Source organism: Ruegeria sp. O4, from assembly GCF_056535125.1.
This window is the reverse complement of record NZ_JBQERO010000019.1, coordinates 1-56950: the sequence shown is the minus strand read 5'-3', so window position 1 is coordinate 56950 and position 56950 is coordinate 1. Positions and strand designations below refer to the sequence as shown.

At 58.1% G+C, this 56950-nt stretch carries 54 protein-coding genes (1 of these 54 cut by a window edge); 36 read left to right on the top strand and 18 right to left on the bottom strand.

Going from position 1 to position 56950, the window contains the following annotated elements:
* The 11 genes from cobM to mdoH form a co-directional block, all read left to right on the top strand.
* Nucleotides 1-315, top strand: the 3' end of a protein-coding gene (gene cobM / locus ACR0J7_RS17115; protein ID WP_480915064.1) for a precorrin-4 C(11)-methyltransferase. 480 nt of this gene lie to the left of the window's left edge; 315 of the gene's 795 nt are visible here — the last part of the coding sequence; its start codon lies beyond the left edge, outside the window; the stop codon is at nt 313-315.
* The gene (locus ACR0J7_RS17110; RefSeq protein ID WP_480915078.1) at nt 302-1624 is read left to right on the top strand and encodes a cobyrinic acid a,c-diamide synthase CobB; all 1323 of its coding nucleotides are present in this window, start codon (nt 302-304) and stop codon (nt 1622-1624) included. Before cobM ends, ACR0J7_RS17110 begins: the two co-directional genes overlap by 14 nt.
* The gene (cobA, locus tag ACR0J7_RS17105) at nt 1621-2349 is read left to right on the top strand and encodes a uroporphyrinogen-III C-methyltransferase (protein WP_267363673.1); all 729 of its coding nucleotides are present in this window, start codon (nt 1621-1623) and stop codon (nt 2347-2349) included. The genes ACR0J7_RS17110 and cobA overlap by 4 nt, the downstream gene beginning before the upstream one ends.
* On the top strand, nt 2342-3085 hold the full coding sequence (cobF, locus tag ACR0J7_RS17100) for a precorrin-6A synthase (deacetylating) (protein ID WP_480915062.1): 744 nt from the start codon (nt 2342-2344) through the stop codon (nt 3083-3085). The genes cobA and cobF overlap by 8 nt, the downstream gene beginning before the upstream one ends.
* An 87-nt stretch (nt 3086-3172) precedes the next feature.
* A complete protein-coding gene (locus ACR0J7_RS17095) occupies nt 3173-3631 on the top strand; it encodes a DUF302 domain-containing protein (protein ID WP_480915060.1) in 459 nt (152 codons plus the stop codon).
* A gap of 79 nt (nt 3632-3710) precedes the next feature.
* The gene (locus ACR0J7_RS17090) at nt 3711-5330 is read left to right on the top strand and encodes a thiamine pyrophosphate-binding protein (RefSeq protein ID WP_480915059.1); all 1620 of its coding nucleotides are present in this window, start codon (nt 3711-3713) and stop codon (nt 5328-5330) included.
* The gene (locus ACR0J7_RS17085; RefSeq protein WP_480915057.1) at nt 5317-6501 is read left to right on the top strand and encodes a CaiB/BaiF CoA transferase family protein; all 1185 of its coding nucleotides are present in this window, start codon (nt 5317-5319) and stop codon (nt 6499-6501) included. Before ACR0J7_RS17090 ends, ACR0J7_RS17085 begins: the two co-directional genes overlap by 14 nt.
* Nucleotides 6502-6680: 179 nt before the next feature.
* Complete coding sequence (locus ACR0J7_RS17080; protein ID WP_480915055.1) at nt 6681-8051, top strand: tetratricopeptide repeat protein; 1371 nt, start codon at nt 6681-6683, stop codon at nt 8049-8051.
* 28 nt (nt 8052-8079) lie between these two features.
* A complete protein-coding gene (locus ACR0J7_RS17075; protein ID WP_480772919.1) occupies nt 8080-9297 on the top strand; it encodes an OpgC family protein in 1218 nt (405 codons plus the stop codon).
* On the top strand, nt 9294-10793 hold the full coding sequence (locus tag ACR0J7_RS17070) for an OpgD/OpgG family glucan biosynthesis protein (protein WP_480772920.1): 1500 nt from the start codon (nt 9294-9296) through the stop codon (nt 10791-10793). The genes ACR0J7_RS17075 and ACR0J7_RS17070 overlap by 4 nt, the downstream gene beginning before the upstream one ends.
* Nucleotides 10790-12661 (top strand): glucans biosynthesis glucosyltransferase MdoH, encoded by a 1872-nt coding sequence (gene mdoH / locus ACR0J7_RS17065; RefSeq protein WP_480898486.1) that lies wholly within the window; start codon nt 10790-10792, stop codon nt 12659-12661. Before ACR0J7_RS17070 ends, mdoH begins: the two co-directional genes overlap by 4 nt.
* Here mdoH and ACR0J7_RS17060 read toward each other — a convergent pair whose 3' ends face one another.
* Nucleotides 12662-13486, bottom strand: a complete 825-nt coding sequence (locus tag ACR0J7_RS17060) for a CE1 family esterase (protein WP_480898054.1) — start codon at nt 13484-13486, stop codon at nt 12662-12664.
* Nucleotides 13483-13944, bottom strand: coding sequence for a rhodanese-like domain-containing protein (locus ACR0J7_RS17055; RefSeq protein WP_480869691.1), 462 nt, complete (start codon nt 13942-13944; stop codon nt 13483-13485). The genes ACR0J7_RS17060 and ACR0J7_RS17055 overlap by 4 nt, the downstream gene beginning before the upstream one ends.
* Nucleotides 13945-14178: 234 nt before the next feature.
* On the opposite strand from ACR0J7_RS17055, the gene ACR0J7_RS17050 reads away from it, so the two are divergent.
* Genes ACR0J7_RS17050 through selD form a run of 7 tightly spaced genes read left to right on the top strand, consistent with a single transcriptional unit; the run spans nt 14179 to nt 22271 of the window.
* The gene (locus ACR0J7_RS17050; RefSeq protein WP_480898050.1) at nt 14179-17049 is read left to right on the top strand and encodes a monovalent cation/H+ antiporter subunit A; all 2871 of its coding nucleotides are present in this window, start codon (nt 14179-14181) and stop codon (nt 17047-17049) included.
* The gene (locus ACR0J7_RS17045) at nt 17049-17408 is read left to right on the top strand and encodes a Na+/H+ antiporter subunit C (protein WP_209503290.1); all 360 of its coding nucleotides are present in this window, start codon (nt 17049-17051) and stop codon (nt 17406-17408) included. The genes ACR0J7_RS17050 and ACR0J7_RS17045 overlap by 1 nt, the downstream gene beginning before the upstream one ends.
* Nucleotides 17405-18949 (top strand): monovalent cation/H+ antiporter subunit D, encoded by a 1545-nt coding sequence (locus ACR0J7_RS17040; RefSeq protein ID WP_480898048.1) that lies wholly within the window; start codon nt 17405-17407, stop codon nt 18947-18949. The genes ACR0J7_RS17045 and ACR0J7_RS17040 overlap by 4 nt, the downstream gene beginning before the upstream one ends.
* Nucleotides 18949-19446, top strand: a complete 498-nt coding sequence (locus ACR0J7_RS17035) for a Na+/H+ antiporter subunit E (RefSeq protein ID WP_209504851.1) — start codon at nt 18949-18951, stop codon at nt 19444-19446. Before ACR0J7_RS17040 ends, ACR0J7_RS17035 begins: the two co-directional genes overlap by 1 nt.
* On the top strand, nt 19443-19712 hold the full coding sequence (locus ACR0J7_RS17030) for a K+/H+ antiporter subunit F (RefSeq protein WP_209503286.1): 270 nt from the start codon (nt 19443-19445) through the stop codon (nt 19710-19712). The genes ACR0J7_RS17035 and ACR0J7_RS17030 overlap by 4 nt, the downstream gene beginning before the upstream one ends.
* Nucleotides 19713-19719: 7 nt before the next feature.
* Complete coding sequence (locus tag ACR0J7_RS17025) at nt 19720-20106, top strand: Na+/H+ antiporter subunit G (RefSeq protein ID WP_209597047.1); 387 nt, start codon at nt 19720-19722, stop codon at nt 20104-20106.
* A 5-nt stretch (nt 20107-20111) separates the two neighbouring features.
* Nucleotides 20112-22271, top strand: a complete 2160-nt coding sequence (selD, locus tag ACR0J7_RS17020; RefSeq protein ID WP_480915052.1) for a selenide, water dikinase SelD — start codon at nt 20112-20114, stop codon at nt 22269-22271.
* Here selD and mnmH read toward each other — a convergent pair.
* The gene (gene mnmH / locus ACR0J7_RS17015) at nt 22262-23314 is read right to left on the bottom strand and encodes a tRNA 2-selenouridine(34) synthase MnmH (protein ID WP_480558294.1); all 1053 of its coding nucleotides are present in this window, start codon (nt 23312-23314) and stop codon (nt 22262-22264) included. The two genes, selD and mnmH, sit on opposite strands and share 10 nt — an antisense overlap.
* Nucleotides 23315-23351: 37 nt before the next feature.
* Nucleotides 23352-24017, bottom strand: coding sequence for an SOS response-associated peptidase (locus ACR0J7_RS17010; protein ID WP_480915050.1), 666 nt, complete (start codon nt 24015-24017; stop codon nt 23352-23354).
* Nucleotides 24018-24072: 55 nt separating this feature from the next.
* On the opposite strand from ACR0J7_RS17010, the gene ACR0J7_RS17005 reads away from it, so the two are divergent.
* Complete coding sequence (locus ACR0J7_RS17005; protein ID WP_480915048.1) at nt 24073-25725, top strand: tetratricopeptide repeat-containing sulfotransferase family protein; 1653 nt, start codon at nt 24073-24075, stop codon at nt 25723-25725.
* 63 nt (nt 25726-25788) lie between these two features.
* Here the strand turns inward: ACR0J7_RS17005 and ACR0J7_RS17000 are convergent, their stop codons facing one another.
* On the bottom strand, nt 25789-27366 hold the full coding sequence (locus ACR0J7_RS17000; protein ID WP_480484248.1) for a bifunctional metallophosphatase/5'-nucleotidase: 1578 nt from the start codon (nt 27364-27366) through the stop codon (nt 25789-25791).
* 107 nt (nt 27367-27473) lie between these two features.
* Here ACR0J7_RS17000 and ACR0J7_RS16995 point away from each other — a divergent pair, with 107 nt between their 5' ends.
* From ACR0J7_RS16995 to arsC, 4 genes are read left to right on the top strand one after another with little or no spacing between them, the layout of a single operon-like run.
* Nucleotides 27474-27812 (top strand): DUF952 domain-containing protein, encoded by a 339-nt coding sequence (locus ACR0J7_RS16995; protein ID WP_209503272.1) that lies wholly within the window; start codon nt 27474-27476, stop codon nt 27810-27812.
* Complete coding sequence (locus tag ACR0J7_RS16990) at nt 27809-28240, top strand: DUF1330 domain-containing protein (protein WP_480538200.1); 432 nt, start codon at nt 27809-27811, stop codon at nt 28238-28240. The genes ACR0J7_RS16995 and ACR0J7_RS16990 overlap by 4 nt, the downstream gene beginning before the upstream one ends.
* Nucleotides 28237-29295, top strand: a complete 1059-nt coding sequence (locus ACR0J7_RS16985; protein WP_480538202.1) for a quinone-dependent dihydroorotate dehydrogenase — start codon at nt 28237-28239, stop codon at nt 29293-29295. Before ACR0J7_RS16990 ends, ACR0J7_RS16985 begins: the two co-directional genes overlap by 4 nt.
* Nucleotides 29292-29633: an arsenate reductase (glutaredoxin) gene (arsC, locus tag ACR0J7_RS16980; RefSeq protein ID WP_480869641.1), complete on the top strand. Its 342-nt coding sequence runs from the start codon at nt 29292-29294 to the stop codon at nt 29631-29633. Before ACR0J7_RS16985 ends, arsC begins: the two co-directional genes overlap by 4 nt.
* On the opposite strand, the gene ACR0J7_RS16975 is transcribed toward arsC, so the two are convergent.
* Genes ACR0J7_RS16975 through ACR0J7_RS16965 form a run of 3 tightly spaced genes read right to left on the bottom strand, consistent with a single transcriptional unit; the run spans nt 29630 to nt 31888 of the window.
* A complete protein-coding gene (locus ACR0J7_RS16975) occupies nt 29630-30946 on the bottom strand; it encodes an MATE family efflux transporter (protein ID WP_480898040.1) in 1317 nt (438 codons plus the stop codon). The genes arsC and ACR0J7_RS16975 overlap by 4 nt on opposite strands.
* Nucleotides 30947-30948: 2 nt before the next feature.
* Nucleotides 30949-31467: a PaaI family thioesterase gene (locus ACR0J7_RS16970; RefSeq protein ID WP_267364663.1), complete on the bottom strand. Its 519-nt coding sequence runs from the start codon at nt 31465-31467 to the stop codon at nt 30949-30951.
* A gap of 1 nt (nt 31468) precedes the next feature.
* Nucleotides 31469-31888, bottom strand: a complete 420-nt coding sequence (locus ACR0J7_RS16965; RefSeq protein ID WP_480546472.1) for a PaaI family thioesterase — start codon at nt 31886-31888, stop codon at nt 31469-31471.
* Nucleotides 31889-32003: 115 nt separating this feature from the next.
* Between ACR0J7_RS16965 and ACR0J7_RS16960 the strand changes: the two genes are divergently transcribed.
* From ACR0J7_RS16960 to ACR0J7_RS16925, 8 genes are all read left to right on the top strand, one after another.
* Entirely contained in the window at nt 32004-32372 is a 369-nt protein-coding gene (locus ACR0J7_RS16960; RefSeq protein ID WP_267364662.1) for a MerR family transcriptional regulator, read from the top strand.
* 270 nt (nt 32373-32642) lie between these two features.
* A complete protein-coding gene (locus tag ACR0J7_RS16955; RefSeq protein ID WP_209503256.1) occupies nt 32643-33044 on the top strand; it encodes a MerR family transcriptional regulator in 402 nt (133 codons plus the stop codon).
* 42 nt (nt 33045-33086) lie between these two features.
* Nucleotides 33087-34868: an acyl-CoA dehydrogenase C-terminal domain-containing protein gene (locus ACR0J7_RS16950; protein ID WP_480915045.1), complete on the top strand. Its 1782-nt coding sequence runs from the start codon at nt 33087-33089 to the stop codon at nt 34866-34868.
* A 55-nt stretch (nt 34869-34923) separates the two neighbouring features.
* Complete coding sequence (locus ACR0J7_RS16945; protein WP_209503252.1) at nt 34924-35136, top strand: hypothetical protein; 213 nt, start codon at nt 34924-34926, stop codon at nt 35134-35136.
* Between the two features lie 279 nt (nt 35137-35415).
* Entirely contained in the window at nt 35416-36054 is a 639-nt protein-coding gene (locus ACR0J7_RS16940; RefSeq protein ID WP_480484256.1) for a glutathione S-transferase family protein, read from the top strand.
* Nucleotides 36055-36065: 11 nt separating this feature from the next.
* Nucleotides 36066-37277 carry an acetyl-CoA C-acetyltransferase gene (locus ACR0J7_RS16935; protein ID WP_267364658.1) on the top strand — a complete coding sequence of 404 codons (1212 nt, stop codon included), beginning with the start codon at nt 36066-36068 and terminating at the stop codon, nt 37275-37277.
* Nucleotides 37277-37765 (top strand): cupin domain-containing protein, encoded by a 489-nt coding sequence (locus ACR0J7_RS16930; protein ID WP_480546468.1) that lies wholly within the window; start codon nt 37277-37279, stop codon nt 37763-37765. The genes ACR0J7_RS16935 and ACR0J7_RS16930 overlap by 1 nt, the downstream gene beginning before the upstream one ends.
* Entirely contained in the window at nt 37758-39959 is a 2202-nt protein-coding gene (locus tag ACR0J7_RS16925; protein WP_480915043.1) for a 3-hydroxyacyl-CoA dehydrogenase NAD-binding domain-containing protein, read from the top strand. The genes ACR0J7_RS16930 and ACR0J7_RS16925 overlap by 8 nt, the downstream gene beginning before the upstream one ends.
* A 56-nt stretch (nt 39960-40015) precedes the next feature.
* Here the strand turns inward: ACR0J7_RS16925 and ACR0J7_RS16920 are convergent, their stop codons facing one another.
* Nucleotides 40016-40789 carry a Hint domain-containing protein gene (locus ACR0J7_RS16920; protein ID WP_348540305.1) on the bottom strand — a complete coding sequence of 258 codons (774 nt, stop codon included), beginning with the start codon at nt 40787-40789 and terminating at the stop codon, nt 40016-40018.
* Nucleotides 40790-41058: 269 nt separating this feature from the next.
* Nucleotides 41059-41994 (bottom strand): DMT family transporter, encoded by a 936-nt coding sequence (locus ACR0J7_RS16915; protein ID WP_209503242.1) that lies wholly within the window; start codon nt 41992-41994, stop codon nt 41059-41061.
* Nucleotides 41995-42142: 148 nt separating this feature from the next.
* Between ACR0J7_RS16915 and ACR0J7_RS16910 the strand changes: the two genes are divergently transcribed.
* Entirely contained in the window at nt 42143-43156 is a 1014-nt protein-coding gene (locus ACR0J7_RS16910) for a hypothetical protein (RefSeq protein ID WP_267367575.1), read from the top strand.
* 6 nt (nt 43157-43162) lie between these two features.
* On the opposite strand, the gene upp is transcribed toward ACR0J7_RS16910, so the two are convergent.
* The 7 genes from upp to ACR0J7_RS16875 all read right to left on the bottom strand — a co-directional run bounded on the left by upp (nt 43163) and on the right by ACR0J7_RS16875 (nt 49120).
* Nucleotides 43163-43795 (bottom strand): uracil phosphoribosyltransferase, encoded by a 633-nt coding sequence (gene upp, locus ACR0J7_RS16905; protein WP_480484262.1) that lies wholly within the window; start codon nt 43793-43795, stop codon nt 43163-43165.
* Nucleotides 43792-44778 (bottom strand): adenosine deaminase, encoded by a 987-nt coding sequence (locus tag ACR0J7_RS16900; RefSeq protein WP_480915040.1) that lies wholly within the window; start codon nt 44776-44778, stop codon nt 43792-43794. Before ACR0J7_RS16900 ends, upp begins: the two co-directional genes overlap by 4 nt.
* The gene (locus ACR0J7_RS16895; protein ID WP_480915038.1) at nt 44775-45986 is read right to left on the bottom strand and encodes a phosphopentomutase; all 1212 of its coding nucleotides are present in this window, start codon (nt 45984-45986) and stop codon (nt 44775-44777) included. The genes ACR0J7_RS16900 and ACR0J7_RS16895 overlap by 4 nt, the downstream gene beginning before the upstream one ends.
* Nucleotides 45983-47290, bottom strand: a complete 1308-nt coding sequence (locus ACR0J7_RS16890; protein ID WP_480915036.1) for a thymidine phosphorylase — start codon at nt 47288-47290, stop codon at nt 45983-45985. The genes ACR0J7_RS16895 and ACR0J7_RS16890 overlap by 4 nt, the downstream gene beginning before the upstream one ends.
* A 4-nt stretch (nt 47291-47294) precedes the next feature.
* A complete protein-coding gene (locus ACR0J7_RS16885) occupies nt 47295-47687 on the bottom strand; it encodes a cytidine deaminase (protein ID WP_267365809.1) in 393 nt (130 codons plus the stop codon).
* A gap of 91 nt (nt 47688-47778) precedes the next feature.
* Nucleotides 47779-48882 (bottom strand): cupin domain-containing protein, encoded by a 1104-nt coding sequence (locus ACR0J7_RS16880; protein ID WP_480915034.1) that lies wholly within the window; start codon nt 48880-48882, stop codon nt 47779-47781.
* Nucleotides 48845-49120 carry a hypothetical protein gene (locus tag ACR0J7_RS16875; RefSeq protein WP_480915032.1) on the bottom strand — a complete coding sequence of 92 codons (276 nt, stop codon included), beginning with the start codon at nt 49118-49120 and terminating at the stop codon, nt 48845-48847. Before ACR0J7_RS16875 ends, ACR0J7_RS16880 begins: the two co-directional genes overlap by 38 nt.
* A 189-nt stretch (nt 49121-49309) precedes the next feature.
* On the opposite strand from ACR0J7_RS16875, the gene ACR0J7_RS16870 reads away from it, so the two are divergent.
* From ACR0J7_RS16870 to ACR0J7_RS16855, 4 genes are all read left to right on the top strand, one after another.
* Nucleotides 49310-51583 carry an NADP-dependent malic enzyme gene (locus ACR0J7_RS16870; RefSeq protein WP_267365814.1) on the top strand — a complete coding sequence of 758 codons (2274 nt, stop codon included), beginning with the start codon at nt 49310-49312 and terminating at the stop codon, nt 51581-51583.
* A 47-nt stretch (nt 51584-51630) separates the two neighbouring features.
* Entirely contained in the window at nt 51631-52020 is a 390-nt protein-coding gene (locus ACR0J7_RS16865; protein WP_480484268.1) for a GFA family protein, read from the top strand.
* Nucleotides 52021-52251: 231 nt separating this feature from the next.
* Nucleotides 52252-54141: a propionate-CoA ligase PrpE gene (gene prpE, locus ACR0J7_RS16860; protein ID WP_480772938.1), complete on the top strand. Its 1890-nt coding sequence runs from the start codon at nt 52252-52254 to the stop codon at nt 54139-54141.
* Nucleotides 54142-54229: 88 nt separating this feature from the next.
* The gene (locus ACR0J7_RS16855) at nt 54230-55657 is read left to right on the top strand and encodes an amidase family protein (protein ID WP_480915030.1); all 1428 of its coding nucleotides are present in this window, start codon (nt 54230-54232) and stop codon (nt 55655-55657) included.
* Between the two features lie 250 nt (nt 55658-55907).
* On the opposite strand, the gene ACR0J7_RS16850 is transcribed toward ACR0J7_RS16855, so the two are convergent.
* Entirely contained in the window at nt 55908-56714 is an 807-nt protein-coding gene (locus ACR0J7_RS16850) for an NAD kinase (protein WP_480485157.1), read from the bottom strand.
* Nucleotides 56715-56950 lie beyond the last annotated feature (236 nt).

The window sequence follows — 56950 nt, the reverse complement described above, 5'->3', positions numbered from 1 at the left end:
TTGGCTATTCATCTGTCAATCGGCAATCTGGACAAGGTTATCGCAGACCTGACCCCGGCTTATGGCGCCGATTGCCCGGTGGCCGTTGTGTATCGCGCAAGCTGGCCGGATGAAAAGATCATCCGCGCAACGCTGGAAACCCTGAAAGGGTCGCTGGACGAAAGCATCTCGCGCACCGCTTTGATCATGGTAGGCCCCGCGCTGGCCGGTGAGGGTTTTGACGAAAGCTGTCTTTATTCCAGAGATTACGACCGCCGCTATCGCCCACAAAGTGCAGATAGCCCTTGGTCAAGCTGGAGCCATGGTGATGACTAACCCTCCGGGTATTTTGATTTCAGCTCCCTCTTCGGGTACCGGCAAGACGACGGTCATGCTGGGCCTTTTGCGCGCGCTGGCCGAAGATGGCCTGACCGTGCAACCCTTTAAAAGCGGGCCGGATTATATCGATCCCGCCTTTCACCGGGCGGCTGCCGGGCGGGCTTCGTTCAATCTGGACAGCTGGGCGATGGCAGATCCCCTGCTCGGCGCAATTTCTGCTCAGGCCGAAGGCGCTGACATTGTGGTGGCCGAGGGCTCGATGGGTTTGTTCGACGGTGTCGCAAAGCCTGGCGAAGTCGGGCACGGTTCGAGCGCCGAGACCGCCCTGCGCATGGGCTGGCCCGTTGTACTTGTGTTGGATGTGGGCGGGCAGGCACAATCAGCGGCGGCAACGGCGCTGGGGTTCAGGATGTACAATCCTGACCTGCCCTTTGCCGGAGTGATCCTGAACCGATGCGCCAGCCCCCGCCATGAACGCCTGACCCGTCTGGGGATGGAGCGCGCGGGCCTGCCTGTTCTGGGCGTCCTGCCCCGGCGTGGTGACTTGACCCTGCCCGAGCGGCACTTGGGACTTATTCAGGCGGTTGAACACCCCGATCTGGAAAGCGCCATTGTAGGCTATGCTGCGTTCTTGAGAGAACATGTGGACCTCGACGCAATCAAGCGGGCAGCTTCCTCAGGCCCCAGCGGACCTTCGTCAGCCGCGCTGCCGCAGCCCCCGGCCCAGCGAATCGCGCTGGCCCGTGATGCCGCCTTTTCCTTTACCTATCCCCACCTTTTGCAAGGGTGGCACGATGCGGGTGCCGAGATCCTGCCTTTTTCCCCCTTGGCAGACGAACCTCCGGCGGCGGATGCCGATCTGGTCTGGCTGCCTGGCGGGTATCCCGAATTGCATGCCGGAGCATTGGCGGCGGCCACCACCTTTCTGAGTGGACTGCGTAAACATGCGGAAACAAAACCGGTGCACGGAGAATGCGGCGGCTACATGGCGCTTGGTCAGGCGCTGATCGACAAGGACGGCGTGCAACATGAAATGGCCGGCTTGCTGGGGCTCGTCACATCCTACCAGAAGCGCAAGTTCAATCTTGGCTACAGAAAAGCCGAGTTGTTGGCCCCCATGCCCGGCTTTGCCAAAGGCGCAGCCTTGCGCGGGCACGAGTTCCACTATTCCTCGATCGTGGATCAACCGGACGCCCCATTGGCACGCGTGTTTGACGCCGAAGGGGAAGAAGGTCCGCAAACCGGATCACTGCGTGGCAATGTCACTGGCACGTTCTTTCACCTGATTGCGGAGGCGTCGGCATGAGCGGCTTTGTTTCTTTCATCGGCTCTGGCCCCGGTGATCCGGAACTGCTGACACTCAAGGCGGTGGACCGGATGCAAAAGGCCGATGCGATCCTGTTCGACGATCTCAGCAGCGGCCCGATCCTGAGCCATGCGCGCGACGATGCGGATCTGGTTGGCGTCGGAAAGCGGGCCGGTCGTCCGTCCCCCAAGCAGGACCATGTCAGCCGGTTGTTGGTGGATTACGCGCAGTCCGGTCAGCATGTGGTGCGCCTGAAATCAGGCGACGGCGGTATGTTCGGACGGCTTGAGGAAGAGCTTGTCGCCCTGCGCGCAGCTGGTATCGCCTATGAGATTATTCCCGGCGTCCCCTCAGCAGTGGCAGCGGCAGCGGCCGCAGGCATTCCATTGACGCGCAGGCTCACGGCCCGGCGGGTCCAGTTCGTGACCGGCCATGACGTCAGTGGTGAGTTGCCCGACGACCTGAACCTCAAGGCGCTGGCCGATCCACAGGCCACGACCGTCGTTTTCATGGGCAAGCGCACCTTTCCCCTGCTGGTCGAAGCCCTGCACACGCAAGGATTGCCGTTGGATACTCCGGCGCTTATGGCCGAATCCGTCTCGACTCCCGACCAAAAACTGCAACGCGCCACGATTGGCGCACTGGCAGAGCAGCTGAAAACCGAGATTGGCAAAGCACCGGCGCTGATCCTTTATGGTCCGCTGGCGGAGTTCGACGATGATTGATCTGAGCTTGATCGGCATCGGCACCGGCAATCCGGATCATGTAACTTTTCAAGGCGCGCAAGCCATCCGGGCGGCGGATTTGATCCTGATTCCGCGCAAAGGGGAAAACAAGGCTGATCTGGCCGGGCTGCGTGAAGCGATCATCGAGCGTGTCGCCGAAACGCCGCCACAGATCGCCTATTTCGATATTCCCCAGCGCCGGGCCGACGATGGCTACCTGCGCGGTGTCGATGAATGGCACGACGCCATCGCCCTGCGCTGGCAAGCGGCCATTGCCGCGCACCCAAAGGCGCAGCATGTCGCGTTGCTGATCTGGGGGGATCCGTCCCTCTATGACAGCTCACTGCGCATCGCTGCACGATTGAACCCGCAACCAAATACCAAGGTTATCCCCGGCATCACCGCGTTGCAGGCGCTGACCGCTGCCCATGCGATTCCGATCAATGATCTGGGCGCGCCCTACGTTGTCACAACCGGTCGTCGTATCCGGGATGAAGGCTGGCCTGATGCGGCCTCGAACGTCGCTGTGATGCTGGACGGCGAATGCTCGTTCCAAACCCTTGATTTGGCAAGTTATGACATCTGGTGGGGCGCCTATGTGGGTATGAAAGAAGAGGTTCTGATCAGTGGCCCGCTGGATGAGGTTGCGCAGAATATCCTTGAGACCCGGGCGAAAGCCCGCGCCGAACATGGCTGGATCATGGATATCTACCTATTGAAGGCTCGACGGAAGTAACGCACGGGCACATGAACACGGGTTTGTGATGTCGCGGGTCGGTCAGGTCTGGCACACAGGTTGCACCTCAATACAGGATACGTGACAATGAAAGCCCTCATTCCCTTGCTTTGCCTGATCGCTTTACCCGTTTGGGCGCAGGACGTTCCGGCCGGATGGGCTGTGTTTCCTGCGGATAAGACCTACTCGGAACTGGTCGATGCAACCAAGGCTGCGATTAAGGACAACGGATTGATAGTGGTGACGCAGGCTGGACCCACCAAGGCAGCTGCGGCGCGCGGGATCACCATTCCGGGTAACATGGTGATTGGCGCGTTCAACAACGATTACGCCGTAAGGGTGCTGGAAACCTCTACCAATGCGATGATCGAAGCACCGATCCGTTTCTATGTCACCGAGAACGAGGACGGAACCGCAACCCTGTCTTACAAGACCCCCAGTTTCGTGTTTGACCCTTACATGGCGGAAGGCGGGCAAGCCTTGCAGGACATTGCCGCGGAACTGGATAAAACTTTTCAATCCGTCGCTGAAGACGCAGTCAAATAGTCACACTGACGTGATCCGCCTTGCGTCTGGTGGCGTCCTCCGCAATCTGCTTCGAAACGGTTATCTCGGAGCATGACTGATGCAGGACCCCACGCCGCGCGCCGCCGATCTTCTGGCCCAACGCCTGTACGAAGCGGGGTGCCGCCACGCCTTTGGAATGCCGGGGGGTGAGGTGCTGACACTGGTGGATGCGCTTGAAAAGGCGGGCATCACTTTTCATCTGACAAAACATGAAAACTCGGCCGGATTCATGGCCGAGGCCGTGCATCACCGCGACGGCGCGCCTGCGATTCTGGTCGCCACTTTGGGTCCGGGCGCGATGAACGGCATCAACGTGGTGGCCAATGCGATGCAGGACCGTGTTCCGATGATCGTTCTGACCGGTTGTGTCGATGCGGACGAAGCGCTGACTTACACCCATCAGGTTATGGACCACAGCCAGGTTTACCGTTCCATCACCAAGGGCACGTTTACACTGACGGCCAAGGGCGCGGATATCATCGCAGACAAGGCGGTGTCACTGGCCACGCAGCCGCGGCCGGGCCCGGTCCATATCGATGTTCCGATCTCGGTCGCCGATACACCGGTGACGGGTGTAAAACGCCGCCGTCTGGCCAAGGTCGCGCCTGTCAGCCCAAATGGCGAATGCCTGGAAAAAGCCCGGCGCTGGGTGGCTGACGCCGAGCGCCCCATCGCCATTATCGGTCTCGATGTCCTCTATGACGACTCGCGCAGTGTGGTGCAGGCGTTTTTGGAACATTTCGGAATTCCATTTGTGACCACCTACAAGGCCAAGGGTGTTGTTCCCGAAGATCACCCTTTGTGTCTGGGCGGCGCGGGCCTGTCGCCATTGGCAGACAAGCACCTTGTCCCATTGGTTGAACACGCCGATCTGGTGCTGTGTCTGGGGTATGACCCGATCGAAATGCGCCCCGGCTGGCGCGAAATCTGGGACCCCGAAGAAAAGCGCGTCATCGACATATCAGCGGTGATCAATGACCACTACATGCATCAGGCGGGTCTTAATCTGGTGGCCGACACGGGCGAGACGCTTGAGGCCATTGCCAAGGGAAACCCTGCCCGCGCAACGTGGCCGGGTGGTGAGCCCGCGCAGGTCAAATCTGCTCTGGCACAGTCCTTTCCCACTGATGAGGACTGGGGACCCGCAGCGGTCATCGCCGAAACGCGGGCTACCCTGCCCCCCGAAACGCTGGCAACCGCCGACAGCGGCGCGCATCGCATTCTGCTGAGCCAGATGTGGGACTGCAGCGAGGAACGTGGGCTGATCCAATCCTCGGCGCTCTGCACCATGGGCTGTGCTGTCCCAATGGCCATTGGTCTGAAACTGGCCGAGCCCGACCGCCCGGTGATCAGCTTTTCGGGTGATGCCGGATTTCTGATGGTCGCCGGGGAATTGTCGACGGCGGCCGAAATGGGTGGCAATCCGATCTTTCTTGTCTTCGTAGATGCCAGCCTTGCCCTTATCGAGTTGAAACAGCGGCAGCGGCAGATGGTCAACAATGGCGTGGATTTCGGTCACCATGACTTCGCCGCCATGGGCCGTGCTTTTGGTGGGAACGGCCACACCGTCCGCAACCGGGCAGAGTTGCGCGCAGCACTTGAAGCTGCTGTAAAGGCCGAGACATTTACCGTCATCGCCGCTGAAATCGACCGGGGAGGATACGATGGCCGCATCTGAGGGCCCGCTGAAGGGCGTCAAGATTCTGGACCTCAGCCGTATTTTGGCCGGGCCGACCTGCACGCAGTTGCTGGGTGATCTGGGCGCCAGTGTCATCAAGATCGAAAACCCTGCCACCGGGGGCGACGACACGCGGCAATGGGGTCCGCCCTATGTGACCAATGCCGACGGCAACCGCTCGGACCTGAGCGCCTATTTCATGTCAGCGAACCGAAACAAGAAATCCGTGGCGCTTGATATCGCGACTGAGAAAGGTCAGGCGGAAATCCGGCGGCTGGCCTCACACGCGGATATTCTGATCGAAAATTTCAAACCCGGCGGTCTGGCAAAATACGGGCTGGATTATGCCACCCTGTCGCAGGAATTCCCCAACCTCGTTTACTGCTCGATCTCGGGTTACGGCCAAACCGGACCAAATGCCAGCAAGCCCGGCTATGACCTGATGGCGCAAGGCTATGGAGGGATCATGTCCCTGACCGGCGACCCGGAAGGCGCGCCAATGAAAGTGGGGGTCGGAATCGCTGATGTGATGTGCGGAATGTATGCGAGCGTTGGTATTCTGGCCGCACTGCGCCACCGCGACCTGACCGGTGAAGGTCAGCAGGTCGATCTGGCACTGGTTGATTCTCAGATCGCATGGCTGATCAACGAGGGCGTCAATTACCTGACTTCTGGCAACGTTCCGCAACGCCGCGGAAACGGGCACCCCAATATCGTGCCTTATGACGTTTACGAGACATCCGATGGGCATGTCATTCTGGCGGTTGGAAATGATGGCCAGTTCAGAAAGCTGTGCGGTTTCCTGGGACAACCCGCACTTGCCGACGACCCCAGATTCGTGACCAACCCGGCGCGACTGGAACACCGTGATGCGCTGAACGCCATTCTTCGGCCGGCTGTTCAACGGCTGGATACGCGATCCGTAATTTCCGGTCTTGAAGACGTGAAAGTGCCTGTTGGTCCGGTCCAGACGCTGGATCAGGTTTTTGACACGGAACAGGTAGCAGCACGAAATATGCAGATTTCGATGCAGGCCCAGCCCGGTAAGGTGAACCTGATCGGGAATCCCCTTAACCTGTCACGTACGCCTGTAACATATCGCAGCGCACCACCCACCTGCGGGGCCGATACTGATTGGGTGTTAAACGCTGAAAACCCGTTCGACGATTGAAACACTTGCACAACTAGGCGGCAAGTTGCTGAAACATGCCTTTGAATCGGCGGATTTTTTCGACTTTTTCACACACGACATTTCACCAATTCGAGAGCGGGGTCGATACTGATACGCCGCTCTCGCACACTCTGTTACATCAAACAGTGTCAAATACCGCAATCAGATTGGACCCAAGTATGAAACAAGACGTTTTTGGACAGATGAACACCTTGGCGCAGCCGGAAGCTGTCGAAGCCTGGAATGGTGTTCTGCTTGGGTTCATGGCACATGCCGCGGTTACGCCCCAACATCTGGGCAAAGTGTTGGAGCTTGAGCCCGATTTTGCTTTGGGCCATGCCGTTAAAGGCCTGTTCATGGCCCTTCTCGGTCGGCGCGAGATGATGGCGGTTGCAGTCGAGGCTTTGGCGTCTGCCAATGCTGCGATGAAACGGCAGCCCGTCTCGGCACGCGAACGGCTGTTTGTCGATGCTTTGGGGCTGTATCTGGCGGGCCAACTGACACAGGCGGTGCAAAAGTTCGAAGCGGTCCTGCGCGATCATCCGCAGGATACGTTGGCGATGAAACTCAGCCACGCGACCCGTTTCGTTCTGGGCGATCCGGACGGAATGCGCCGTTCGATCGAACGGGTTATGCCTGCATATGAACCCGATCACCCCGGTCGGGGCTATCTGCTGGGCTGTCATTCCTTCGCGCTGGAAGAAACCGGAGCCTACGAAAAGGCCGAAATCGCGGGACGTCAGGCGCTTTGGATGGTGTCCGATGATGCCTGGGGTCTGCACGCGGTGGCCCATGTCCATGAAATGACCGGCAACGCGCAGCTGGGCCTTGACTGGCTGGCCGGGCGCGAGGCGGCCTGGGCCCATTGCAACAACTTCCGCTATCACGTCTGGTGGCACAAGGCCCTGATGCATCTGGATCTGGGTCAGGTCGATCAGGTGATGGACCTGTATGACAACCACGTCCGCAAGGACAAAACCGACGATTACCGCGACATCTCGAACGGAACTTCGCTTCTGATGCGGCTTGAATTAGAAGGCGTAAATGTCGGAAATCGCTGGGAAGAACTGGCTGACCTGAGTGCCGCACGCACCGAAGACGGCTGCCTGATCTTCGCCGATCTGCATTACCTTTTGGCACTGACAGGCGACAATCGCGTCGACGCCACAGCCAAAATGCTGAACCGCATGAGCAAGGATGCAGCGCGTGCCAATGACGACACCACCCGCCGTATGGCTGATCCCGGTGTCGCGGCCGCCATGGGCCTTGAAGCCTTTGGTGACGGCCATTATGGCACGGCATTTGATCACCTGTTGGCAGCGCGCGGTTCAATGCAACTGGCTGGTGGCAGTCACGCGCAACGTGATGTATTTGAACGCATTACCATCGATTCCGGGCTTCGGGCCGGTCGTCTTGATGCGGTTGAACGCATTCTGGATGACCGTCGCGCCAAGCGCGCCGGGGGTGAAGACAATTATGCCATCGCGCGCCGCGCCCTGATTGATGCGGCACGCGACGGCGGAGACATGCAAAGCGTCCCCGCCGAATAACAAGACGACCAAGAAGGACAGAGACCGTATGGCGACCATATCGCCCGCTGCTGATTTTGCACCCGTCGCAGCCCCGGCTGCGGCCCCCGCTCGCACGCGTGACCCGCGACTGGATTTCTATCGCGGCATCGCGATGTTCATCATCCTGATCGCCCACATTCCCAATGATCCTTGGGCGAATTGGATCCCGGCGCGCTTTGGGTATTCGGACGCAACCGAGATTTTCGTGTTCTGTTCGGGCATGGCCTCGGCCATCGCCTTTGGCGGGGCGTTCCTGTACAAGGGCTGGTGGATGGGCACGGCCCGAGTGGCCTATCGCATCTGGCAGGTTTATTGGGCCCATATTGCCCTGTTCTTCTTTGTCGCCATGACAATGGCAGCGCTGGACCTAACCGGCGCGTTCGGGAAAACCTATGTCTCGTCCCTGAACCTTCAGCATTTCTTCAATGATCCCGCCCCGCAGATGGTGGGGATCTTTACCCTGACTTATGTACCGAACTACTTTGACATCCTTCCGATGTATCTGGTGGTACTGGCGCTGATGCCGCTCTACATCGCGCTGTACCGTGTCAGTTTCTGGCTGATGGCGGCTGCATCTGTGACCATCTGGTGCATCACTCAGACCGGCGCGCTGGCCCTTCCGGCCGAGCCGTGGTCGGATCGGCAATGGTTTTTCAACCCGTTTGGCTGGCAATTGCTGTTCTTCACCGGATTTGCCTTGATGCGCGGATGGATTCCCGCTCCACCAGTATCGAAATCTCTGGTCTGGGCGGCTGCCTTGTTCCTGATCCTGTCAGCTCCGTTTGGGTCTTGGAAGGTCTTCCTCTGGGTTAACAGCGCTGCGCCTGAGTTGGGCGCTGCGATCCGAAAGATCTGGCCACTGACCGACGAATTGCGCGACAAGACCGAGTTTGGTGCGCTGCGATATGTCCATTTTCTGTCACTGGCCTATCTGGGCTGGGTCGCGGCAGGCGAACATGGTCACCGCCTGATAGCGACGGGTCACGGAATAGGCGCGCGTGTCTGGCAATTCCTTCTGACTGTCATCACCAAAGTCGGTCAGCAATCCCTTGCGGTGTTTGTATTTTCCATGGCAGCAGCACGACTTATCGGCGTTGCCCTCGATCAAGCTGGGCGGGATGTTGCCACCGTCTTTGTCGCCAACATAATTGGCTTTGCCATGATCATCGGTGTGGCCTATCTGGCAGCTTGGTTTAAGTCTCAACCCTGGAAATTGAAGAGATGAATTTCACCCGTCGCGCATTCCTAGTCTCGACGACTGCCTTGGCCTTTGCCCCATCGGCCTATGCGACCGGGGGCGCAGTCCCCTTTGACCGCGACCACGTGATCGAACTGGCCCGCGAACTGGCCAGCCGCCCCTATGCGGAACGCGAAATGGTTCCCCAAGAATGGCAGGATCTGACTTACGAACAATATCGCTCGATCCGTTTTCGGCTGGACCGGGCGTTGTGGTACGAAACCGAAACGCCATTCAACGTCGATTTCTTCACACCGGGCCTGTATTTCCCCCGGACCATCAAGGTGGAAACGGTCGAAAATGGCATGACAACACCAGTCGATTTCGATCTGGGGATGTTCGACAAATCCGAAGATGTGCCGCAATTGCCCATCGACGAGACTCTGGGCTTTTCAGGCCTACGGCTGCGGACCGAGATGCACCGACCCGGCAAGACGGATGAGTTCTGCGTCTGGCAGGGTGCCAGCTATTTCCGCGCTATTGGTCTGGACGAGGTCTACGGTCTGTCGGCACGCGGTCTCGCCCTGAAAACAGGCGACCCGGATGGCGAGGAATTTCCTGAGTTCATCCGTTTCTGGCTGGAGCGCCCCAAGCCCGGCCATCGGAATATGGTCGTACATGCGCTGATGGACAGTCCCAGCGTGACTGGGGCCTATCGCTTCAATGTCACGGCGGGGGCGGATTGCATTATCGACGTCGAGGCCACGCTGTTTCCCCGCGAAGACCTACCTCATGTAGGTATCGCGCCGGGCACCTCGATGTTTCTGTTCGACCAGACCAACCACAGCCGGTTCGACGATTTCCGTCCGGCCGTCCATGACAGCGACGGGCTGTTGATCCGCAATGGCGCGGGCGAGGTGTTGTGGCGTCCACTGGCAAACCCGGCCCGCCTGCAAATATCGTCTTTCGTTGACGAGAACCCGCGCGGCTTCGGGCTGATGCAGCGCAAGCGCGAGTTTTCGGACTATGCCGACCTTGAGGCGAATTATCACAAGCGCCCGGGCCTGTGGGTCGAGCCTCGGGATGACTGGGGCAAAGGCACCGTTACACTGGTCGAGATACCGGCCGATCAGGAAATCTATGACAACATCGTCGCCTATTGGCGTCCGGCAGAGCCCTATGCGGCAGGCAGTCGGGTTGACCTGTCCTATCGTCTGATCTGGGGTGAGGAGCCTCAGCGCACTCCGATGCCACGGGTGACCAACACCGCCATGGGCGAAAACACCTTCGGTGAGGGGCGTTTGGCCGTCATCGATTTCGAAGGCAGCGATTTGTTCGATGATATCGAGGCGATCAGTGTCTTCGTGGATTCCCCTCATGCCGAGACCTCGGACGGTGTTCTGCAACGCAACCCGGATACGGGTGGATTGCGTCTGGCGTTTTCGTTCCAGCCTGATGGGCGCGATCATGTCGAATTGCGCGCGCAACTGCTGAAAGACAAACAGCCCGCCTCTGAGGTGTGGCTTTACCGATGGACCATATGAACCGCGATCTGCATATCATGCCGCCTGAAGCACCTCTGGCGATGCCCGCGCAGAATTTCAGCGTGGGGTTCCACGATGCCGATGCCCCGTCGGGCACAGACACGGGCGCGGCTGGATTTTGGCGCGCGCTTGCGTTTTCACCGGCGATGGTGGCGACATTGGGCCTGCTGTGGATCATGAGCGACTGGTTCAGCGCCCAGGGGATCAATCTGATCGAGGGCATCCTGTTGGCGCTAATCTCGTTCAACTTCTTCTGGATTTCGTTCACGGTCTGCACCGTTCTGCTGGGTATGGTTTCGCTGTCGCGACAGGATCGTCCGCAGCGCAAGCGCACAGCACAGCCCCTGCGCGTGGCCCTTTTGACACCGGTATACAACGAAGTGCCATGGAACGTACTGGGCAACGCCCGCACCATGCTTGAAGATTTGCAGGCACGCGGTGGGCAGCATCACTATGCCATGTTCATCCTGTCCGACACACGCGACCCTGAAATCGCGGCACAGGAACAAGCCAGCGTCGAAGCCCTGCGCACCACGCTCGCCCCGGGGCTGGAGTTGTATTACCGCCGCCGCGAGCAGAACACCGACCGCAAGGTGGGTAACATCGCCGACTGGGTCAGTCGCTGGGGCGCAGACTGGGACGCGATGCTGGTTCTGGATGCGGACAGCCTTATGACCGGTCGCGCCATACATCGGCTGACCGATGCGCTGGCGCGTGATCCCGGTGCCGGGCTGATCCAGAGCTATCCGCAACTGATCGGCGCGCAATCGGTTTTTGCCCGTATGCAACAATTCGCCAATGGGGTCTATGGCATCGCCTTTGCCGAAGGGTTGGCGCGCTGGTGCGGACAAGAGGGCAATTATTGGGGCCACAACGCCATAATCCGCACCAAGGCTTTCGCCACCAGTGCCGGACTGCCCAAGCTGCGTGCGTTCAACGGTCAGGACAAGCTGATCATGAGCCACGATTTCGTCGAGGCTGGATTGCTGCGCCGTGCCGGATGGGCGGTGCGGTTCCTGCCGCGCATTCGGGGATCTTACGAGGAAACGCCCCCCACACTGATCGATCATGCGATGCGGGATCGGCGTTGGTGCCAGGGCAACCTGCAACACCTGAAACTGCTGGGCTCGACTGGATTCCGGGCCGTCTCGCGTTTTCATATGTTCCACGGTGCCGTAGGATACCTGATGTCACCGTTGTGGTTTGCGCTGCTGTTGATGTGGGCACTGATTGGTCAGGGCAAAGACGCCTCTGTCCTGCATTACTTCAGCCCCGATAATCCGCTGTTCCCGCAATGGCCGGAAATGTCGGAAACCCGGCACGTTCTGATCATTCTTGTGATGTATGCAATGCTGCTGGCACCCAAGGTGCTGGGAGTTCTGGCTTTGCCGCTAAGCGGTGTGCGCTACTCCGAATTCGGAGGCGGCCTCAAGTTCCTGACCTCGTTTCTGGCCGAGGTCATTCTGTCGATCCTGTATGCGCCGATCCTAATGGTGCAACAGATGATCGCCGTTTTCCGGACAGCACTTGGCATTCAGCGGGGCTGGTCGCCGCAAGCACGCGACGGTGGCAGTTACGGATTGCGCACGCTGCTTCTGTGTCACGCATTGGAAACCGTCAGTGGCATAGCCTTGAGTGTTGGTATCCTGTCCGGGCTGGTCTCGATCTGGCTGGCTCCGATTGCCATCAGTCTCGCCCTTGCCATTCCGCTATCGGCACTCAGCGGTGTTTCGGCCGGTGCCGCACGCCGGATGGTCGGAATGCGCGAGGATTTCCGCGAACCTGCCATCACCCGGTCGGCCCGCCGTTACCGAGCCGAGCTGAAGCAACTGGTTGAAGGCAAGATCAACATGACCCCGGCAGAGTGATCAGCTGCCGGGAAGCCCTTCGTACCAATCCACGACCATATCAGCCCAACCGGCTGGAACTGTATGACCGCCCGGGAACAAGGCAAACTCCAGCGCGCTGCCTTTGGCACAGGTGGTCCAGCGGCGGCGCATGAAATTCCCCGTTGTGCTAAAGCCGGCCGGTTTGTGATCGACGCAGCCATTTGCCTCGCGCCAGATTTCGAACCCGGCATAGATATCGCCCTGCTGAAACCGGCCACCGCCCAGTACGCGCCCCTCAAGCGGCACCACGTTGTCCGTCCAGCCATGGGTATGAAACATCCGGATCGGACCCTTGCAGGTTTCCGGGTGTGGCCTCCAGAATCCTCCGGACACCGGAACATATGCCGAAAATGTCTCGGGCGCCTTGCAGGCGAGATAGTTGACCATAAAGCCACCAGCCGAAAACCCGCCCAGCATGACCCGGTCCGCATTGATTCCAAACCGGTTTTCCGCGTCCTGAACCACTTCGGACAGAAAGGCGGTTTCATCCCGTTCGCCAAATCCAGGAATAAAATTCCAGCTTTTTCTGCCGCCCCGGTTGGGCCTGTCCGAACCTTCCGGTGCCATCACAGCATACCCCCGCGCCAGCAGAGGTTCGACCATCCCGCGATTTCGCATCGTGCCAGATCCACTGCCGCCATACCCGTGCAGAAACACCAACAACGGCGGGTTTTCCGCACCGGGCAATTCGATGTGATACGCGCCCAAAGAGGTTTCGCAAATTTCCCCCTGATCAGCACAATCCGCCAAGGCCAACTGCGCGGTGAAGGCAAATACTGCTGCCAGGCTGATTTCCCTGATCATCCTGCATCCTCACTGTATTTACGGACCGGTAAACCGGTCCTTACCCATCCCGGCCCGGCCGCCGAGCCCAACATACCCTCGGGTACGTCGATGATATTTGTGAATCCGGCTTCAATCAAACGATTGCTGAGGCGCGCGGACCGCACCCCACGGGCGCAGATCAGCGCCACGGGAACAGCCTGATCACCACCGGTCATTTGTGTCAGAACGTCGACGAAATCTTCGCGCCGCATGTCCAGCGGTACCGCGCCCTCGCCAATTCCCGAGGCGCGCCACTCGCGCGGTGTGCGGATATCAACCAGCAGAACGCGCCCGTCCACAGCCTGCTCATGGGCGTCGGCCACACTGATCCGGCCGCCGCTGTGATCCTCGGGGATCAGTCTGTATTGCCTGATCGCAAACCCGGCAGCAATCGCGGCACCGCCACCAATCAATAGCCACCGTCGGGATCGTTTCATTTTTTCGGCCACACCTCAGCCTCCTGTTCGCTGACACTGGTTCTATCACAACCAGACAGCAAGTTGCGCGGTGAAACACAGCTTGCAGATCAAGATCGCGTCATTAATGCGCAATGCCACCAATGCATTGGTGATCCATTGGAGCCCGGCAAAAAAGTTGCCATCTCTGGACAGTCGGCAAAATATCCTTACAAAATTGACCTCACCCTGACCGCCCAGACCGGAGTATCGCACTTGTCCCTATTCCTTATTGCGGCCCTTCCCTTCCTTGGTGCTGTATTTCCCGCACTGCTGATCCGCGCGGGCCGAAATGCCGCCGCATCCGCAGCCGGGTTGACCACATTTCTGGCCCTGATGGGGCTGCTGATCCACATCCCTTCAGTCATGCGCGGAGACGTCGTGACTGCCCGTTTTGACTGGATACCGAGGTTGGGCCTGAACGCGAATTTTATGCTGGACGGGCTGGGATTTCTTTTCGCCTTGCTGATCCTTGTCATTGGATTGCTCATCATTCTCTACGCACGGTTCTACCTGTCGCGCGAAGATCCGATGGGACAGTTCTATACCTACCTGCTGCTGTTTCAGGGGGCGATGGTTGGTATTGTCCTGTCCGACAACATCCTACTTTTGATTGTTTTCTGGGAACTTACATCGCTCAGCTCATTCCTGCTGATCGGCTATTGGAAACATCTGCCCGATGGCCGACAGGGCGCGCGCATGGCTTTGGCCGTTACCGGCTCGGGCGGGTTGGCGATGATCGCCGGGATGCTGATCCTCGGCAATATCGTTGGATCTTATGACCTGAGTGTCATTTTGCAGAACAAGGCGCTGATACAGGCGTCCCCCTACTACCTGCCGGCGTTGATCCTGATCCTGCTGGGCGCTTTCACCAAGTCGGCACAGTTCCCGTTTCACTTCTGGCTGCCCCATGCCATGGCCGCGCCGACGCCGGTATCGGCCTATCTGCATTCGGCCACCATGGTGAAGGCCGGTCTGTTCCTGATGGCGCGAATGTGGCCGGTTCTGGCGGGAACAGATGCCTGGTTCTACATCGTGGCCACAACTGGTCTGATCACCATGCTGCTGGGTGCGGTCATCGCGCTGTTCAAAGATGACCTGAAGGCGCTGCTGGCCTTTTCGACCGTATCCCACCTGGGCCTGATCACCATGCTGTTGGGCTTTGGCACTAAAATTGCCGCCGTGGCCGCCATTTTCCACATCATCAACCATGCGACCTTCAAGGCCGCCCTGTTCATGACCGCCGGAATCGTGGATCACGAGACCGGTACGCGGAACCTGAAACGGCTGGGTGGCCTGCGCCACCTGATGCCGATCACCTTTACCATCGGCACCATCGCGGCCCTGTCCATGGCGGGTCTGCCGCCGCTGAATGGCTTTTTGTCGAAAGAGATGATGCTGGAAGAGACTGTGCATACCACCTGGTTGCATTCACATTATCTGGTTCCGGGGCTGGCACTTCTGGCAGCGCTGTTTTCGGCCGCTTATTCTTTCCGCTTCGTCAGCCATGTTTTCCTTGGACCCCAGCGCGAAGACTATCCCACCCATCCGCATGATCCGCCTGTTGGGCTGTGGCTGGCACCCGCATTGCTGGTGGTGCTGGTCGTCCTGATCGGCCTGAATTCCGCAGCACTCGTTGGCCCGCTGATCGCCGTGGTTACCAGCGCGGTGATAGGCGGCGAAAAGCTGCCGTATTACTCGCTCAAACTGTGGCATGGCTTCACCCCCGCACTTTACATGTCAGTTGTTGCGACATTGGGCGGCCTGTTCCTGCTGGCGCTGCACAAACGCGGCGAGCAGGTCTGGAATGCCCTGCCTCGGCCCGAGGCCAAGGTAATCTTTGAGGCGATCATCGACGCGCTGACCAGGCTAAGCCGCTGGATCACCGATGAGATGCATAACGGTGTTCTCAGCCGCTATGCGATCATCTTCGTGGCCTTCACCGTGGGTCTTGGTTATTACGCCTATTCGACGGGAACCATCGGTGTGGAAACCCGCGTTCCGCTGCCAGCGCAGATCATTCCGATCATCGGCTGGATTTGTCTGGTGGGCGCAACGCTTGGTATCATGTGGTTCCACCGGAACCGCCTGTTGTCGCTGGTGCTGATCGGCGTAGTGGGCCTGATCGTTTCCATCGCGTTCAACTATCTTTCCGCTCCTGACCTTGCCCTGACGCAAATCTCGGTCGAGGTGGTAACGATGATCCTTTTGTTGCTGTCGCTGAACTTCCTGCCGACCGAGACGCCATGGGACAGCAGCGCGGCACGGCGATGGCGGGATGCCGCGATTTCCGTCATTGCCGGTCTTGGTACTGGCGCGCTGGTTTACGCCATGATGATGCGCGATTTTGCATTCCCAACGATTTCAGAATTCCATCTGGCCAATTCCTACAAGGGCGGTGGCGGCACCAATGTGGTCAACGTGATCCTCGTCGATTTCCGTGGTTTTGATACGTTTGGCGAGATCATCGTGCTGGGCATTGCCGCGCTGATTATCTTTGCGCTGACGGAATCCGTGCTAAGCACCAATGTCCGCAGTTACCTGCTGAATCGCAAACCGCACTGGCCCCAGTCCGGTGATTCACACCCGCTGATGATGGTTGTGGCGACCCGCGTGATGATGCCGATTGCGCTGATGGTCGGAGCCTATATTTTCTTCCGTGGGCACAACCAGCCCGGCGGCGGATTTATCGCCGGGCTGATCGTCGCTATCGCCTATCTGATGCAATACATGGCCAGCGGCTATACTTGGGCGATTGAGCGGCAGCGGTTTTATTACCACGGCACCATTGGCTGGGGCGTGCTGATCGCTGCGGCCACGGGTCTGGGGGCCTGGTTCAATGAACGCCCCTTCCTGACCAGTGATTTTGGCTATCTCCACTGGCCCCCGCTTGAGGAATTCGAATGGGCCACCGCCATGCTGTTTGACACGGGCGTGTTCCTTGCGGTTCTGGGTGCGGTCATGCTGGCACTCGACAGCCTGTCCCGCTTTGCGTGGCAGCCCGGAATGGCACAGGAATTCCCGATGGATATCAATCCCCTGCGGGACTCTCCACCGGAACAAGAACAAGAGAAGGAGCAGGCCTGATGGAAGCGCTCGTAGCCTCTGCCGTCGGTATCTTGACCGCTGCCGGAATATTCCTGATCCTGCGCCGCCGGACGTTCCCTGTCATTCTGGGCCTGTCGCTGATCACTTACGCGGTCAACGTGTTCCTGTTCGCGACCGGGCGTCTTGCGCTGAACGCCCCCCCGGTTCTGAACAAATACAAGGACGTCGCTTACACCGATCCTCTGCCACAGGCGCTGGTGCTGACCGCAATTGTGATTTCCTTTGGAATGACCGCGGTGATCGTGATGATCTCGCTCAGCGCGTACCTGTCCTCCAAGGATGACCATATCGACATGACAGCGCAGGACAGCGTGGACGCAGCAGGAGAAGACGCATGAACCACTGGATCGTTGCGCCGATCGTCCTGCCCGCGATCCTGGCTCCGTTTAGCATCATGGTCCTGCGATACCATCTGGATCTGCAGCGCATCTTTTCCGTTGCCGGTGTTGTGGCCTTGCTTGGGATTGCGCTGACAATCACGGCGCAGGCTTCGGGCGGAGATATTCAGGTTTACGAGCTTGGAAACTGGCCCGCCCCGTTTGGCATTGTCATGGTACTGGATCGAATGTCGGCCATGATGGTTCTACTAACCGCGCTGCTGGCCTTACCGATTGTCCTCTATGCAATAGCTTCGGGCTGGGATGATAGGGGCAAACACTTCCACGCCCTGTTCCATTTTCAGCTTATGGGTGTCTGCGGCGCATTCCTGACCGGAGATGCCTTTAACCTTTTCGTGTTTTTTGAAGTTCTGCTGATCGCCTCTTACGGTCTGATGACCCATGGTGGCGGTGCGGTACGGTTGAAGGCGGGTGTGCAATATGTGGCCTACAACCTGTTGGGATCGACCTTGTTCCTGTTTGCGTTGGGCACGATCTATGGTGTGACCGGGACACTGAACATGGCGGATATCGCCATAAGGGTTGCCGAAATCCCGGCCGAGGATACGGCATTGTTGCGGGTTGGCGCAGTCCTTTTGCTTTTGGTCTTTTGCATCAAGGCCGCCGTTCTGCCCCTGCATTTCTGGCTACCTGCCAGCTATGCCAATGCGCCAATGCCCGTCGCGGCCCTGTTTGCAATCATGACCAAGGTCGGGGCTTACTCGATTCTGCGGATGTTCACATTGGCCTTTGGCCCCGATGTCGCAGCGACAGAGGGTCTGGTGGGTCAGTGGTTGCAACCTGCTGCACTTGTCACATTGGCTGTCGGGGCTATCGGCATTCTGGGGTCAAAACATATCGCCCGCATGGTGGCGTTCTGCGCGATTGCATCCATGGGCACCCTGTTGATCGCGATCTCGCAATTCACGCCTGATGCGACAGCCGCGGCGCTGTACTATGTCTTCCATTCGACGCTGGCGACAGCCCTGCTGTTCCTGGTTGCCGATCTGGTGATGGCGCGGCGCGGCGGGGCCATCGCGCCGACGCCACCGATGCCGCAAAGCGGTTTGGTGTCCGCACTGTTCTTCGTGGGGGCGATTGCGATGGCGGGAATGCCGCCCTTGTCCGGCTTTATAGGCAAGCTGCTTGTGCTGGACGCCTCGCGCGATGCTTCGGATGCCACGACGGTCTGGGCCGTGATTCTGATCAGCTCATTCGTCACAATAATTGGCTTGGCCCGAGCCGGAACTTTGATTTTCTGGAAAAGCTACGACACTCAGGCTGTTCCGATAGCAGAGCCAGCGGAAAATGAAGCTGCCCCCGCACCGGTCGCACCTGAACCACAACCCGGTCTGGCCTTTACTGCCGTGTTTGGCGCCGTAGCCGGCCTGATCCTGCTAACATTGTTCGCGGGCCCTGCGCTGGAATATACAAGCCAAACCGCAGGGCAGCTGTTTACGCCTGAAAACTACATCTCTGCCGTATTGGGAGGGGCCGAGTGATGAAACTGCTACACCGGATATTTCCGCACCCGCACCTGACCATTTTGTTGACGATCGTCTGGATCCTGCTGGCGAACAAGCCGTCGCTGAATTCTCTGGTCTTTGGCCTGATCCTTGGGATCATCATTCCCTTTGTCACACAACCCTACTGGCCCGACAGGCCCAAGCTGCGCAACTGGCCAATGGTCGCCGAATACATGATCGTAGTGCTGTGGGATATTGTCGTCGCGAACGTGACCGTGGCCCGCATCGTCCTGTTCAAACGCAATGAAGACCGGCGGCCCAACTGGGTGTGCATTCCACTGGAGCTTCGGACACCCGAGGCCATAACCGTGCTGGCCGGGACCATCACGATGACACCCGGCACCGTCAGTTGCGACCTGTCGGCACAGGGGCACAATCTGCTGGTCCATTGCCTGGATGCACCAAACCCGGATCAGGTGCGCGACGAAATCAAGCAGCGCTATGAACGTCGCCTGAAGGAGATTTTCGAATGATCGAATACGCTATCTACTTTGCATTTGCCTGTTTTGGCGCGGCGATCATGATGTGTCTGTGGCGGATCATTACCGCGGACGGCGTTGGGACCCGGGTTCTGGCTCTGGATACAATGGTCATCAACACGATTGCCCTGATGATCCTTTATGGCCTGTCGAAAGGGACCGAGATTTTCTTTGAAGCGGCCATGATCATCGCGATGCTTGGCTTCGTCTCGACCGTGGCATATGCGCGCTTCATGCTGCGCGGCAACATCATCGAATGAGGGTGATATGACATTCATTGCAGAGCTGCTGATCGCCGTTTTCCTTATAATCTCGGGTGTTTTCGGGTTTGTCGGGTCCTTCGGCATGATCAAGCTGAATGACCCTATGTCCCGCCTTCACGCACCGACCAAGGCGACAACTTTAGGCGTGGGTGGGGTGTTGCTGGCTTCGATCACCCATTCCGTTCTGCTGGAAGGCAAACTGTCGCTGCACGAGCTTCTGATCACGCTGTTTTTATTCCTGACGGCTCCGATCACGGCCCTGTTCATTGCAAAATGGCATATTCACCGTCATGAACTGCCCAGCGACCTGCCCGATGCTGGCGAGGATGAGCTTTGGGCCACCCACGCTGTCGAGCAGGTCGAGGATGTTCCGGACCACAGCGCGAATTAACACAAATGCACACATCTCCGCTGCCCCTGACCCGTGATCTGGTTTTAATTGGCGGCGGCCACACCCATGCTCTGCTGCTGCGCAAATGGGGAATGAGCCCTTTGCCCGGCGCGCGGGTAACCGTGATCAACCCCGGCCCCACCGCTCCCTATTCCGGGATGTTGCCCGGATATGTCGCCGGACATTACGACCGGTGGGAGCTGGATATCGATCTTGTCAGACTGGCCCGTTTCGCAGGTGCGCGGGTGATCTTGGGCACGGTCAATGGCATCGATACCGAAACACACGAAGTGCATGTCCTCGGGCATCCTCCGGTAGGCTTCGACGTGGCTTCGGTCAATGTAGGGATCACGTCGGACATGCCCGCCTTGCCAGGCTTTGCGGAACATGCAGTGCCAGCCAAGCCGCTGGGACCTTTTGCTGCGAAATGGGCCGAGTATCTAAAGGGTCAAGGCCCGGCCTCGGTCGCTGTGATCGGTGGCGGCGTCGCGGGCGTCGAACTGGTCATGGCGATGGCACATGCGTTGAAGGCCAGGGGGCGGGCGGCACAGATTACCCTGATCGATAGGGCCTCGGCCCTGACTGCAACCAAACCCAAGGCGGCGGCAACAATCCGGATTGCAATGCATGACCTTGGTGTGGAGGTGATTGAAAACGCGGTGATCACCCGGATCGGGCAGGATCACGTGGAACTACAGGACGGGCGCACAATTCCGGCTGGTTTCGTGACCGGTGCCGCCGGAGCCCGCGCCTATGACTGGATCGCAAACACAGGGCTTGACCTTCAGGACGGACACATCCGAGTGAACGGCTACCTGCAATCCAGTGATCCGGCTGTGTTTGCCGCCGGGGATTGCGCCCATCTTACGGACAACCCCAGACCGAAGGCTGGTGTCTATGCGGTGCGCGAAGCGCCGGTTTTGTACGATAATCTTCGCGCAGCGCTCGGCGCGGGACAGATGCGAAAATACACACCGCAAAAAGATTATCTCAAACTGATCTCACTGGGTGGCAAGTCAGCACTGGCCGAGCGTTTGGGAACATCGTTCAGCGGCCCGTTGATGTGGACATGGAAGAACCATATCGACCAGACCTTTATGAACAAGTTTCGCGACCTGCCGCAAATGACACCGCCCGCCCTGCCACGCGACCGGGCAGCCGGGCTTGATGAGGTTTTGGGTGAAAAGCCCATGTGCGGCGGATGTGGAGCAAAGGTCGGGCGCGACGCATTGCAACTCGCCCTGATATCCCTCCCCGCCCTTACTCGTACCGACATCACCGCCCTACCCGGCGACGATGCCGCGCTTTTGCAAACAGGCGGGGCGCAGCAAGTCATGACGTCCGACCACCTGCGGGCTTTCACCAACGATCCCGCACTTATGACGCGGATCGCTGCCGTTCACGCTCTGGGGGATATCTGGGCCATGGGGGCCGCACCTCAGGCGGCCACGGCAACAATCATCCTGCCGCGCATGTCTGCCGCCCTGCAAAGCCGCACAATGTCCGAAATCATGTCGGTCGCGAGTGACGTCATGCGGGCTGCGGGCGCGGAAATCGTGGGCGGGCACAGCTCAATGGGCGATGAGATGACTGTCGGTTTCACGCTGACTGGCCTGTGCAAGTCTACCCCGATTACATTGGCGGGTGGTCAGCCGGGGGATCGCCTGATCCTGACCAAGCCCTTGGGAAGCGGTGTTCTGATGGCGGCGGAAATGGCCGGTCTTGCCGAAGGGGCCTGGGTCGCGGCAGCCTACAAACATATGACACAGCCCCAGGGCGATGCAGCCCGCATTTTGGCCAACGCCCATGCGATGACCGACGTGACCGGGTTTGGTCTGGCCGGGCATCTGCAAGGCATCTGCGACGCATCGCATTGCGGCGCTACGCTTGAACTGGACGCGGTAAAGGTGATGGACGGCGCGCTTGCGCTGACGGATCAGGGGGTCCGGTCAACGATTTTTGCCGACAACAACGCGATTGCGCCCGATCTTCCGTCCGGGGGCAAGGCGGCGCTGCTTTTTGACCCGCAAACAGCCGGGGGTTTGCTGGCCGCCGTGAATGCGAAGGACGCCGAAACCCTTCTGCAAGATCTTCTGGACGCGGGATATACGGCAATGATCATTGGCCAGCTGACCGACACACCGGGTTTGCGCCTTCAAAGCTGATCCAGAAGGCTTTCAATTTGCGCGGCCGCGTTGCTCAGCCCCGTGTTGTCCAAAGTTTCCACATCAAAACTGGCCAATACCTGCACCGGGCGGGATTGCCGGGATTTGGTGTATGCGGGATCATAATGCTGTTCCATCAAGGCCCGTGTCAGCGCCTGTTTTTGACCCGCATCAATCAATCGCAGCCATCCGTCCACGACCTCATGCCCGCGATGGAACCGCAGCGGTGATAACCGGTCCCGCAATCGGTCACTGTCAGACAGAATGTCGTCATAAGCCCGAACCAAGTAGGCAGAACGGGCTTCAATTGAAGCCGTAATGTTCACACGCGGAGCCTTGCACAACGCGTTCCAAAGGCTGGGCGGCAGGATCAAGCTGCCAATTTTGGATGATTCCGCTTCGACCACGACTGAACGCGCCGGATCCATTGAACACAGCGCAGCGGACAGGGCAGATTCAAACCCCTTCTGACTGGGCTGCCCCCCTGGCCTTTCGCCCAGCAAGGACCCGCGATGGTTGGCCAGCGCTTCAAGGTCCAGAATCTGTACGCCTCGTGCGTGCAACAGAGCCAAAAGATCGGTCTTTGCGGTGCCCGTGTAGCCATCCAGTGCGATCAGCCGATGTGGCAAGGGATCATCGTACAAATAAGCGTTCACCAATCGACGGTAGGTACGATAGCCGCCGTCTACCACTTCGGCGCGCCAGCCAATTTGCTGCAACATCCATGTGAATGATCCGGAACGCTGTCCACCGCGCCAGCAATAGACCAAGGGGCGCCACGCTCCGTCATGATGGCTGAGGTGGTGTTCGATGTGATTGGCTGCATTGCGGAATACCATAGCAGCACCCAGCTTGCGCGCCAGAAAGGGGCTGTCCTGTACATAAATGGTTCCGACCCGGGCGCGTTCCTCGTTGTTCAGCACAGGCAGGTTTATTGCACCCGGCAGATGATCTTCGGCAAACTCGGCAGGGCTGCGAACGTCGATCACGGTATCATACCTGTGCGCGTAAAGTTGGGTCAGGTCAGGAAATTTCAGAGCCATGCCGAAGGTCTAGCTTGCCGCGTTTCCAAAGAAAAGGTCACGCGTCACAAGGTTCGACCAGCTCTGGCCCGCTGGCCCGGTTCGAGTTCACCGCAGGCCCGACCCGGTGGAAGGTCAACACATCCTCGTTCCCCGGCTGCATCAGCCGCGCGGCCCCTTTTCCGGCTTCACCCAACCACAATGGCCAGTCATTGGGTTCTACGATCAAGGGCATTCGCTGATGGATGACCTCAAGCCATTTGTTGGCAGCCGTCGTCACGATAGCACAGGTGCCCTGCCGTTCGCTTTCAGGGCCCCAGTCCTGCCAGACCCCGGCAAAGGCAATGGGAGCTTTGTCCTGACGGTGGATATACCAAGGCAGGCGCGTTCCCTGTTTGGTTTTTGTCCATTCATAGAACCCAGTCGCTATGATCAGGCAGCGGCGCGTCCGGCAGGCATCGCGAAAGGCGGGCTTGTCCGCCAGGGTCTCGGCCCGGGCGTTGATCAGTAACGGCCCCGCCGTTTCGGTCTTGTACCAATGTGGCAGAAATCCCCAGCGCAGCGCATCCAGATGGCGGCCTGTTTCGCCGCTACGCACGACATGTACCTGATTTGTCGGACAAACATTGAAATTCGGCACCACAGGTAGCGCATTTGCCGGGCGCGCTGAAAACAGCTGCGCCATTGCGTCGTTGGGAAGAGTTATTGCAAACCGTCCGCACATGGGTAATGAACCACCGATACATTCTTGATACAGGCACAGGATCTCACGGGGTCACATGGAATACCAGACAACGCAATCCCTCAAGAGCAAAGCACTGGCGCTTCTGGAAGCAGGCAAGCTGCCGCAAGCTTTGAAAAAGGCCCAGCTGGGTGTCAAGAAATTCCCAAAAGACTCGGATTATCATGCCATCGCCGGCTTTGTTTTGACCGAGATGAAGCAATACAAGAAATCTATTCCGCATTTTGTTGAAGCCTCGCGGATGAAACCGGACGACCTGCAGTTTGTCGAAAACCTGGCGAATGCATTGATGCAGACCGGGCAAATTTCCAAAGCCCTGGACTATACCGAACAAAAGCTGGAGCAATTCCCCAACAACCAGGAATTGAACCGCGTGCTGGATGAAATTCACCTCAAAGGCACCAATTGGCGCATGATGATCGAACATGCGAGCAAGAAGCTGGAGAGCGATCCAGACAATGTGGACCTTCTTGCAAAACGTGCCAGAGCTTACGCCAATATCGGCTTTGACGATGAAAACTCGCGGGATGTCGCCCGCGCCTACGAGTTGGACCCCGAGAACACAAAGATTGCCCTTATTAAGTCTGTAAACCTTCACCAAACGGGTGAAAAGAACGAGTCCAAGGCAATACTGAGGCGCGTTCTTCAAAACGAACCCGAGCATATGTCGGCTTTGCTGCAATTATCGGCAATTGCAACCACAGAAGAAGCTCCGGAGCTGCTGGAAGCCGTTAATAAAGCCATCTCCGAAAAGGGAGATGATAAGCTGGAACTCCAGTTCGCCAAGGCGCATTTGATTTCAAAGTTAGACGGGTTGAATGCCGCCATGCCGCATTATGCACGGGCCAATGAAATTCAGCACCAAGGCAACCCCTATGTCCCGGAGGATGAAGAGGAAAAACTGTTCCGGATCACCAGCTTGTTCCCTGTCGATTCCGATGCACCAGAGTCCGGCTTTGCCGAGGGGCCAGCACCGATCTTTGTACTGGGTCAACCTCGCTCGGGCACGACATTGATGGAAATGATGCTGAGTTCAGCCCCCGGAATTTCCGGTTGCGGCGAACTGACTTTGGGGGCCGATCTGTCGCGTGAGTATGAGAAAAAAGGCCAGAAGTATGACGCTGCCAAAGCGTCCGAGCTTGCGCGGGAATTCCTCGAATTGATGCCGCCCATTCCGGGCGACTCTGTCGCCTTTGTCGACAAGATGCCGCACAATTATCAACGTATTGGATTCCTGCTGTCTGCCTTCCCAAAGGCAAAGATTATCAACATGCTGCGCGATCCGCGTGATGTTGGATTGTCCAAATGGATCAGATGTTTTCCTGCGGGCGGAATGCGCTATGCCTCGAATATGCAAGCCATCGCCCATTCGGCAAATATGTATCGTCGTTATATGGCGCATTGGGATACCGTGTTCGGAAATCGTATTCTGACGGTACCTTACGAAGAACTGGTGGCCGACCCGAAAACCTACAGCCAGCAGGTCGCTGCGTTCTGCGATTTGGAGTGGACCGAAACGATGATGCACCCCGAGAAAAACACCAAACAGGTACGTACGGCAAGCATCGATCAGGTGCGCAACAAGATCTCGACCAAGTCTATCGGCGGCTGGCGCGGGGTTGCTGAGCACATCAAACCGATGCTGGACGGGTTCGATCCGAAACTCTGGCCGGAATATGATTTCAGCTGATCCGTTCCCAAACAAAAAAGCCGCATCACAGGGATGCGGCTTTTGTCTTTGTCGTAAACCAAGTTACTTCTGTTTGATACGCCCGTCTACATAGGGCTGATAGGGCGCATTTTCCGCCAGGTATTCCGCGGTGACATCCGCAAGGTCCGGGCCGAAGTCATAGGCGTTCTTGTCATCGCCTTCGAACATCTTGTACCCGTCACCACCGTTGCGGACGTAGTTGTTGGTGACGACCAGGTAGGTCTTGTTCGGGTCGATCGGAATAAAACCGTCACCCTCGGCAATCATCACCTCGCTGACGCGCCCCTCGTTCGGTGCCACGCTTGGGTCCCAGGTAAAGCTAAGACCGGCGACCTGCGGGAATCGGCCTTTCACTTCTTCCACCTGACTTACGCCATTTTCGAGTGCGTCAATGACACCCTGTCCGCTGATTTCAAAGGTCGACAGTGTATTCTGGAAAGGCAACACCGTCAGAACCTCGCCCATGGTAACATCACCGGGATCGATAGAAGCCCGCAACCCACCCGAGTTAGCAATGGCAATCTGAACGCCCTGATCCGCCACACGCGCCAGCATCGCATCCGCAACCAGGTTACCCATCTGGCATTCCTGCACGCGGCAAATTGAACGATCCCCTTCAATGGCTTCTGCAGCGCTTGCAACAACCTTGTTGCGGATTTCATCCAAAGGCACCGCCAGTTCCGCGATCCTGTCCAGCGCGGCCTGATCTTCGGTCACTGCGTTGTCCATGATCAAAGGCTCGCCAGCTGCCTCGATCACTTTGCCATCGTCATCGAAAGTGACGTTCAATTCGCCCAGAAACTTGCCATAAGCATAGGCCTGAACGATCTGTACGCCGTTTACCACTGTTGGGTACGGACCTGCCGCCTTATCCGACACATTCGAAAGATACGTGTTCGAATGCCCGCCGACGATCACGTCAACACCAGTCGTCTCTTGTGCGACACGCTGATCGACGCCATAGCCGGAATGGCTGAGAACGATGATCTTGTTGACACCCTCACCTGTCAGTTTATCGACTTCGGCCTGCACAGCTGGCACCGGGTCCGAAAACGTGACATTGGGGCCGGGCGAGGCAAGCTCATCCGTGTCGATTGGGGTCAGGCCGATCAAGCCGATCTTCTCGCCGCCTACTTCGATAACGGTCGATTTCTTGATCCTGTCTGTCAAAAGCTCTTCGTCGTGAATATCGGCGTTGGACATCAGGACCGGGAAGTCGACCGAGTCGATGAACCCCCGCAACACTTCGGGGCCGTCATCAAACTCGTGGTTGCCGACGGTCATGGCATTATAGCCCAGCTTGTTCATGAACTCGGCTGCGACCTTGCCCTTGTAATAGGTATAGAAAAGGGACCCCTGGAACTGGTCACCTCCATCCACCAGAATCGAATTTTCTGCCCGTGCGCGCGCGTCGGCAACTGCCGTTACTAGGCGCGCCGATCCGCCAAAGCACTTGCCTTCTGCATTGTCTTCCTCACCGCAACCGCTGTCGTATTTGTTGATCGGCTCAAAGCGCGAATGGAAATCGTTGGTGTGCAGAATTGTCAGCTTGTAATCGGCTGCTGCGGCACCCGCCGTCAGGCCCACCACCGCGACCGAAGTTAAAAATCGGGTCAACATCTTGGAACTCCCTGTTATTATTGCCGGGGATCGTGCGCTTATGTCGACCGAGAGTCAAAGGAGAAATCCAGCTTGATTCCAAGCGCTGTGCGGGGCATCAGGTCATCATGCTGATCTACAAGATTTTCCGAGCCGTCGAATGGGCTGAACTGCAAAGTCTGGGCGCCACAGACGGAGCACCCATTGACGTGTCAGACGGGTTTGTTCACTTTTCTACCGCTGAACAAGCTGCTGAAACCGCTGCCAAGCATTTTGCGGGCGTTGAAGGGCTTACGCTGTTGGCCTGTGATGCCGATGCCATGGGCGATGACCTGAAATGGGAAGTGTCGCGAGGAGACGCCCTGTTTCCACATCTGTATCGTCAGATCAGGTTAAGCGACGTTGTCTGGGCGCGACCCCTGCCTTTTGTCGGCACGGCACATCAGTTTCCCGAGGACATGGCATGATATCTTATGTCGATCCGGATCGCGGCCAGTTCGAGGCGTTCAAGGCCCTGGACCGCGACCAGCCGATCGAAATGCTCAATCTGGTGAAGTTCCGCGCCGAGGCGCAGTATCCCAAATCACATGAATTGGCGGGCGCAGGGTTGACCGGGGCGCAGGCCTATCAGAAATACGGGACTGAAACCGCCCCAATCATTGGCCGTATCGGGGCAAGCATCCTATGGCGGGGTGTCTTTGAAACGACACTGATCGGACCGGCTGATGAGGTATGGGATGCCGTCTTTATCGCACGCTATCCGACTGCATATGCGTTTCTTGAAATGGTGACCGATCCGGCCTACCGGGCGGCGGTGGTCCATCGGCAGGCTGCGGTAGAGACCTCGCGCCTGATCCGGTGCGGATCAAGCGAAAGCAGGAAAGCGTTCGGATGAAACTGACCGAGAAATTCGGGCTTGCAGCCCTGCACTGCATGGACCCCGAAACCGCCCACGGGATGTCGATCAGGGCTTTGAAGGCGGGGCTTGCGCCTGCGCCGGGGCCGGTGACAACGCCGCGCCTGAAAACAAGCCTTGCCGGGTTGGACCTGCCTAACCCGGTAGGATTGGCCGCGGGCTTCGACAAAAACGGTGAAGTTCTGACGCCGCTGTCGCGCGCAGGGTTCGGTTTCATCGAAGTCGGGGCCGTCACACCGCGCCCGCAACCGGGAAACCCCAAACCACGCCTGTTTCGCCTGACCGAGGACAAAGCGGCGATCAACCGTTTTGGCTTCAACAACGAAGGCATGGAGGTGATGGAAAAACGGCTTGCTGATCGCCCCCAAAATGCGGTGATCGGCCTGAATCTGGGCGCCAACAAGGACAGCGAGGATCGCGCGGGTGATTTCGTAAAGGTGCTGGCGCATTGTGCCGCGCATCTGGATTTTGCCACGGTCAACGTGTCATCCCCGAATACGGAAAAGCTGCGGGATTTGCAGGGCAAGGCGGCGCTAAGCGCGCTTTTGAACGGTGTGATTGAAACCCGTGATGCGCTGCCTCGCCCACTGCCCATCTTCCTGAAAATCGCGCCGGACCTGACCGATGCCGAGTTGCAGGACATTGCCGATGTTGCGCGCGAGACCCGTGTGGATGCCGTGATCGCCACCAACACCACCCTGTCGCGTGACGGGTTGCGCAGTTCGCACAAAGGTGAAACCGGCGGATTGTCCGGCGCACCGCTGTTCGAGAAATCAACACGTGTTCTGGCACGGCTCAGCCAGTTGACCGGAGGTGACATTCCCCTGATCGGCGTGGGTGGCATCAGCAATGCGGAACAGGCCTATGCCAAGATTTGCGCCGGGGCATCTGCTGTGCAGTTCTATACGGCGATGGTGTATGGCGGCATTTCTCTGGCGGCTGACATTGCGAACGGGCTGGATGAACTGCTGGCCCGCGACGGCTTTGAGAATGTAGCCCAAGCCGTCGGCAGCAAACGAGAGGACTGGCTATGATCGAATATTGGCACAACCCGCGCTGTTCAAAGTCCCGCGCCGGTCTTGCGTTGCTGGAAGAGAATGGCGCACGGGTCACGGTGCGCAAATATCTTGAGGATGCACCATCAATCGATGAGCTGCGAGCGGCACAATCCGCATTGGGGCTTTCGCCCGTTGAGATGATGCGTACCGGAGAATCCCGGTTCAAGGAACTGGGGCTGACAAAGGCTTCGCCAGACGACGCCCTGATCCGGGCCATGGCCGAAAACCCGATCCTGATTGAGCGTCCGCTTGCCATTGCGGGGGATAAAGCCGCCATCGGGCGTCCACCGGAAAACCTTCTTACGCTGCTCTAGGCCACCTGCGCCTCGAGCTTGGGATAGCGCCATCCTAAAGTCACGCCGCGCGCGATATTAAGCACCATCAACGCGGCCCACAGGCCGTGATTTCCGAAGCTTGGCACCAGAATAAACAGCGCAACCAGATAGAACACAACCGATTGGAACATCGCGCTGCGCATTGCCCGGGTCCAGGTAGCGCCTATGTAGATTCCGTCAAACATCCAGCTTGCCACGCCAATAACGGGTGCCAACGCGGCCCATACGAGAAACTCACGCCCCGCCTCACGCACCTGCGGTGAGGTCGACATGACGTCGATCAACGCCGGTCCGGCGACGAAGAAAACCGCACCCAGTAACAGGGCACCCCCAACACCCCATTGCGAGGTCATGACAGACGCACGGCGCACCTGATACCTGTCTCTGGCACCCACCGCGCTTCCGACCAAAGCCTCGGCGGAAAAGGCGAACCCGTCCAGCGCGAAAGCTGTGACTTCTAGAAACTGAAGCAAGACCTGATTGGCCGCCAGATTGACATCACCGAGATCCGAACCGACGAAAAGAAAAGTCGTGAAGGATCCGGTCAGCAAAACCGACCGGATCATGATATCGCCGTTGACCTGCAACATCCGTTGCAGCCGAGCGGCATCAAATATGCGGGCCCAGTCGCGCCAGATTCCGTCTTCGAACCCATCCCGACACAGCCAAAGGCCCAGCGCCAGACCTGTCCATTCCGCAATCAAAGTGGCAATGGCAACCCCTTCGACACCCCAGCCAAGACCAAGCACAAACCACAGGTCCAGAACGATGTTCAATCCGTTCATCCAGACCTGAAGAACAAAAACCCCACGCGTGCGTTCAACCGCAATCAACCATCCGGTAACCGCATAAAGCGCGATAGTTGCTGGCGCCCCCCAAATTCGAATCTCAAGATAGGCGCGGGCGAGCGTTTCGACCTCGGGACTTGCCGGGGAAAGGGCGAATGCACCGGCGAACACAGCCACTTGCGTGAGGAAAAAGAACAGCCCGGCCGCGCCGCCAAGCATCAGGCCGCGCATCAGCAATGCCCGGGTTTCAACAGCGTCGCCTGCCCCGCGTGCCTGCGCCGCCATCCCGGTGGTTCCCATCCGCAAGAAACCGAAGATCCAGTAGATCGTTGACAGGATCACTGCACCGATCCCGACCGCACCAATAGGCGCAGCCTGCCCCAACTGGCCGACAACGCCGGTATCAACTGCCCCCAGAATCGGAACGGTGGCGTTCGACAGGACAATCGGCACAGCGATCTTCAGTACCCGTCGATGCGTGATGGGCGCCGAGGCGTCCTGCATGGTCAGCTCTTGCCCCGAGGCGGTTGCGGCATCAGGAAATGCCCGGAGGCCTGCGCAAACAGTTTCGCATGATTGTCCTGCCAGGCTTCAACCCGTACCGAGGCGTAACGCCGCCCCGACCGGCTGATAAATGCCCGCGCATAGGCGTCTCGCGGCAAGCCCGAACGCAGATAGTCAACGGTAAAGTCGATCGTCTTGGGAAACCGGATGCTTTCGTCTGACACGATGGCCTCTGCATCGATCTCTCCGCTTTCAATACTTGGGAACATGTGTTCCCAGCTCAGCGTGATAACGGCTGTCACTTCCAAAAAGGCAGCCGTCACACCACCATGAATTGCAGGCAGAAACGGATTGCCGATCAACTTGTCATCGAAATTCAAAACGCCGGTCAGCTCATCCCCGCGCCTGTCAAAACTGATGTTCAGGAAACGTATATACGGTACGCCGTCGACAAGCGCACGCAGGGCTGCATCGCGGCGCTGCTTGACCACCTGCATCGGCTCGGGACGAGGTCTTGGCATATTACTTCCCTTCAACCGTAAAGGACCCTGAGGCTGTCGCCACCGGCAGGTCCGTGTCGTTGTCCATTGCGGTGGCCCGCACGAAGGCAACGTTTCGCGTGATATGGTGACAGACGGCATGTGCAGTAATCGTCTGACCTGGCGTCGCCGCGCGCATATAGTCTATCCGCAGATCGATTGTTGCGGTTCCTCCGGGGGCCGATGGGTGGCTCATCACCGCAGCGCCACAACAGGTGTCCAGAATCGTGGATATCGCTCCCCCATGAATCACCGCTGTACGCGGATCCCCGATCAGGTCTTTGTTGTAGGGCAGAGTTATCTCTGCCTCACCCTCGCCGATCTGCGTGAGCGTAAGGTTCAATGCCCGCGCATGGGGGATCGCCTCGATAAACTGGCGGGCTAAAACTGTCTTATCGACCATAAGTATGCGTCCTGTTCTCTGCACCGCCTTTATGAGCCGGTGTTCCGGTAAAGAGCAAGCCTACCTGTTGCGCTTGGGATCGGGACCGCCTAGGTTGCTGACGAGGAGACCGGGAATGTCCAACAACCGTTTGTCATTCAAAGAAATGTGCGCCGAGTTTGACGTGACGCCGCGCACCCTGCGCTACTACGAATATATCGAGCTTTTGCAACCGGACCGCGAAGGGCGTTCGCGCTTTTATGGGGCCCGGGAATGCGCGCGGATGAAACTGATCATGCGCGGCCGAAAGTTTGGTTTTCCTCTAGAAGAGATTCGCCAATGGCTACTGATCTATGAAGATCAGGGAAACGAGGCCCAGATGGCCACCTTTGTCGAAATGGCGGACCGCCAGATGAGTGAGCTTCAGCAGCAGCGCCAGCAGCTGGATGAGGCAATGGACGAACTCAAAAGCCTGCGCGACCAAACGGCCAAGTCGCTGGAATAACCTTTTCCGATTTTTCATAACTAAGCATTGCAGGTGGCAGAACCTGTCAAAACCGATGCGCATCCCCTTCAAGGCACCCGTTTTTTCATGCCGGAAATCAGTTGACGTAACGGTAACAAAATTACGCCGAAAGCCCCTTACGTGCACGGATGTTACGTCAACTTCAAAGTGACGCAGCGTCTGGATTACGTAAACGTCACTCACATGTTGTAAAGCACCCACCAACTGCGCAACTCATGTCTCATGACGCCAGTGACGAGAGTATGACGAATGACCGAAGATGTGATGACCATCCGCGAGATGTGCGAGACCTATGATGTCACACCACGCACCTTGCGGTTCTATGAGGCAAAGGAACTACTGTTCCCGATCCGCGAAGGCCAAAAACGTCTGTTCACCAAACGTGACCGGGCGCGGCTCAAGCTGATCCTGCGCGGCAAAAGATTCGGGTTCAGCCTCGAGGAAATTCGACAGCTGCTGGATCTCTACCATGTGGGCGATCAACAGGTCACCCAGATGAATCGCACATATGAAATCGCGTGCGAGCGTCTGGCTGACATGGAATCGCGCCGCGAAGAGCTGACGCAGGCCATCGACGATCTGAAAGAGCAGTTGCGCTGGGGCGAGAAAGTCATCGCCTCGATGAAACAGGAAAAGAAGGCGGCCGAGTAACCTCGCCCTGCCTTCCGGACATATGAATTAAGGGAGCTTCACATGCCCGTTTACAACGCGCCAACCAAAGACATGCAGTTCATTCTGCACGATGTTCTGAAAGTCTCACAGTCGGACATCCCCGGCTATGACGAACTGGATGCCGAATTCACCGGCGCAGTTCTGGAAGAAGCAGGCAAGGTTGCCGCCAACGTCCTGCATCCTTTGAACGTTGTTGGCGACACCGAAGGGTGCCGGTTGGAAAACGGTATTGTGTACACCCCTACCGGGTTCAAAGACGCCTTCGAGCAGATGAAGGAAGGTGGCTGGACTGGCCTCGACATGCCGGAAGAGTATGGTGGCCAGAACATGCCCTACGTGATCGGCACAGCCGTAGGTGAGATGTTCTCGGGCTCCAACCAGGCTTTCACCATGTACCAGGGCCTGACCCATGGCGCAGCCTCGGCCATTCTGGCGCACGGAACAGACGAGCAGAAGAACAAATACCTACCCAACATGGTCAGCTGTGAATGGACCGGCACCATGAACCTGACCGAACCGCATTGTGGGACCGATCTGGGCCTGATGCGCACCAAGGCAGAACCGCAGGGTGATGGCAGCTATAAGATATCAGGCCAGAAGATCTTTATCTCGGCTGGCGACCACGACATGGCAAACAACATTATCCACCTGGTGCTGGCCAAGATCCCAGGTGGCCCCGAGGGCATCAAAGGCGTGTCGCTGTTCATTGTGCCCAAGTTCATTGTGAACGAAGACGGCAGTCTGGGCGAACGCAACGGCGTATCGGTCGGCAAGATCGAAGAGAAAATGGGCATCCACGGCAACTCGACCTGCGTCATGAACTATGACGAAGCCACCGGCTGGCTGCTGGGCGAAGAGCACAAGGGCATGCGCGCCATGTTCACCATGATGAACGAAGCGCGTCTGGGGGTGGGCATGCAGGGCCTGTCGCAAGCCGAAGCGGCCTATCAGAATGCTCTGGAATACGCCAAGGACCGTTTGCAGGGTCGCGATGTGACCGGTGTCAAGAACCCGGATGGTCCGGCCGATCCTCTGATCGTGCATCCTGATATCCGTCGCAACCTGATGGATCAGAAAAGCTTTACCGAAGGCGCGCGCGCGTTCATCCTTTGGGGCGCGACCATGATCGACAAGGCGCACCGCGCGGGAGACAAGGATGCGGACGGGCTGATCTCGCTGCTGACCCCGGTCATCAAAGGCTTCCTGACCGACGAAGGCTACGACATGACCGTTCAGGCGCAGCAGGTCTATGGTGGCCATGGCTACATCGAAGAATGGGGCATGTCGCAATATACCCGCGACGCCCGCATCGCGATGATCTACGAAGGTGCAAATGGCGTTCAGGCGCTTGATCTTGTGGGTCGCAAGCTGGCGCAGGATGGCGGCAAGCACGTCATGGCGTTCTTCGAGATGGTCAAAACCTTCTGCAAGGAAAACGCGGGCCAGAACGAAGCATACGACAAGGCGTTCATCGAACCGCTGAAAGCCGCATCCAAGGATCTTCAGGCCGCTGGCATGTATTTCATGCAGGAAGGCATGAAGAACCCGAATAACGCACTGTCCGGTTCTTATGACTTCATGCACATGTTCGGCCATGTTTGCCTGGGCCTGATGTGGGCGCAGATGGCCAAGGCCGCGCAGGACGCTCTGGACAATGATGCGTCGGACAAGGAGTTCTACGAGACCAAGATCAACACCGGCCGCTTCTACATGGCGCGTCGCCTGCCAGCGACCGCGATGCATCTTGCGCGCATTCAGACCGGCGCAGACACGGTAATGGCACTGGACGCGGCGAACTTCTGATCTCAGTCTGGGTCCGGGCAACACCCCCCGGACCCAGTTTACCGAAGGAGACCAAATGCCAAAACGTTTTCGCCTGACCCGCCGTTTCCCAGTTGCGATGACTGAAGATGGGTATCGCAAGCTCAAAGCGTTCGCGCGGGATGCTGGTCTGGACGAAGGCGAGGCGCTGTCTTTCTTGTTCGAGAATTTCAACAGCGTGATTGATGAGGAGAACCTGACCCACCGCCTGCGCATCTTCAATTCCGAACTTGAGGCACGGAAAAGATGAGTTGCTGCAAAGAAAACTCAACGGCGACGCTAACTTGAATGCCGGACGCCTCCGGCGGGAGTATTTGTGAAAAGATGAAGCGGCGATGCGTCCCTGCCACCGGGCGCACTCGCCATCAGGACAGGAACGACTTCACCTTTTGCGGTCATCGGCTCTCCAGCCTGTACCGCATGACCACTGAATACGAAGATGGTTGATGAAACGTTACCTACTGCCCTTCATCTTTTCAAAAATACTCAAATCCAGCCTAGCCACATGCGCCTTGGGAGGGGCGAGCACATGACCATCAAACTTCATTGCTTCGGAGAAAGTGGAAACAGCTACAAGGCTGCTTTGGCTCTGGAAATGTCCGGTTTGGAGTGGGAACCGGTCTTTGTCGATTTCTTCAAAGGTGTGACCCGCACGCCGGAATATCGTGCTGATGTAAACGAGTTGGGTGAAGCACCAGTTCTGGTCGATGGAGATTTTCACACCAGCCAATCCGGTGCGATTCAGGCCTATGTCACGGAGAAATCCGGCAAGTTCGGTGGCAAGGACCGGGAAGAAGACTACGATATTCTGCGTTGGGTTTTGTGGGACAATCACAAACTCAGCTCCATGGCTGGTTTGACGCGGTTCCTGATCAATTTCCTACCCGAGCAGCACCGCAACCCTGATGTCATTGCATTCAATAAAGGGCGTTTGAAGGCAGCTTATGAGATCCTGAACAACCACCTGGACGGCCGCGACTGGATCGTTGGTGATGGTGTGACCAACGCCGACCTTAGCTGCTGTGGTTATCTGTATTACCCTGAACCATTTGGCTTTGACCGTGCCGACTGGCCCCATATCGACGCCTGGCTGACCCGCTTGTCCGAACAGCCCGGCTGGAAACACCCCTATGACCTGATGCCCGGCAACCCGTCGGATCGAGCTTGAGGAGAAGACCCATGACCGAAGCCTATATCTATGACGCCCTGCGCACGCCGCGCGGCAAGGGCCGCAAGGATGGCAGCCTGCACGAGGTAACCTCGGTGCGCCTGTCCGCCCTGACCCTGAACGCGATGAAAGAGCGCAACAACCTGGAAGGTCACGCCGTCGAAGACGTGATCTGGGGAAACGTCACGCAAGTGATGGAGCAAGGCGGCTGTCTTGCGCGCTCGGCCGTTCTGGCATCCGACCTCGACCAGTCGATCCCGGGTCTCGCGATCAACCGTTTCTGCGCCTCGGGCATGGAGGCCGTAAACCTGGCCGCAAACCAGGTGAAAGGCGGCGCGGGCGATGCCTATATTGCGGGCGGTGTCGAGATGATGGGTCGCGTGGCCATGGGCAGCGACGGTGCAGCAATCGCTGTTGACCCCTCGCTGGCGATGGAGACCTATTTCGTGCCTCAGGGCATCTCGGCCGACATCATCGCGACCGAGTATGGCTTTACCCGTGATGACGCGGATGCGCTGGCGGTTGAATCGCAAAGACGTGCTGCGGAAGCCTGGGCCGACAACCGGTTCGAGAAATCCGTGATCACCGTCAAGGATCAGAACGGCCTGACCATTCTTGACCGCGACGAATACATGCGCCCCGGCACTGACATGCAGAGCCTCGGTGCGCTTAACCCGTCATTCGCTATGATGGGCGAACAGATGCCTGGCTTCGACAAGGTTGCGATGCTGAAATACCCCCATCTTGAGCGCGTGAACCACATCCACCACGCCGGCAACAGCTCGGGCATCGTGGACGGAGCCGCTGCTGTTCTGATCGGCAACAAGGAATTTGGCGAGAAATACGGCCTCAAGCCGCGTGCCCGCATCAAAGCAACCGCCAAGATTGGCACTGATCCGACCATCATGCTGACTGGCCCGGTTCCGGTGACTGAAAAGATTTTGGCCGACAATGGCATGAAGATCAGCGATTTGGACTTGTTTGAAGTGAACGAAGCTTTCGCCTCGGTCGTGCTGCGGTTCCAGCAGGCATTTGATGTCGATCCCGCACTGGTCAACGTCAACGGTGGCTCGATCGCGATGGGTCACCCGCTGGGTGCCACGGGTGCAATGATTATCGGCACGCTGCTGGATGAACTTGAGCGTCAGGACAAGGAAACCGGTCTGGCCACGCTTTGCATTGCATCTGGCATGGGTGCGGCAACCATTATCGAGCGTGTCTGATGCCCAAGCTGGATCTCTCTAAGATCCCGTTTCAGGGCGGCTCGGCCTATCCCGGCAAGCTGGCCGAAGCGACCACAGGTCGCTTTGCGCAGCGCGTGGGCGATGCGGGCGGGCTGACCCAATACGGGGTCAACATCGTGCGGCTGGATCCGCAGGGCCTGTCATCGCTGCGCCATTACCACATGAAGCAGGACGAGTTTGCCATCATCCTCAGCGGCTCGTGCACGCTGGTCGATGATGATGGCGAGCACGAGATGCAGCCCGGCGATTGCGCCGCCTGGCCCGCAGGTGAGGCCAACGGCCATCACCTTGTGAACAACACCGATGCGCCCATGACCTTTCTGGTGGTGGGCACACGGACCCCGACCGAGACCGGCTATTACAGCGACATGGACATGATGGTGAAGGTTGATGAGAACGGATTTTCCTTCACCCGCAAGGATGGCAGCCCGCTGACGGCTGACCAGATTGGAGATGACAATGACTGATTTCACTCTGAGCAAAGACGCAGACGGCGTCGCCACGATCACCTGGGACGTGCCCGGGAAGACCATGAACGTGATGTCCTTTGACGGGCTGGCAGAATTGAGCGATTGCATCGATCAGGCGCTGGCCGATGACGAGGTTAAAGGCATCGTCATCACCAGCGGCAAGGAGGGGTCCTTTGCTGGCGGCATGGACCTGAACCTGCTGGCCGTGATGAAAGAACAGGCCGGTGACGATCCCGCCAAGGGCCTGTTCGAAGGTACGATGCAGATGCATGCGCTGCTCCGTAAGATCGAGCTGGCGGGCATGGATCCCAAGACAAAGAAAGGCGGCAAGCCGATTGCCACCGCCCTGCCCGGCACCGCTGCGGGTATCGGGATGGAACTGCCGCTGTCCACGCATCGCATCTTTGCCGCCGAAAACCCCAAGGCCAAATACGGCCTGCCAGAGATCATGGTCGGCATCTTTCCCGGCGCGGGTGGCACCACCCGGATGGTCCGCAAGGTGGGCGCGATTGCCGCCGCACCCCTGCTGCTCGAAGGCAAGATGCTGGACGTCAAGAAGGCGAAAGGCGCGGGCTACATCGACGAGATTGCCGCTGACCCGGTTACAGCCGCGAAAGATTGGGTGCTGAACGCCAAGGAAGGCGATCTCGTCAAGCCTTGGGATGCCAAGGGCTACAAGATGCCCGGCGGCGCGCCCTACCACCCGGCGGGCTTCATGAACTTCGTCGGTGCCTCGGCGATGGTCAACGGCAAGACCCAAGGGGCTTTCCCGGCAGCCAAGGCTCTGCTGAGCGCGGTTTACGAAGGCGCTCTGGTGGATTTCGACACCGCGCTGAAAATCGAAGCGCGCTGGTTCACGTCCGTGCTGATGAACCCTTCGTCAGGTGCGATGATCCGGTCGCTGTTCCTGAACAAGGAAGCACTGGAAAAAGGAGCCGTGCGCCCCGCTGGTGTCCCGGACCAGTCAGTCAAGAAGATCGGCGTTCTGGGCGCGGGCATGATGGGGGCTGGTATCGCTCTGGTATCGGCGCAGGCCGGTATGGAAGTGGTTCTGATCGACCGCGACCAGGAGGCTGCCGACAAAGGCAAAGCCTATACCGAGACCTATCTGGACAAAGGCATGAAGCGCGGCAAGGTCACGGCTGAGAAAAAAGAGGCCATGCTGGGTCGCATCACCGCGACGCCGGATCTGGACAACCTGAAAGGGTGTGACCTGATCATCGAAGCGGTCTTTGAAGACATGGGCGTCAAGGCTGAGATGACCAAGAAGGTCGAGGCGATCATCCCCGAAGACTGTATCTTTGCGTCGAATACCTCAACCTTGCCGATCAGCGATCTGGCCAAAGCCTCGGTACGGGCTGACCAATTCATCGGCATTCACTTCTTCTCACCGGTCGAAAAGATGTTCCTGGTCGAGATCATCAAGGGCAAGGAAACCGGGGATCGTGCAGTGGCCAAGGCGCTGGACTATGTGCGTCAGATCCGCAAGACCCCGATCGTGGTCAACGATGCGCGTTTCTTCTACGCAAACCGCTGCATCATTCCATACATTAACGAAGGTGCGCGCATGGTCACTGAAGGCGTCAGCCCCATTTTGATCGACAACGCCGCGCGGCAATTGGGTTTCCCGGTCGGCCCGATCCAGCTGACCGACGAAACCTCGATTGATCTGGGTGCCAAGATCGCCCGCGCGACAAAGGCGGCGATGGGCGATGCCTATCCGGAAAGCCCCTCGGACGATCTGATCTTCTGGATGGAGGAACAGGGCCGTCTGGGTCGCAAGGCAAATGCCGGATTCTTCGACTATGACGAGAAGGGCAAGCGCGTCGAATACTGGAAGGGCCTGCAAGAGAAGTATCCGCTTGCCGATGACCAGCCTGACCTGATCGAAGTGCAGGAACGTCTGATGTTTGCTCAGGTTCTGGAAGCCGTCCGCGCACTGGAAGAGGGTGTTCTGGAAGACATCCGCGAGGGCGATGTCGGTGCAATTCTGGGCTGGGGCTTTGCCCCGTGGTCGGGTGGTCCGTTCAGCTGGCTGGACATCATCGGCACACCCTATGCGGCCGAGCGTTGTGATCAATTGGCCGAGACATACGGTGAACGCTTTGCCTGCCCGCCACTGCTGCGCGAGATGGCAGAAAACGGTCAGAGCTTCTACGGTCGCTTCAACCCCGAAGCAAAGGCCGCTTAATCCAATGACGCGGGCGCATGTCACCATGCGCCCGCATCGTTCTTGTCAGTGTTTGGTTAGATCTGCCATTCGGGCCGCAGGAACAGAACCGGCGCGCTTGGGCGTCCCGGTCGACCCGGTCGCCTGACCCCAAACGGCGGGCGGATCGGAAATATCGGTTCCTGGGGAATGGGTGCAGGCAGCGCACCCAATGGGTTGGCAAGAGCCGACATATCGCCCTTGCTTATAAGTGAGTGGATCAGGTCTGAGGCCACCTCTTCGGCCGCGACATCGTACCGTGTTCCGGTGGTTGCACCGCGCATGTTGAAGCGACCGGACGGGCAATAGGCCTGCAATCCGCCCTCGACAAAAATCACCTGATCATCATCAAAGAACAAAGAAAACACTTCAAAAGACGACCCCGGTGCCTGTGACGTCAGGTGACCGGCGCCGTTCAGCAAACGCGCTGGCACCACCGAAGGTCCATCGGCCTTGGCGTTGATCCGGGACAGGTTTAGCGCCATGCCCTGTTCGGGCATCAACCAGACAGGTCGCCCGTTATACGCGGCGCGGGCAGGCACGAGGACCGGCAGGAACTCGACCCGGCGTTCATCGGCTGGAATGACCACAACGCTTATCGAGATGCGCCGTACTTCTTTGAACCCGTGATCGAGGGTTCTAACCAGATCACCCACCGTGATCCGTTCGACCGGCTTCCACCCGGCAGTCGTGGCGATCTTGGTGCCGTGCAAAAACCCGCCACGGCGCGCATTTACCGCCTGTTTATTGTTGGTTCGATCAACTTCTGGCAGCTGATCCAGATAAACAGAAATACTTGTTACTTCGGACACGTGCCTTACCCCCTTTTGGCACAAAACGGTTATGCCAATGAGCTAACACCAAATATTCGGCCCGTCACATTTCAGACATATTTGCGCCCAATTTTGACCAATTCCGCGTAGTTACCGCGAGTTTTCATGAACACTCTATGAGCCTCACTGGGCATTTTTTCCATTTCTGAAACGAAGGCGATTTTGTCGATCCTCCGAATCCTCGCGTTTCACAGAGGTTCAGAAGCATCAAGACGATCTGGCTTAGACGTGCATACGACCCAATCGCGTCAGGCTACTTTTTGCTGTTCAGATGATCGGCTGGCACGCCACCCCAGCAACAGACCCGCTGCCGCAATCATAAGGATGCCCGAAATCTGAAAGACGCCAATGGTTTGCCCAAAGGCCACAAAAGCGAAAAGCGGGCCGAAGATCATAACAGAATACTCGAACACCGCCACATAAGATGGCTCGCCTACCTGATACGCCTTGATCAGCATGAAAACCGCGATTGTTGAACCGATAGCCTGAGTAACCAGCCACGGTATGGCAGGCCCCATGTTCCAAACCCATCCACGCGAGACAAAGCCATCAGCACCCTCTGCCGTGACGAGCGGTGAGATTGTCAGAAACGCAACCCCCATCGCACCTGCCACACCCAGAGTAATGACCATAACGGCCAGCATGGCCACAGTGCTTTCCTGAGAACAATGCGTACGCGTGAGGATCGAACTGAGGGCATAGAAAAACCCTGCCGCCACAGGCACCAGCGTGCGCAGGTCAAAATCGCTGGGGTTTGGCTGAAGTACCAAAAGGATGCCCGTAAATCCAATCAGTACGGCCAGTATGCGCCACGGCCCTATTGGTTGCCTGAGCACCAGAGCGGAGATCAACAGCACAAAAATCGGTGAGGTGAACAACCCTGCCAGCGCCTGTGCAATTGGCATCATGGCAAGAGATGCAAAATAGAAAAGCATCGCCATGGTAATCAGCACGCTGCGCAAGATGACAGGCCCCCACCGCACGGGCCTCAACCCACCCAGCCCCAGAAACGACAGGCCAACAATCAGCGGCAGCATCAACAGTGCACGGGTCAGATGAAACTGCCACAGCCCGACGGTTTCGGCCAAAAGGATCACAACATTGTCGATGACGCCGATAATTGCCATGGCACTTACCATCAGGGCCGAAGCCAGAACAGCAGAAGATGCGGAATGCGCCTGCATGAAGTCGTGTCCTGATTGCGATGGTGGGCCGACTGTTTCGATCCATTCGGGTATCCAGCACAATTCACAACGACTGCGCAACAGGTTTGCGCCCTGCGATTTCACCATGCTAAGCTGCAACAAAACAAATTCGAGCAGACCAACCCAGATGACGGCCCTGAAACAGTACCAGCGGATCGAAGCCACCGGTCTGTGGCGCCCCTCGCCCGATGAACAGCGGCGCGAGGTTGTTGTGTCTATCGGCGAAGCCACCCTAACCATTTCTGATTTCAATGACAGGGCGCTAACACATTGGTCGCTGGCGGCACTTGAACGCCAGAACCCCGGTTCCTTTCCGGCCATATTCAACCCGGACGGTGACCCGGATGAAACGCTTGAGCTGGCGGAATCCGAAACCACGATGCTTGAAGCGATCGATCGATTGCAGCGTGCTATTGATCGGTCCCGCCCCCACCCGGGGCGTTTGCGCTGGCTGAGTGTCGGAGGCGTCGTGGCCGCCGTGCTGGCCCTGTTGCTGTTCTGGCTGCCGGGTGCACTGCAAAACCACGTTGTCTCGGTCGTGCCCCAGGTCAAGCGGCAAGAGATCGGCGATATGATCCTGCATCGGATCGAGCGCGTCTCGGGCCAGGCCTGTACGTCGCGGGATGCACGGGATTCACTGGAACAATTGGCCCGGCGCACGGGCGTACGGCAGATCATCATTCTGCCAGCAGGCGTTCAGGACAGCCTCAGCCTTCCTGGCGGCACGGTCCTGCTAAGCCGTGCTTTGGTAGAGGATTACGAAGATCCTGCCGTTGCAGCGGGCTATGTGATTGCGGAACGGGCGCGGGCCGCGCATTGGGACCCGCTGGATGACCTTCTGGACAGAACCGGCGCGACCTCGGCCTTCAGGCTTCTGACAACCGGCGGGCTGACGCCCGAGATTATCGACACATATACCGAGCAGGTCCTGTCGCAGCCTCGTCCGGCCATTTCTGACGACGACTTGCTGGCGATGTTCTCGCAAAGCGCGCTTCCCTCAACCCCCTACGCCTATGCCCGTGATGTGACCGGCGAAACCGTTCTTGGCCTGATCGAAGCAGATCCGATGGCGGGAAGGGCACTGGAACAGGTGCTGCCGGACCGTGATTGGGTCCGGCTACAGAATATTTGCGGCGAATAAACCGGGTTACTTGGTTCCGAACATCCGGTCACCGGCATCCCCCAGACCGGGCATGATGTAACCTTTCGAGTTCAACTCGCGGTCCAGCGCTGCCGTGACGATACGAACGTCAGGGTGTGCTTCCTTCATCCGCGCGACACCTTCGGGTGCCGCCAACAGGCACAGAAAGCGAATATCCGTCGCCCCGGCCTGTTTCAGCAGGTCAATGGCCGCGGCCGAGCTGTTACCAGTCGCCAGCATCGGATCCACCGCAATGACCAAACGGTCCTTCAGGCTTTCGGGGGCCTTGAAATAATACTGTACGGGTTTCAGCGTTTCTTCGTCGCGATACAGCCCCACGAAACCGACGCGTGCCGAAGGTACAAGTTCCAGCACCCCGTCCAGCATCCCGTTTCCGGCGCGAAGGATCGACACCAGCGCCATTTTCTTACCCGCCAGTATGGGGGCGTCCATTTCTTCCATCGGCGTTTCGATATTTCGCGTTGTAAGGGGAATGTCGCGCGTGACCTCGTAAGCCAGAAGCAATGTGATCTCGCGCAGCAACTGCCGGAATCCGGCGGTCGAGGTGCCCTTGTCCCGCATGAGCGTCAGCTTGTGTTGCACCAGCGGGTGATCAACGACGGTCAGGTGTTCGCTCATGTGTTCTCCAATCTTTTCTTGACCCGCGCGCGGGTGTCTTCATCGCAGAAGGCCGCATTCAGGGCCATCTCATTCAATGCCGCAAAATCCCCGGCCTCCCAACCGAAAGCCGCGTTCAACATCTCATATTCCCGCCGCATGGTCGTGTGAAAAAACGGAGGATCGTCGGTGGAAACCGTAACCTTTACGCCCGCATCGCGCAGTTTCGCGATGGGGTGGGCAGCAAAATCTGGGAAAAGGCCCAGAACCACATTCGAACCCGGACACACTTCAAGCGTGATATCCCGGTCAACCAGTTCACGTACAAGATCAAGGTCTTCGATGGCGCGGACGCCGTGCCCGATACGCTCAACCCCCAGATCGCGCACAGCGTCGCGCACACTGTCAGGACCGCCAAACTCACCTGCATGCGTGGTCAGGCGCAGCCCGGCTTCGCGGGCACAATCGAAAGACCATTTGAAATCGCCCTGCGTGCCAATGGATTCGTTGCCGCCCATGCCGAAACCGGTGATCCAGTTTCCGGCGGTCTCGGCCGCACAATGGGCACTTCGCCTGGCTTGTTCGGCGCCAAAATGGCGGACACAGGTAACGACACCGCGCAAGGTGATACCAAATTTACGCTCGGCCTCGTCTGCCGCATCCTGAATGGCGTTCAGATAATCCCGCCACGCATGCAGGTCGCCACCGCCGCAAAAATCAGGGCTGAGGAAGGTCTCGGAATAAACCACGCCATTTTCAGCGCTTTCCTCAAGAATGGCCAATGTCAGCCGCCGGAAGTCTTCGGGCGTTTTCAGAACTTCGCAAGCGGCTTCGTACACGCTCAGAAAATGCGCGAAATCACGAAAATCATAAGATCCGTCTGGCTTGAAGATACCGCTCAGATCCACACGTTTTTCATGCGCAAGCTGGCGGATGAAGGCCGGAGGCGCTGCACCTTCGTGGTGAAGATGCAGTTCAATTTTGGGCAGGTCTGCAACGCTCATAAAAAGTTCCTTCCCGGCCCTTGCGCCGGAATATTCAGATGATGGGCAATGCTGGCCGCGATATCGGCAAAATCCACTTGCCCGATCTGTCCCGCACCCTGCCCCGCAATCAGAACCGGAACCTGTTCACGGGTGTGATCTGTTCCGGTCCAGCTTGGGTCATTGCCATGATCAGCAGTCAACAGCAACAGGTCGCCCGGGTGAAGCTTCTTCAGAATATCCCCGATCTCGCGGTCGAACCATTCCAACGCACGCGCATATCCGCTGATGTCCCGGCGATGTCCGTACAGGCTGTCGAACTCGACAAAGTTGGCGAAGGCCAGACTGCCCTCTTCCGCCTCGTCCACAAGGTCAGACAGGTGCTGCATTAGCTGGGCATCCGACCCTTTGCGCAGCGTGTTGATCCCTTGCATCGAGAAGATGTCGCCGATCTTACCTACAGCATGAACCCGCCGCCCTGCATCCTGCACCCAATTGGTCAGCACCGGTGCCGGGGGCAGAATGGCGAAATCCTTGCGATTGGTCGTCCGATCAAACCCCGCCTCAGGCGTTCCGACAAAGGGGCGCGCAATGACACGCCCGACTTTCATCTGATGCAAACGCGGTGCAAGCGCGCGGCACATGTCCAGCAACCGTTCCAGCCCAAAGCTTTCCTCATGAGCCGCGATCTGAAATACACTGTCAGCGGATGTGTAGCAGATCGGCCAGCCGGTGCGCATATGCTCGGCGCCCAGCTCGGCAATGATCGCTGTTCCGGACGCGTGGCAGTCGCCAAGAATGCCTTCGGTCCCGGCAGCTTCGGCTGCCGCGCGGCTCAGTTCCGTTGGAAAAGCCGGAACCGTGTTTGGAAAGTAATGCCAATCCCAGGGCACCGGCAGGCCAGCCAGTTCCCAGTGGCCTGAGGGCGTGTCCTTACCGGGCGAATGCTCACGCGCGCAGCCCCATAGTCCAGCGGGTTCGGCATCGAGGCCCGGAGTGGCGTCTCCAGACGCCAGCCGCACAGCCGCGCCCAAACCCAGCGCGTCCAGGTTGGGCAGGTGCAACGGGCCGGTGCGCCCATCTACTGCGCGGCCTTCCGCGCAGGCTTGGGCGATATGGGCCAGCGTGTTTGCCCCGGCATCCGGAACATCACCGTTGAAAAACCGGTCTGCATCAGGTGCCCCGCCTATTCCGACGGAATCCATGACGACAAAGAATGCACGGCTCATACGCTGATCCTTTCGTGGATCAGATCGGGCAGCTTTGGAACTGTATCGCTGATTGTCATCGCGCTCAGAACAGTTTCCGCTGCCTGCCGTGCAGCGCCTTCCCGTGCAGCGTGGACCACGGCAATGGGTGAACCTCTTGAAACACGATCCCCCAGCCTGAGGATGTTGGATATTCCTACTGCCGGATCGATCTCATCACTTTCGACCTGGCGGCCGCCACCCAGCGCGACCACGGCAAGGCCCAGCGCCTCTCCGTCGATGGCGGAGACGTAACCGTCTTCGGGGGCAGGAACCTCCTGAATAACGCTCGCCTCAGGCAGGAAACGGGTCCAGGTATCGACGAATTTCACAGGACCACCAACCGCTGCCATCATGCGGCCAAACCGTTCGGCGGCGCGACCGTCACGGATGATCTTGGCGATCTGCTCACGCCCCTCCTCGACCGAGATGCACATGCCTGCATCGGCCAGCAGGACGCCGCCCAACTCGGCAGAAATGTCCACCAGTGGCGAAGCGCCAGGACCGGTCAGAACCTTCATCACTTCCGCGACCTCCAGTGCATTGCCCAGCGCCGGGGCCAAAGGCTGGTTCATGTCCGTGATCACCGCCGAAGTCCGGCACCCAGCCGCGTTCGCAGTCTCGGTCAATGCTGTGGCCAGCTTGCGGGCATCCTCAATTGTTTTCATAAAGGCACCGCTGCCAACCTTGACGTCAAGAACCAACGCATCCGGGCTGGCCGCCAGCTTTTTGGACAGGATCGATGCTGTGATCAGATCCAGACTTTCGACCGTCGCCGTCACGTCCCGAACTGCATAAAGCCGCTTGTCCGCCGGTGCAATCTGGCCCGTCGCGCCGACGATAGCCGCACCCGTTTCGCGCAATATCTGCGCAAGTCGGTCCTGACTGATCTGAGTGCTGACACCCGGAATCGCCTCGAGCTTGTCCAATGTTCCACCCGTGTGCCCCAAACCCCGACCCGAGATCATCGGCACATAAGCACCACATTCCGCCAGCGCCGGAGCCAGCACAAGGCTGACGCAGTCCCCGACCCCACCGGTCGAGTGCTTGTCGATCACCGGCCCGTCCACATCCCAACCGAGAACATCGCCGCTATCGCGCATCGCAATCGTCAAGTCCGCACGCCCCTGAGGACCCAGCCCGCCCATACAGACGGCCATGGCAAACGCCCCGGCCTGCGCATCGCTGACGCTGCCGTCTGCCAACCCTTGCGCGAACCAGATAAGCTCGTCGCGGCCTGGGACTTCGTGCCTGCGCAGTTTGGCTATGATTGAACGGGCGTCCATGCGTTCAGACATCCTCCATGTGCGACGCGTCGAACGCACCCGGCAGCAAATCTCCGATGGTTGTCTCAAACTCCGCACCATCGACGGTTGCCAGAGTAACCTTTACATCGCGCTTGCCAAACTCGGCCAGCTTCTGACGGCATCCGCCGCAAGGCGGCACAGGCTGAGGGCTGGAGGCAACCACATAGACCTCGGTCAGTTCCTGCTCGCCCGCGGCCACCATAGCGGCAATTGCACCTGCTTCCGCGCAGGTCCCCTCGGGATAGGCCACATTCTCGACGTTGCACCCGGAAAAGACATGACCCGAAGAAGACCGAAGCGCTGCGCCAACTTTGAAGTTCGAATATGGCGCGTAGGCGTTTTCCCGGACAGACAAGGCAGCGTCTTTCAGCGACATGGCGATTCCTCATTTTTGATCATCTGGTCAGAAATTTGCACGCTAACGTATTAAGGCGGGGAATTTGAAGCCCCTGCCCCATGTTTTTCGCTTAACCCAGCGTTGTGTTGAAGGTACCGGGTAAGGTGACTTCCAACAATTCGATATTGTCTGTTGGGTCGGACAGCCGTGTGCGCATCCCAGGTGGGATGACGAACGCATCCCCTTGCTCCAGCCGGTAGGGATCGCGCCCCTCTCCTTCCAGGGTGACCTCGCCGTCCATCACAAAGGTAAAGTGAATGTCGGTGTCATGGCTGGCCCATTCCGGATCACCCGACCCTTTGCGCACAACCTGCACCCCAGCGACACCCTTGGTGTTCTCGGCAATCGTGGTGTCGCGGCAGATGTACCCCGGCAGGCGGAAGGGCATCCACTCGGCACCCTTGGCCTGATTATAGACAAAGCGTTGCCCCTGCCATTCGCGGTCCGGGCGGATGTGCGGAGTGGGAAGTGTCATGTCATGGTCGATCTCTGTGACATGCTCAGCCGGCACTCCGATCTCGATGACCTGAACATTATCAGAAGCTTCAAGAACGCGGTGCCGGATTTCCGGAGGTTGAATAAAGCAGTCCCCCGCTGTCAGACGCATTTTCTCGCCCTGATCCTCATAGACCACATCCACCCAGCCATGGATGCAAAAGATCAGCTGAAACCCGACCTTGTGAAAATGCACCATGTCCGGAACCGGTCCACCATCGGGAATGCGGATATGGCTGGCAATAATCGACCCGCCCAGCCGATCCGGGACCAGATCGCGATAGTGCATCCCGGCCCGGCCAATGATCCAGGGGGCCTGATCCTTGAGCCTGCGCACGACAAAGGAATGCACGGTCTCTGGCATCACCAGTGGCGGATTTCGTTCTTCAATTTCGATTCGGGTGCCATTCGGGGCTACAAGAACGCGTTCACCACCCGCGAAATCAGACGGATCATCCGTCAGGATACGCAATGTTCCCGGACTTTCCGGTGCGTCTTTTTCAATGCGCAACCGCACGCCATGCCCCGAAAACACCGCGACGCGCGGATCGTCAGCGGGATAGATCATTTCCATCTTCATCCCCAGTATTTTTGTGTAAAAAGGGATGTCGTCGCGAATTTCTTGGGTGGGCAGGCGAATTTCAGCGTGCGTTTTCGCCAGATCGGATGTCTTGGTCATCAGTATTCTCTTCGAGTTGCAACTTTGGCCATCCGATCAGAACAGAGGTCAAAATGCCAACCGAAAAGAACATCTCCGGCATTTCTTCCATAACGAAGAAGCGCATTTCAATAATCACAGGTAAAACTCCGCCGTTCAGCGCGGTGAACTCGACCAAATCTGGGTGACTACAACCGCCCAACACCACTGCAACCAACATCCAACCTACTGATCCCTCATTGGTTGCCGGCCGAGTCATCAGTTCTGAATGTCACAACGGCCTTGCCAGAGTGATCTTGGTCGTCACAATGTGAAAAGGTGAAAATGAAATCAGACAATATCAATCCGGTTTCACGGTTGCGACATCACGGCAGAGTTACGTAGCGTAGCCAAGTCCAAAAAAATAGTTTAAGGCTAAATCAAATTCTCAATGGGAGCTGAATCGCCGATGTCTGACACCCCCAGCCTGCGACAAGCTGCGCTCGAATATCATGAATTTCCCAAACCCGGAAAGCTTGAGATCAAGGCTACCAAACCGATGGCCAACGGGCGCGATCTGGCCCGCGCCTATTCGCCCGGCGTGGCCGAGGCCAGCCTTGAAATCAAGGCCGATGCAGCCAATGCGGAACGTTACACGGCGCGCGGCAATCTTGTCGCCGTGGTTTCAAACGGCACCGCGGTGCTTGGCCTGGGGAATATCGGAGCACTCGCTTCGAAGCCGGTTATGGAAGGCAAGGCCGTCCTTTTCAAGAAATTCGCAGGTATTGACTGTTTTGATATCGAGGTCGATCAGCCCGATCCCGAAAAGCTTGCGGATATCGTCTGTGCCCTTGAACCAACATTTGGCGCCATTAACCTTGAAGACATCAAGGCCCCTGATTGCTTCATCGTCGAAAAGCTCTGCCGGGAGCGTATGAACATCCCGGTTTTCCATGACGACCAGCATGGAACCGCTATTGTGGTCGGTGCTGCGGCCAAGAATGCGCTGCATGTGGCCGGAAAGTCATTTGAGGACATCAAAGTCGTGTCGACCGGCGGCGGGGCTGCCGGGATCGCGTGCCTGACCATGCTGGTCAAGCTGGGTGTGAAGCGCGAAAACATATGGCTATGCGACATTCACGGGCTTGTCTACGAAGGACGGGCCGAGGATATGAACCCGCACAAGTCACAGTTCGAGCAGAAGTCGGATTTGCGGACGCTGGACGATGTGATTGGTGGGGCCGACCTGTTTCTGGGTCTCAGCGGCCCAAATGTTCTGAAGCCTGATATGGTCCGGAAAATGGCCAGCCGCCCGATCATCTTCGCCCTGGCCAACCCGACGCCGGAAATTCTGCCAGAGGACGCGCGCGCAGTAGCACCAGACGCAATCATCGCCACGGGTCGCAGTGATTTTCCCAATCAGGTCAACAACGTATTGTGCTTTCCGTTTATCTTCCGGGGTGCGCTGGATGTCGGCGCGACCGAGATCAATGACGCGATGCAGATTGCCTGCGTGGATGGTATTGCTGAGATGGCGCGCGCGACCACAAGCGCCGAGGCGGCGGCTGCCTATAAGGGCGAGCAACTGACCTTTGGTCCGGAGTACCTGATCCCAAAACCATTTGACCCACGTCTTGTGGGCGTGGTGTCATCGGCGGTTGCCAAGGCCGCCATGGAAAGCGGTGTCGCAAAACGCCCTATCGAGGACCTTGAAGCCTATAAGGAAAAGCTCAACCAGTCGGTCTTCAAATCAGCCCTTCTGATGCGTCCTGTGTTCGAGGCCGCGGCCGTCGCATCCCGTCGCATCGTTTTTGCCGAGGGTGAAGATGAAAGGGTTTTGAGGGCCGCGCAGGCCATTCTCGAAGAGACGACGGAAACGCCAATTCTGATTGGGCGACCCGATGTGATCGAGACCAGATGTGAAAAGCTGGGGCTGACCATTCGTCCGGGCAAGGACTGTCAGATCGTTAACCCGGAGAACGACCCGCGCTATTACGATTACTGGACTTCCTACCACCAAATCATGCAGCGCCGCGGTGTGACGCCAGATCTGGCCAAGGCGATCATGCGCACCAACACAACTGCCATTGGTGCGATCATGGTGCATCGTGGCGAAGCGGACAGCATGATCTGCGGCACATTTGGTGAATTCCGCTGGCACCTGAACTATGTCGAACAGGTGTTGGACGACAGCAAACTGCGCCCGCATGGTGCGTTGTCCCTGATGATCCTGGAAGATGGCCCCCTGTTCATTGCCGATACGCATGTCCGGCAATTGCCATCGCCGGAAGAACTGGCCGAAACCACCATTGGCGCCGCGCGACATGTTCGCCGGTTCGGGATCGAGCCCAAGATCGCCTTCTGTTCGCAGTCGCAATTCGGCAATCAGGCTGAAGGATCAGGCAAACGGCTGCGGGCGGCGCTGGAAATCCTTGATCGGCAGCCGCGCGATTTTGTCTACGAAGGCGAAATGAATCTGGATGCGGCTTTGGATGCAGACCTGCGGGCGCGTATCTTCCCAGCGTCGCGACTAGAGGGGGCGGCCAACGTTCTGATATTCGCCCACGCAGATGCTGCCAGTGGCGTACGCAATATTCTGAAGATGAAGGCGGACGGGATTGAAGTTGGCCCGATCCTGATGGGCATGGGCAACAAGGCCCATATTGTTACTCCATCCATCACCGCGCGCGGTCTGCTGAACATGGCGGCGATTGCAGGAACACCCGTGGCGCATTACGGTTAACCGGGGGCAGCCTTGCTGGCGCCCCTGCCAACAGGGGGGGGAAGCGCATGAAAGGACATTGCCACTGCAACGCCGTGCATTGGGAAAGCGATGCCCAAGCCGCGTGGAGCTGTTATTGCCACTGTTCAGATTGCAGGCGAAACTGCGCCGCGCCGGTCACGGCTTTTTTCGGGCTGCCGCATGAGGCGGTCAGATGGTTGGGTCAGGCACCAAAGATCTATCGCTCATCGGAAGGGGTTGAACGTCTGTTTTGCGGCAACTGCGGAACCCAGATGGCCTATCGCACAGCGCGCGATACGGTGAACATTCATCTTTACACCGCAACGCTGGACAACCCGGAGACCCTGCCGCCACAGTTTCACGTGTTCCACGCCGACCACCTGCCCTGGCTGAACCTTCAGGACAAGCTGCCACGTTACGCCAAAACGGCTGGTTGAGCTGATTCTCGGAACGGCACAATATTTGCACGCAATGGTTTGCAATTTTGCAAAACTTTCTATTGCTGCGACAAAAACTGTGCTTCAACTGTAATTTTGCAAAAATTTGCAAGTCATATTCCGCTGATCTGCAAATTTTTTGCGGTAAACTGACGCGTCGTCACGCGTCGCGCTTGCCCGGATGTTTTCAGCGACCTAACACAATGTCCAAGCCGTTGTGAGGAGGACAAGATGGCGTATCAGGACGTTTATGACAGCTGGAAATCCGACCCCGAAGCGTTCTGGATGAACGCTGCAAAAGGGATCGATTGGGTCAAGGCCCCCAGCAAAGCACTGTTCGACGACAATGCGCCCTTGTACGAATGGTTCAGCGACGCGCGGGTCAATACCTGTTGGAATGCCGTAGACCGTCATGTGGAAAACGGGCGCGGTGAACAAACCGCCATCATCTATGACAGTCCCATCACCCACACCAAGCGCGAGATATCCTATGTCGAGCTTCGCAACCGCGTGGCCACTCTGGCCGGCGCGCTGCGCGCAAAGGGTGTCGAGAAAGGCGACCGTGTCATTATCTACATGCCGATGATCCCCGAAGCGCTTGAGGCGATGCTGGCCTGTGCCCGCCTCGGCGCCGTGCATTCGGTCGTGTTCGGCGGGTTTGCCAGCAACGAACTGGCCGTGCGCATCGACGACGCCAAACCCAAAGCAATCATCGCCGCGTCCTGTGGGATGGAACCCGGTCGCGTGGTTCACTATAAGCCCCTGCTTGACGGTGCGATCGAACTGGCCAACCACAAACCTGATTTTTGTGTGATCTTCCAGCGGGAACAAGAGGTCGCCCAGTTGATTGAAGGGCGCGATTTCAACTGGCACGGTTTCCAATACGGTGTCGAACCGGCTGAATGCGTGCCGGTTGATGGCAATGACCCGGCTTATATCCTGTACACCTCTGGCACTACGGGTGCACCCAAAGGGGTCGTGCGCCCCACTGCCGGACACCTTGTGGCACTGAACTGGACAATGAAGAATGTCTATAACGTCGATCCAGGCGACGTGTTCTGGGCAGCCTCCGATGTGGGCTGGGTCGTGGGGCACTCCTATATCTGCTACGCACCCCTAATCCACGGAAACACCACAATTGTGTTCGAGGGCAAGCCAGTCGGCACCCCGGATGCTGGCACCTTCTGGCGCGTGATCTCGGAACATAAGGTCAAAAGCTTCTTCACCGCACCTACGGCCATCCGCGCCGTCAAACGAGAAGACCCCAAGGGCGAATTGATCGGCAAATACGATCTGTCTCATCTACAGGCCCTCTATCTGGCAGGCGAACGCGCCGACCCTGACACAATTATCTGGGCACAAAACGCGCTGAAGGTTCCGGTGATCGACCATTGGTGGCAAACCGAAACCGGCTGGGCCATTGCCGGGAACCCGCTGGGTATCGAAGAGCTTCCGGTCAAGCTGGGCTCGCCCGCAAAACCGATGCCGGGTTATGACGTGCAAATTCTGGATGAAGGCGGTCACCCGATGAAGGCCGGTGAACTGGGTGCCATCGCGGTTAAATTGCCCCTGCCCCCAGGCACCTTGCCAACACTGTGGAATGCCGAAGCACGGTTCAAGAAATCTTATCTTGAACACTTCCCCGGATATTACGAAACCGGCGATGCCGGGATGATTGACGAAGACGGGTACCTCTACATCATGGCGCGCACCGATGACGTCATCAACGTTGCCGGCCATCGCTTGTCGACAGGTGGGATGGAAGAAGTGCTGGCCGCCCACCCAGATGTGGCAGAATGCGCGGTGATCGGTGTTTCGGACCAGCTGAAGGGACAGATGCCGGTTGGCTTCCTGTGCCTGAATGCTGGTGCCACACGGGATCATGGCGATGTGGTTCAGGAAGTCGTCAAAATGGTTCGGGAGAAAATCGGGCCGGTGGCCGCCTTCAAACTGGCTGTTGTCGTCGACAGGTTACCCAAGACCCGTTCCGGTAAGATCCTGCGTGGTACGATGGTGTCGATTGCAGACGGTCAGGACTACAAAATGCCTGCAACAATTGACGATCCTGCCATCCTTGATGAGATCAAGGAAGCATTGCAGACAATTGGTTACGCCAAGTAACCATCGGGCGGCACAGGCCGCCCATGTCATGTCCGCCCTTGCAACCTGAATCTGGGCCCCTACTGTCGCTGTAAGACAGTGAGGGCCCATGACACATACCGATATCTGGCGTCTCAGCGCCACAGAGCTGACCACCTTGACCCGACGCGGCGATCTGAGCGTGACCGAGGCGGTACAGGCCTCGATTGATCGCATGGACGCGGTGAACCCCGCGCTGAACGCGGTCGTCGAAGATTTGCGCACCGAAGCCCTGGAACGCGCGCAGTCGCTAGATGCTGCACGGGGGCGTGGTCAGCCGACCGGCCCGCTGCATGGTGTTCCTGTAACAATCAAGGTGAATGTCGATCAGAAAGGCCACGCCACCACCAACGGTGTCATTGCGCTGAAGGATGTGATCGCACCGGATGACGCGCCGGTGGTCAGCAACTTGCAAAAAGCGGGGGCCATTGTGATCGGGCGAACGAATACGCCCGAGTTTTCCTTCAGGGCCGACACCGACAACCCCCTGCATGGGCGCACGTTCAACCCGTGGGGACGGCACATTTCACCCGGGGGATCATCCGGTGGCGCTGCTGCCGCCGTGATGGCAGGTGTCGGTGCGCTGGCCCATGGCAACGATATTGGCGGCAGCCTGCGCTTTCCGGCAGCCGCCATCGGAGCGGTTACGGTGAAACCGGGGTTGGGACGCGTTCCCGCGTGGAACCCAAGTCAGAAGGCCGAACGCGGATTGCTGGCGCAATCAATGTCGGTTCAGGGCCTGATCACTCGGTCGGCTGCGGATCTACACCTGTCCATGCCCAGCCTGATCGCCACCGATGCGCGGGATCCGTTCCACGTACCAATGCCCTGGCGCGGTGAGCGTTTTGACCAGCCGATCAAGGTGGCATTCACCAAGAACACCTTCGGCTATGCGCTGCACCCCGAGGTCGAAAAAGCCCTCGACACTGCGCGCGATGCGCTGGTCGATGCAGGGTACGACGTTGAAGAGGTCGATCCACCCGATGTCTTTGAATGTGGCCGGATCGGGTACCGGACCTTGATGGGCGAAGTGCTGACCCTGATGAAATCTGACATTGAAGCCGCTGGTTCCAAAACCATCCGCGACATCTTTGACGTCTACTTTCAGGAATTCCCGCCCATCGTTGAAACAGAATTGGTCCGGATGCTGGCCAAGCGCAGCTATTATGCCCGTGAATGGTCCCTGTTTATGCAGGACTACCCGCTGGTCTTGTCCCCTTTCCTGCCACAGCCATTTTTCAAACCCGACCGGGACACCGAAGGCGCGGAAGGCGTGCATGATGTTCTGGGATGCGCTGTCTATTCCTATGCGATGAACTTTCTGGGACTGCCTGCAGCCTGCGTTCCGTCACGATTGGCCAACCTTCCCAAAGGGCCTCAACCTATCAATGTACAGATCGCGGCACAGCGCTGGCGCGAGGATTTGGCCGTGGATGCCGCCGCCGCGATAGAAGCTCGCGTGGGACAGATGTGTTTCCCGCTTTGGGATCACATGTAACAAAAAATAGACCCCGGGTCATTGTGCCCGGGGTCCAGCTGCTAAAATAAGCCCGGATTTCTGATGACGAGCGTAGCACCACCCACCCTCGCCAGCGCAAAATCTGCGCAACCATTCGAAAACACCGTTTAGGTGGCCACTCACTCCCACCTTGGCGTGTTCTCCGGACAAGTTCACATTAGCCAATCATTAAGGGAATTCCTGTGAACTGCTTCACACAGGCGTGAGAAAAATTTGGGGATGGCCTATTTTACGTGAATTGTTCGGATATTAGACGTTCTTCCAACCCATGGCCGGGGTCGAAAAGGATACGGTGCGCAATGGCTGGTTCCGACCTGATCTCAACCCAGTCGATATCCGGGAAAGAAACGGAATCGGCGGCCACGATGACCGGGCGCTTGTCAGCTTCGACCACATCGAACCTGACTTTCGCCATTTTCGGCAACAAGGCACCACGCCACCGCCGTGGGCGAAACGCTGCGATGGGTGTCAGGGCCAGAACGTCAGCACCAATCGGAACAATCGGCCCATGCGCGGAATAGTTATAGGCGGTCGATCCCGCAGGCGTGGCAAGCAATGCCCCGTCACAGACCAGTTCGGCCATGCGTACCCGGCCGTCTACGCTGATCTTGAGCCTTGCTGCCTGAGGACCGGCGCGTAGCAATGACACTTCGTTGATCGCCAGCGCCTCGTGCAGTTTTCCAGATTGGTCCATCGCTTGCATGGCCAACGGGTTGATAACCTCTTCCTCGGCATCCTCCAGCCGCGCCATCAGATCGTCTTCGTGATACTCATTCATCAGAAAGCCGATCGTGCCGCGATTCATCCCGTAAACCGGAGTATCGAGATGCTGCACATTGTACAAAGTGTGCAACATGAAGCCGTCACCGCCCAATGCAACCACAACATCTGCGTCCCGAGGTGCCACATTTCCATATTTGGCCACCAGGATGTCACGCGCTGTTTGCGCCACTTTGACCTCGCTGGCGAGAAAGGCGATTCTCTTTTTCATGTTTTGTGGTTTCCGGTGTTGCACATTTGGTTCCGAAACAAACATACCTTTCCCCAATAGGCCAGTCTTGACGCCGCAGTAGGCCAAATCGTCGCTTTAAGCCTTTTGCGCGTGTGACGTTTCCGATAGGAAATCCGCAAGATTTTACCCAGCCATGTGGAGCGCCAATGAACGCCAATCTTCGTGACACCGGATTTTTCACCCAGTCCTTGTCGGACCGCGATCCTGAGCTTTTTGGCTCGATCCGGTCTGAGCTGGGTCGTCAGCGCGACGAGATCGAG

Bases quoted from the DNA above. Each gene is read 5' to 3' on its own strand.
- ACR0J7_RS17110 (WP_480915078.1), top strand. From the start codon at position 302: ATGGTGATGACTAACCCTCCGGGTATTTTGATTTCAGCTCCCTCTTCG.
- cobA (WP_267363673.1), top strand. From the start codon at position 1,621: ATGAGCGGCTTTGTTTCTTTCATCGGCTCTGGCCCCGGTGATCCGGAA.
- cobF (WP_480915062.1), top strand. From the start codon at position 2,342: ATGATTGATCTGAGCTTGATCGGCATCGGCACCGGCAATCCGGATCAT.
- ACR0J7_RS17095 (WP_480915060.1), top strand. From the start codon at position 3,173: ATGAAAGCCCTCATTCCCTTGCTTTGCCTGATCGCTTTACCCGTTTGG.
- ACR0J7_RS17090 (WP_480915059.1), top strand. From the start codon at position 3,711: ATGCAGGACCCCACGCCGCGCGCCGCCGATCTTCTGGCCCAACGCCTG.
- ACR0J7_RS17085 (WP_480915057.1), top strand. From the start codon at position 5,317: ATGGCCGCATCTGAGGGCCCGCTGAAGGGCGTCAAGATTCTGGACCTC.
- ACR0J7_RS17080 (WP_480915055.1), top strand. From the start codon at position 6,681: ATGAAACAAGACGTTTTTGGACAGATGAACACCTTGGCGCAGCCGGAA.
- ACR0J7_RS17075 (WP_480772919.1), top strand. From the start codon at position 8,080: ATGGCGACCATATCGCCCGCTGCTGATTTTGCACCCGTCGCAGCCCCG.
- ACR0J7_RS17070 (WP_480772920.1), top strand. From the start codon at position 9,294: ATGAATTTCACCCGTCGCGCATTCCTAGTCTCGACGACTGCCTTGGCC.
- mdoH (WP_480898486.1), top strand. From the start codon at position 10,790: ATGAACCGCGATCTGCATATCATGCCGCCTGAAGCACCTCTGGCGATG.
- ACR0J7_RS17060 (WP_480898054.1), bottom strand. From the start codon at position 13,486: ATGATCAGGGAAATCAGCCTGGCAGCAGTATTTGCCTTCACCGCGCAG.
- ACR0J7_RS17055 (WP_480869691.1), bottom strand. From the start codon at position 13,944: ATGAAACGATCCCGACGGTGGCTATTGATTGGTGGCGGTGCCGCGATT.
- ACR0J7_RS17045 (WP_209503290.1), top strand. From the start codon at position 17,049: ATGGAAGCGCTCGTAGCCTCTGCCGTCGGTATCTTGACCGCTGCCGGA.
- ACR0J7_RS17040 (WP_480898048.1), top strand. From the start codon at position 17,405: ATGAACCACTGGATCGTTGCGCCGATCGTCCTGCCCGCGATCCTGGCT.
- ACR0J7_RS17035 (WP_209504851.1), top strand. From the start codon at position 18,949: ATGAAACTGCTACACCGGATATTTCCGCACCCGCACCTGACCATTTTG.
- ACR0J7_RS17030 (WP_209503286.1), top strand. From the start codon at position 19,443: ATGATCGAATACGCTATCTACTTTGCATTTGCCTGTTTTGGCGCGGCG.
- ACR0J7_RS17025 (WP_209597047.1), top strand. From the start codon at position 19,720: ATGACATTCATTGCAGAGCTGCTGATCGCCGTTTTCCTTATAATCTCG.
- selD (WP_480915052.1), top strand. From the start codon at position 20,112: ATGCACACATCTCCGCTGCCCCTGACCCGTGATCTGGTTTTAATTGGC.
- mnmH (WP_480558294.1), bottom strand. From the start codon at position 23,314: ATGGCTCTGAAATTTCCTGACCTGACCCAACTTTACGCGCACAGGTAT.
- ACR0J7_RS17010 (WP_480915050.1), bottom strand. From the start codon at position 24,017: ATGTGCGGACGGTTTGCAATAACTCTTCCCAACGACGCAATGGCGCAG.
- ACR0J7_RS17005 (WP_480915048.1), top strand. From the start codon at position 24,073: ATGGAATACCAGACAACGCAATCCCTCAAGAGCAAAGCACTGGCGCTT.
- ACR0J7_RS17000 (WP_480484248.1), bottom strand. From the start codon at position 27,366: ATGTTGACCCGATTTTTAACTTCGGTCGCGGTGGTGGGCCTGACGGCG.
- ACR0J7_RS16995 (WP_209503272.1), top strand. From the start codon at position 27,474: ATGCTGATCTACAAGATTTTCCGAGCCGTCGAATGGGCTGAACTGCAA.
- ACR0J7_RS16990 (WP_480538200.1), top strand. From the start codon at position 27,809: ATGATATCTTATGTCGATCCGGATCGCGGCCAGTTCGAGGCGTTCAAG.
- ACR0J7_RS16985 (WP_480538202.1), top strand. From the start codon at position 28,237: ATGAAACTGACCGAGAAATTCGGGCTTGCAGCCCTGCACTGCATGGAC.
- arsC (WP_480869641.1), top strand. From the start codon at position 29,292: ATGATCGAATATTGGCACAACCCGCGCTGTTCAAAGTCCCGCGCCGGT.
- ACR0J7_RS16975 (WP_480898040.1), bottom strand. From the start codon at position 30,946: ATGCAGGACGCCTCGGCGCCCATCACGCATCGACGGGTACTGAAGATC.
- ACR0J7_RS16970 (WP_267364663.1), bottom strand. From the start codon at position 31,467: ATGCCAAGACCTCGTCCCGAGCCGATGCAGGTGGTCAAGCAGCGCCGC.
- ACR0J7_RS16965 (WP_480546472.1), bottom strand. From the start codon at position 31,888: ATGGTCGATAAGACAGTTTTAGCCCGCCAGTTTATCGAGGCGATCCCC.
- ACR0J7_RS16960 (WP_267364662.1), top strand. From the start codon at position 32,004: ATGTCCAACAACCGTTTGTCATTCAAAGAAATGTGCGCCGAGTTTGAC.
- ACR0J7_RS16955 (WP_209503256.1), top strand. From the start codon at position 32,643: ATGACCGAAGATGTGATGACCATCCGCGAGATGTGCGAGACCTATGAT.
- ACR0J7_RS16950 (WP_480915045.1), top strand. From the start codon at position 33,087: ATGCCCGTTTACAACGCGCCAACCAAAGACATGCAGTTCATTCTGCAC.
- ACR0J7_RS16945 (WP_209503252.1), top strand. From the start codon at position 34,924: ATGCCAAAACGTTTTCGCCTGACCCGCCGTTTCCCAGTTGCGATGACT.
- ACR0J7_RS16940 (WP_480484256.1), top strand. From the start codon at position 35,416: ATGACCATCAAACTTCATTGCTTCGGAGAAAGTGGAAACAGCTACAAG.
- ACR0J7_RS16935 (WP_267364658.1), top strand. From the start codon at position 36,066: ATGACCGAAGCCTATATCTATGACGCCCTGCGCACGCCGCGCGGCAAG.
- ACR0J7_RS16930 (WP_480546468.1), top strand. From the start codon at position 37,277: ATGCCCAAGCTGGATCTCTCTAAGATCCCGTTTCAGGGCGGCTCGGCC.
- ACR0J7_RS16925 (WP_480915043.1), top strand. From the start codon at position 37,758: ATGACTGATTTCACTCTGAGCAAAGACGCAGACGGCGTCGCCACGATC.
- ACR0J7_RS16915 (WP_209503242.1), bottom strand. From the start codon at position 41,994: ATGCAGGCGCATTCCGCATCTTCTGCTGTTCTGGCTTCGGCCCTGATG.
- ACR0J7_RS16910 (WP_267367575.1), top strand. From the start codon at position 42,143: ATGACGGCCCTGAAACAGTACCAGCGGATCGAAGCCACCGGTCTGTGG.
- upp (WP_480484262.1), bottom strand. From the start codon at position 43,795: ATGAGCGAACACCTGACCGTCGTTGATCACCCGCTGGTGCAACACAAG.
- ACR0J7_RS16900 (WP_480915040.1), bottom strand. From the start codon at position 44,778: ATGAGCGTTGCAGACCTGCCCAAAATTGAACTGCATCTTCACCACGAA.
- ACR0J7_RS16895 (WP_480915038.1), bottom strand. From the start codon at position 45,986: ATGAGCCGTGCATTCTTTGTCGTCATGGATTCCGTCGGAATAGGCGGG.
- ACR0J7_RS16890 (WP_480915036.1), bottom strand. From the start codon at position 47,290: ATGGACGCCCGTTCAATCATAGCCAAACTGCGCAGGCACGAAGTCCCA.
- ACR0J7_RS16885 (WP_267365809.1), bottom strand. From the start codon at position 47,687: ATGTCGCTGAAAGACGCTGCCTTGTCTGTCCGGGAAAACGCCTACGCG.
- ACR0J7_RS16880 (WP_480915034.1), bottom strand. From the start codon at position 48,882: ATGACCAAGACATCCGATCTGGCGAAAACGCACGCTGAAATTCGCCTG.
- ACR0J7_RS16875 (WP_480915032.1), bottom strand. From the start codon at position 49,120: ATGACTCGGCCGGCAACCAATGAGGGATCAGTAGGTTGGATGTTGGTT.
- ACR0J7_RS16870 (WP_267365814.1), top strand. From the start codon at position 49,310: ATGTCTGACACCCCCAGCCTGCGACAAGCTGCGCTCGAATATCATGAA.
- ACR0J7_RS16865 (WP_480484268.1), top strand. From the start codon at position 51,631: ATGAAAGGACATTGCCACTGCAACGCCGTGCATTGGGAAAGCGATGCC.
- prpE (WP_480772938.1), top strand. From the start codon at position 52,252: ATGGCGTATCAGGACGTTTATGACAGCTGGAAATCCGACCCCGAAGCG.
- ACR0J7_RS16855 (WP_480915030.1), top strand. From the start codon at position 54,230: ATGACACATACCGATATCTGGCGTCTCAGCGCCACAGAGCTGACCACC.
- ACR0J7_RS16850 (WP_480485157.1), bottom strand. From the start codon at position 56,714: ATGTTTGTTTCGGAACCAAATGTGCAACACCGGAAACCACAAAACATG.